A 55,997-nucleotide genomic window follows, 5' to 3' on the forward strand; every position below is an offset into this window, starting at 1 on the left:
CACAAGTTGCTGGCGCGATTGCCGCCGCTGCCGTGCTCTATCTGATTGCTTCCGGCAAAGCTGATTTTACCGCCGGTGGTTTCGCATCCAACGGATATGGAGAGCTCTCGCCCGGCAAGTACGGCCTGACCGCCGCGCTTGTTGCAGAAGTCATCTTCACTGCCTTCTTCATCATCATCATTCTTGGTGCAACCTCTGCGTCTGTTCCGGCTGGTTTCGCACCGATTGCCATTGGTCTGGGTCTGACGCTGATCCATCTGGTTTCGATCCCGGTGACGAATACTTCCGTCAATCCGGCCCGCTCCACCGGCGTTGCCTTCTTTGCAGAGACGGCTGCCCTCAGCCAGCTTTGGCTGTTCTGGGTTGCGCCGCTCATTGGCGCAGCCCTCGGCGCAATCATCTGGAAATCCCTGCTTGCCAAGGATTCGGACATTGCAGTCACCAATGCCGTAAGCGCGGCCTGATAATATTGGGCCGGTCCCGGCCGGCCCATTCGTCCACGCCGGAGTTTATTTATTTCCGGCTTTCTTATCCCCTTTCCCACCAAACTGGTCTAGAAGAGGTCTCCAGTTTCCGGAGCCTCCCAACGAAATGTCCCTCCCAGAAATGACCGCGGCTCAGGATCGTTATGCCGCTTTTCGCCATCCCTCCTTCACACTTTACTGGCTGGCGCGCTTCTTCGGTTCGTTTGCCATCCAGATCATCAGCGTTTCCGTTGGCTGGCAGATCTACGATTTGACGCGCGACCCGTTCTATCTGGGCATTGTCGGTCTCATTCAATTTGCACCTTCACTGCTGCTGGTGCTCATCACCGGCGCGGCCTCGGACAGGTTCGGACGGCGCCTGATCATGGGGCTTTCATTGGGCGTAGAGGTGATTTGCGCTGCAATGTTGCTCGTACTGACGATGACCCATACATTCACGCCAGGACTGGTCTTCCTCATTCTGGCGGGCTTTGGCGTCGGTCGCGCCTTCCTTGGCCCTGCATCCGCATCGCTCGTTGTCAATCTCGTTCCGGCTGAAACGTTCTCCAACGCGGTATCGTGGAATTCATCCGCATGGCAGATCGCCACGATCGTCGGCCCCGTTGCTGGCGGATTGCTCTACGGCGCATCGCCTGTAGCTGCATATAGTATAGCGAGCGTCATGCTGGCAGTGGCCACTGTCTGCACTTTCTCCATACCGAAGCCTGCCCAGCACACCCTGTCCGAGAAGAGGTCGCTTCAAACACTCACCGCCGGATTCCGCTACATCTGGAGAGAGAAAGTGGTTCTCGGGGCGATCTCGCTTGATCTTTTTGCAGTGTTACTGGGTGGTGCGGTAGCTTTACTGCCCGTCTATGCACGCGACATTCTCCAACTCGGGCCATGGGGGCTCGGAATGCTCCGTGCCGCACCCGGGATTGGAGCAATTCTGACGGCCATCTGGCTAACTGGACATCCCATACGCGACCATGCGGGTCTGATCATGTTCGCGTTCGTTGCATTGTTTGGCCTGCTCACGATTATGTTCGGCGTCTCGGATATCGCTTGGCTATCGATTGTTGCGCTCGCCTTGATGGGTGCAGCGGACATGGTCAGCGTCTATATCCGGGAAACACTGCTGCAGCTGTGGACACCCGATCACGTCCGGGGTCGTGTCAACGCCGTCAATATGGTCTTCGTCGGTGCATCCAACGAACTCGGCGAGTTCCGCGCCGGTATAATGGCCTCGTTGATCGGAGCCGTTCCAGCGGTTGTATTTGGCGGTCTGGGGACGGTTGCAGTCGCGGGGCTATGGGCCTGGTGGTTTCCGCAACTGCGCAAAGCGCGCAATCTTCAGGGCAGAACCTGAGCCCCTAGGCAGGGACGGGCGCTCCAAAAATTTTGCCAAGGAATTGGTGCAACCACGCCTTGAGAACCGCGTCGTGGATCATGCGGCCCTCCAGGTGATCCCTGCCATGCTGTGCGCCGCACAGTGCGAAGCGTTCTGAGCCTCGCACCACCCAGCGTTGCATCATGGCCCTCGTCAGTTCAGCGTGGAATTGGACACCCCACGCATTGTTGCCATAGCGAAAAGCCTGATTGGGATAGGTTTCGCCGGTCGCAAGCAGTGTCGCGGTCTCCGGCAGTTCGAAACCCTCACGATGGAAGTGATAGACCATGGACGGCCAGTCCATCAGGGCTTTCCCCACTTCAGTCGGCGCCAAGGGGTACCAGCCTATTTCGACAAAACCATCCGGATGTGGAGCGACCTTGCCACCTAGATGGTTGGCCAGCATTTGCGCTCCAAGGCAAATGCCAAGAAACGGCTTATCTTCCGCTAGCGGTACTGCCAGCCAATTCGTTTCATCGCGTACGAAGTCTTCGGGATCGTTGGCGCTCATGGGTCCGCCGAAGATGACGGCGCCCGCATGGTCTTCCAGCGTTTGCGGCAAAGGGTCACCGAGGGGCGGCCGTCGAATGTCGAGGGCAAAGCCCGCTTCAACAAGCAAATGACCCACCCGGCCGGGGCTTGAATGTTCCTGGTGTAGCACTGTCAGGATTTTAGGGCGCCGTGGCTGCCTGCTTTCCATCCAGTCGGTCTGGAACATTCGCTCTATCCTATTCCTCTTGAACCGCTTGTTTGGCCCGTAGCGCGGCCTTCTGTTTCATGGTCACCCTGTCACGTGTCGAGACACCAATGAGCTCCGCAACCCGCCAGACGACATTGTCTTCCAGCTCATGCGCGCTTCCATCGGCAAAGACGACGTCCCACATCAGCTCAATGAATCGGATACGAGCTTCTTCGTCAAGATTGCGCTTGATGATACTGGTGAAGCTGTAGAGATCAACAGCCTCCTGATCCGCCTGCTCACCATCGTCCAGCAGGCGCTTCAGCGCCTCACCTTTTAGGCCATAGGCTTCGGAAATGAGCTGCGAAACACGTTTCCGTTCAACCTTGTCACGTTCGCCGTCGGCATCCATGACATGAAACAACAGAGCCGCAGCTGCGAGGCGCGGATCATTCCTTGAAAAATGCTCCTTGCCGTTCTCTCCAGAAGGCAAGGATTTGAAAAACGTCACAATACGGTCGAGCATGCAGGGAAATCTCTCGGTTCGCTGAGAAGAACATGGATTCAACTGATAGCCCGGCCACTCAGTTCCCGCCACTGTGCATCTTGCCGCAAAGCGCCCCTCGGCGATATCGCCCCAAAATTAGAAAAGCCGGAATTTCTTGCTTGGCCGTTCCGCTTCATATTCGGGGCGCACACCCGGATCGTCGGGAACAGGAATGACAAGGTGTTCGTCTTTCTTCGCGGATTCGGATGGTTTCTCGGGCCATGGCGGTAAAACCGACGCGATTCGTTCTTTTTCGCCGGATTGAATGTCGCGCTCCTCCGGCTGCTTTGAAGCGGGCTCCAAGGCCACAACTTCCGCATCGATGATATCCCCTTCGTCGGAAGCCGGGCTCGAAACTGGCTTCTTGGCCTCGACCACCGGCGCCTTCGCAGGGATTAGCGGCTTCACATTTTCGCGAGGCGATGCAGGTTGCAGGGGCGCCGCCGCGAGAGCGCTTTCAAAATCATCACCGGAATCGATGACGGGGCCAAGTTGCTCGACGGGCACCTTCCATTCAAAGGCATTGAGTTTGCCGGTGACTGGCGAAGCTGGCGCCCAACGTTCGGACACGTAACCGTCCGCCGTCCAGGCCGGATCGCGTGGCGCCTTGACTGCCCGCGATAGCCATTGGCGCACCCGCCCTTGATCGCCGGTCTGTGTTTCCTCGATATCCGCGAGTAAGAGATATGCACTCTCGCGGGGGGCGCTGCGCAGCACGGCTTCTGCAGCTTCCCTCGCTTCCTTCAGCTCGCCTGCCGCCAGCGCCGCGTTGGCGATGGCAAGGCTCGATTCCGGGTGGTGCGGATAGAGCCCGGCGAGATGACGGGCGCGCTTCAGCCTGTCGTAAACCGAATCGCCGAGTCGCGCATGAACATAGGTTTCGGCCACTTCCGGATGGGGTTCCCTTTTCCACACATGTTCCAGAATTTTCGATCCCTTGCGCAAATCACCCTGCTGGAACAGTACTTTTGCGGCAATAATTGCCGCTGGCACCAGGTCCGGCGCCAGCTTGTTGGCCTCAATGGCAATCGCCTTGGCGCCCATTGGATCGCTTTCAAATGTCGAGATAGCCTTGGCGGTCAGCAGTGCCGCGCGATCACGCTTGGCTTTTTCCCTGTCGATCTGCTTGGTTGCCTTCTGCTTTTCGAGTAGCGCCAGAGCACCGTCCCAGTCTCCATGGGTGGTCTTCTGACCGAGAGCCGCAGATGCAGCCCATTCGACACTTGGAGCCAGCAGCGCAGCTTCCTCGGCATAATGCCGCGAGGCATCCCGCGCGCCAAGACGCTGCGCCTCCAAATAAAGGCCGCGCAGACCAAGAAGCTTCGTTTCAGGATCATCGAGCATTGCTTCGAACTTGGCCCGCGCGTCGTCTGCGCGTCCCTCCAGCATGGCGGCCTGCGCGTCAAGAAGCCGGATCAAAGGTTCCTGATCAACATTCAACAGCTTTTGCGCCTGTCCAATCATCCGCCGCGCCGTCAGGGCGTCGCCAGCGCCGGCAGCGATCAAGCCTGTCGAAAGCGACTGATAGCCCCTGTCACGTTTGCGCGCACGGAAATGGCGGCGCAACGCATAGGGCGAGCCAACGACGCTCTTGATGACCCACCATGTGAGCATGACAGCAGCGACGATCAGGACAATGGCGGAAGCCGCCACCATCAGGCTGACTTTGTACTGCATACCGGAAAACGTAACGACAAGATCACCGGGACGATCGGCGAGCCATGCAAAACCGGTACCAAGTAGCAAAACAACGATAAAGAAGGACAGAATGCGCATCATCGTCTTCTTGCTCCTAATTGGCCGCTGCGGGTGGTTTGACGCCGGTCAGGGCATCCGACAAGGCTTTTGACACGATGTCGTCGGCTTTTTGGCGCGCCTTCATGGTGCTCGCAAAATCAGCGGAAACTGCTTTGGCATTTTCCGGCAGCTTCTCCCACTCGGCAATGGCCGCGCTCAAGTCACCAGCCTTCAGCTGCGCCTCTATACGCGCAGTAATCGCCTCAACGCCCTCACCCTCAACCATGCCAACGGGCCGTGACTCCACCAATCCTTCCGCACTCGCCCATAGCCGGTCAAGTATCCCTGCATTGGTATCGACGTCGCGAGTTGTCGCGATTATCTTGGGCGCGATATCGCCGAATTGGCTGGCCAGGACGCTCACCGTCGGTACACCCTTAGCGGCAGCTACACGAAGGCTTTCGACGTCACCGGATGCGGGCGCGACGGCAGCATATGTGTCCAGCTCAGCGGCGAAAGGCCCTCCGCGATCCAACGCAGCCTTGAGCCCCGTCGCCGCCAGCGCAAGCGCCATGTTGGTTTGACCAGACGTGTCGCTGACCCTTGCTTCCAGCGCATTGAGTCTCTCCGCTGCTCCGGCGGCGGCTCCGTCCGCGTGTTCAGCCTTTTGCGCGCTAGCGCTCAGCTGGGTCTCCAGCGCAGCAATGCGCGCATCGATAGCGCTCGTATCCACAGCACCCGTCCCAGCGGAGGCATTCTTCTGAACCTCGGCAATGCTTTGCTTGATCGCGCTGATTTCGCCGGCAAGGCCGCTGGTTTGCCCCAGCGCCTGCTTGGCGTTTTCTACGGCACCGTTGAGTGCTACCTGCGCGCCTTCGTCCAGCGTTTGAGCCGGTGCATTGCGCAGATCGGCGATTTGCCGTTCAAGCGCTGAAATATCCGTCTTCGGCGACGGCAGCATTCCGGCCCATTGCAGAGCCGCAGCGCCAACAAGCGCGACGATACCACCAACAATCCCGGACGCCAGGCGGCCAAGTGCGTCATTCGATTTCTGCGCTGCCGGCACGGGCGCAGATTCGGATCCCTTCGTTTGAGCTGCGGATTGACCTCGCCCGAATGATTCCTGCGCGTCAGATGGCCCGGCAGGCTGAGGCTGGTCCTCATGTGATACCGCTTGTGGCGGGCTCTTTTCATCAACGGCTGCATCAAAACCTACAGGCTCTGCTGCCGGCACATTCGATGCGTTCCGTTCCGATTTGTTGATCGCAGATGACTCCAGTTCAATCGTCACGGGTTTGCGGTTCGATTTCGAATGACGCGGAACGGAAGCTTTGGCCATGGACGGACTCTCTCATTGTAGACTCTGGTCTGTGGAAGCTAGCAAGGAAGTTCCGGATGCGAAACGGCACAATCCCGCTTGAGATCAACACAAGCCATTTACGCCCTTTGCATAAGTTCGAAGAGGGCATCTTCGTTTGGCTTGTTCGCGACACGAACGGAGACGCGGCCCAACCCGCTCAATACATCGGCAATCCTGTTGGAAAGACACAAAATCGACGTGTTATCAAGGTGATGAGCTATCTCAACTTGGCCGAGCATGCGTACGAACTCTTCCGCACTCCAACGGGAGTATAAGAGGCAGTAGTCAATCTTTCCCCTATTGAAAAAATTCAACAAAAAATCAGTTGTATAACTGACTGAAACCGTATCGTAAGACATCAGAGTGCGAAAATGAACACCCCCTGTGCGCAATGCATGTTCAAAATCTGGTGCACGAACGCGTCCCGTCAGATAAAGAATACGGGCGCCAGCGCACGATTCCTCGATGACTGTTTGCGCTAGCGACGCACCATCACCGTCTCCAGTCGTTACGGTTTCAAACCCGCGAGCACGAGCCATTGCCGCGGTCGCTTCGCCTACAACGAAACAAGGAAGATTGAGAAGCGGGCGGAGTGCCTCGTCTGACGCTTGGCGCAATGCGCTGGCGCTTGTCACAGCAACGGCACTGAATTTGCCAGCAGCCTTTTTTGCGGGCAGAGAAACAATTTCCGTAAGCGGCAATACCAACGGAAGGAAGCCGCTGCAAAGCAAACGCTCGGACGTTCTGGTCGCGCCCGGCTGGGGACGTGTGACCAGGACCGTCTTCATGGTCAGAGCCAATCCGTAAAGAAATGCGCGCCAGCCAGCTTGCGAACCCGCCGCGCCGCGTCCCGGCCAATATCCACAGCGTCGGCGAATGCGCCCTCACTCGTGACCTCGTGCGCTTCGCTGCCATCCGGCAGGAGAATCATTCCGTGGAACTGGACCTTCTCCCCCGAGACCGTTGCAAGGCCGGCAATCGGCGTGCGGCAGGATCCGTCGAGTGCACCAAGAAAAGCGCGTTCGCACGCTAGCGCTGTCGACGTTGGAAGGTGATTGAGGGGCGCAAGCATTGAATCAATCCGGTCGTCGCCAATTCGGCTCTCCACGGCGATCGCTCCTTGCCCGGGCGCGGGGGGAAAATTCCATACGTCCATGAGTTCGGTAGCGACATCGCCAAGCCCTAGACGTTTCAGACCGGCATAGGCCAGGAATGTTGCATCAACTTCGCCATCAGCAAGCTTGCGCAGGCGGGTTTCGACATTACCGCGAAAGTTAACCGTCTTCAGGTCAGGACGAGCCCGCTGGATTAGTGCCTGCCGGCGCAGCGATGCGGAGCCGACGGTTGCCCCGATCGGCAGATCGAGTAATGTCTTGACCTCCCGTCCGATAAATGCGTCGCGCGGGTCTTCGCGCTCAAGGAAGATCGAAAGATGCAGGTCTTGCGGCAGGATCGTCGGCATGTCTTTCGATGAATGCACGGCGAGATCGATGCGACCGTCGGCAAGCTGTTGTTCAATCTCAAGCGTGAACAGGCCCTTGCCGCCAACTTCCGCCAAGGGCCGATCCTGGATACGATCGCCGCTGGTCGAAATAACGACTATTTCGATATCGTCTTCGCGAAGTCCATGGGCTTTTATCAGCCGGTCACGCGTTTCACGGGCTTGCGCCAGGGCAAGCGCACTCCCACGTGTACCGATCTTGAGCGTTTTTGTTTGCATTGGCCGCTGTCCGTGTTACGCGAGTTCGAATTGAGCCTTTACCTAAAGGGCTTTTATTCGACGGGCAATGCGGCGAAGGATATCAGGTTTATCGATGCGGGTGCTAGGTATTGAGACAAGCTGTGACGAAACGGCGGCGGCGATTGTCGAACGCAATGATCGCGGCCATGGCCGCATCTTGTCGAATGTCGTTCTAAGCCAGATTGACGATCACGCGCCCTATGGCGGCGTGGTGCCTGAGATCGCCGCGCGCGCCCATGTGGAAGTACTCGACACGTTGATCGATCGGGCCTTGCAGGAAGCGCAAATGACTCTGGACGATGTCGATGCCGTGGCTGCGACAGCTGGTCCAGGATTGATTGGTGGTTTGATTGTCGGACTGATGACCGGGAAGGCGATCGCCATGGCGCGTCAGAAGCCATTTTACGCGATCAACCACCTCGAAGGCCATGCGCTCACCCCGCGTCTAACCGATCATATCGATTTTCCCTATTTGCTATTGCTGGTATCCGGCGGGCACACGCAGATGGTTCTGGTTAAGGCGCTGGGTGATTATGAGCGCCTTGGCACGACCATTGACGATGCGCTAGGCGAAGCTTTCGACAAGACCGCAAAGCTGCTCGGCCTGCCTTACCCCGGTGGGCCCGAAGTGGAAAAAGCGGCTCTGCTTGGCGATCCCACACGCTTTACCCTGCCGCGGCCGCTGAAGGGCGAAGAGCGGCTCGATTTTTCCTTCTCCGGCCTGAAAACGGCCGTGCGCCAACTGGCGACGACGCTAGAGCCCTTGTCACAAACTGATGTCAATGACATTTGCGCTGCCTTTCAGACAGCCGTCGCCGATACACTGGATGATCGCGTTTCTCGCTCATTGATGCGGTTTCGCCAAAACTTCCCGAACGTCACCAAACCAGCCTTGGTGGTCGCCGGCGGCGTTGCCGCAAACAAGGTCTTGCGCGATGGCCTGCAGCGGCTCTGCTCGGATAACGGCTTCCGGTTCATTGCACCACCCATGGCTCTTTGTACCGACAACGCTGCAATGATCGCCTGGGCAGGCGCCGAACGGGCCAATTGCTTGCCCGCCGATTCGCTCGACATCGCGCCACGCTCGCGCTGGCCATTGGACATGCAGTCAGCACCACTGATCGGCGCAGGCCGTCGCGGAGCCAAGGCATGAGTCGAAAACCAATCATTGCGGTGCTTGGTGGGGGGGCTTGGGGCACTGCTCTGGGATCAATGGCGGCGCGTAACGACAATGAGGTCCGGCTCTATGCGCGTGACGCGGCGACCGTGGATTCGATCAATGGCAGCCATCGCAACGAAGCCTACCTGCCCGGCATTGACCTGCACCCGGGGCTCACGGCGAGCACCAGTGCCCGGAAAGTCCTTGCCGGAAGTGACCTCATCCTTTGCGTCATCCCCGCGCAGGCACTCGCCGGTGCAATACATGAATTGAAGAACTCGATCCCGCCCGCTGCCCCGCTCGTGATCTGCGCCAAGGGCATCGAGCGCAAGAGTGGCTTACTCATGTCCCACCTCGTTGCCGCAATAATGCCGGGTCACGACCTTGGAGCGCTATCGGGACCGAGCTTCGCTAGCGACGTGGCAAGGGGATTGCCGACCGCTGTGACCGTGGCGGCACAGCGGCACGCGCTCGCAGACCGTATCGCCGTGACGCTGTCCGGTCCGACGTTCCGCTGCTATTCTACCGATGATCTGACCGGGGTGGAAATCGGTGGTGCGCTCAAGAACGTGCTCGCCATTGCGGCCGGTGCAGCGATCGGCCGAGGCTATGGCGCCAGTGCCCAAGCGGCGCTGGTCACCCGCGGCTTTGTCGAGCTGCGCCGTATCGGCCAAGCACTCGGAGCAAGACCGGAGACGATCATGGGCCTTTCCGGTCTTGGCGATCTGATGCTTACCTGCTCCACGCCGCAATCTCGAAACTATTCCTATGGACTGGCTCTCGGCCGCGGTGAGGATCTCACCGGCCGCCCGCTTGCGGAAGGTGTCGCAACCGCTGCCATTGCGGCCGAGCTTGCCGCCCGCAATAATGTGGAGGCACCGATCATCGGGGCGGTCGCACAGATACTTGATCGGCACATCACCATCGATGAGGCCATGGAAGCCTTGCTTTCGCGGCCGCTGAAGAATGAAGATTGAACCAGGAGACCGCGAATGCTCTATGCTCTTCTCTGCAACGATAAGCCTGATCACCTGCAGCTGCGCCTCGACACGCGCACTGCGCACCTCGACTATTTGAATGGCTTGGGCGATCGCCTCAAGTTTGCCGGGCCATTTCTTGGTGATGATGCAAAGCCGAATGGCAGTCTCGTGGTCATCGATGCGGCGGATCTTGCCGCAGCTAAAGACATCGCAGCCAATGATCCTTATGCTCAAGCTGGTCTCTTCACATCGGTCGATATTCGCCCATGGACCTGGGCCATCAAAAATCCGGACAACAAATAGGGCGTCAAAAATGGCATTCTGGTTATTCAAATCCGAACCCGACGCATGGTCATGGGACAAGCAAAAATCCGCCGGCGCCAAGGGCACCGAGTGGACTGGCGTGCGCAATTATCAGGCGCGAAACAATATGCGCGCCATGCAGATTGGCGACAAAGGTTTCTTCTACCATTCGAATGAAGGGCTTGAAGTCGTCGGCATCGTCGAAGTCTGTGCCCTCGCTCATCACGATTCGACGACCGATGATCCGCGTTGGGAATGCGTTGATATTCGTGCCGTCAGGGACGTGCCGGCGCCGGTAACTCTTAAAGACGTCAAGGCCAATCCGAAACTGGAGAAGATGGCGCTTGTCACGTCAATGCGACTGTCGGTGCAGCCGGTAGCGCCGGATGAATGGAAGGAAGTCTGCCGCATGGGCGGGCTGGTTCCAGCTCCCGAATGACCCGATCCATGGGTGAGCTGGTCCTCGATCCAGACAGCGATCGTTATCGCCGATTCGTTCTGGCGAACACCACCCTGCAATCCCCGCCACATGTGCAGGAGATCGAGCTCTATCTGGCCGATGAAGCCCATGATCTGTGGCAAAGAACCGAAGATGCGCTGGCAACCATCGGGCTTCCTCCTCCATTCTGGGCCTTTGCCTGGGCGGGCGGGCAGGGTCTGGCGCGCTATATCCTCGACCACCCCCACACAGTAGAGGGTGCTGTCGTCCTCGATTTTGCCTCGGGCTCCGGTCTGGTGGGTATCGCTGCAGCCAGAGCGGGTGCCGCACGTGTCATTTCATGCGATATCGACCCGTTTGCACGACCTGCAATAGCGCTCAACGCCGATGCAAATCAGGCAGTCCTTGAAATTCGCGTTGATGATCTGATCGGCAGCGATGATGGCTGGAATGTAGTTCTTGCGGGCGACGTATTCTACGACAAACCCTTGGCTGACAGGCTCATACCTTGGTTCACCGCTCTGGCGAAACGCGGCGCCAACGTCATCGTCGGCGATCCTGGCCGCTCCTATTTTCCCAAGGATCTTCTCGAATCGCTGGCAGCCTATTCGGTTCCGGTAACGCGGGTTCTTGAGGATGCCGAAGTGAAACTGACAACTGTCTGGCGCTTCCGGCGCTAGCGCAGTACCCGAATGACTGTCCGATTCGAGATATGGGGCAGAAGCCGCTCCATATCGGCGCGGTTCAAGGCAATACAACCTTCCGTCGGAGTGTAGCCGGGTCGCGCCAGATGAAAAAAGATGGCACTGCCACCAGCACGGCGGCGCGGCTTTATGTTCCAATCCATGACGATGCAGACGTCGTATAGATCATCGTTGCGCCACATCGTCTCGTGACTGGCGCCATAGGGTATGCGGACCTTGCGGTTGTAGTTGCGGTCGCTGCTGACCTCACACCAGCCTTCATCGCGGCGAAGAGGCCTAAACATTAGCATACCCGGACTTTTCACCTTCTTGTCGGGACGCTTGAAACCATAGAGCAACCGCATCTTTGCCAAAGGGGTGGCACCATCGCCCTCACGTTTGAAGGCAGTAATGCCGCCCTTGCCAAGCGCGCAGCGCAGAATCATGGTGCCTGCAATCATTTGCCCCTGGCTCGAATGGCCAGGTCTGGCCCGAACATCGATTAATTTCAAAGACCTGCCCACCATGCTTGCCTCATAAAAAGCATTTTTGTGTCAGACTGATGCGCCGCACAGGCATAATCAAGTCGATGGTCTTTCTTTCCTTAATAATTCGACTTAAATTCCAACGACTTCTTTCCACTCGCGGGAGATCTGATGACAGCGCGTACCATTCTTATCGTCGACGACGACGCAGACTTGCGGGCCATACTGGTTGAGCAGCTGAGCCTTTATGAAGAATTTCAGATCATTGAGGAAGACAACGCGACCAAGGGTGTTCAGGTGGCGAGAAACGGTGTCGTCGATCTGCTGATCATGGATGTCGGTCTGCCGGACATGGATGGGCGCGAAGCGGTAAAATTGCTTCGCAAGGGAGGTTTCAAGGCGCCCGTTATCATGCTGACCGGACATGACACTGATTCGGATACGATTCTGGGGCTGGAATCTGGCGCGAACGACTACGTGACCAAGCCGTTCCGCTTCGCTGTACTGCTTGCGCGCATCCGCGCGCAGCTCCGCCAGCACGAGCAAAGCGAGGATGCGACCTTTGTCGTCGGGCCTTATACGTTCAAACCCGGCCAGAAGATGCTGATCGATGCGAAGGGCGGCAAGATCCGGCTGACTGAAAAGGAAGTCGCGATCATCAAGTATCTCTACCGCGCTGGGGGCAAAGTCATCACCCGTGACGTGCTTCTGGAAGAAGTTTGGGGATATAACTCAGGCGTGACAACACACACTCTGGAAACTCACGTCTACAGGTTACGGCAAAAAATCGAACATGATCCATCGAATTCAACCATACTCGTCACCGAAAGCGGGGGATACAAGCTCATTCCTTGATGCTGATGGGGCCAATCTAGGTATATGTCTGTAATTGCATGGCAATTGAAGATGATATTCGCATTCTGGAGACGGTGGGGCTGTTCGAGACGTTTACGCGCGATCAGTTGCGCCTGCTTGCCTTCGGCACCGAGCGGCTGGTCTTAAGGGAAGGTCGCGAGCTCTACCGCGAGGGCCAGTCCGCCGATTGCGCCTATGTCATTGATCGCGGTGAGATTTCTCTGTTTCGCGAAGGCCCGGCCGGTCGGACTGTCCTCAAAACGGTGGGCCCTGGAGCCGTTCTAGGCGAGATGGCGATCATTGCCCAAACCAAGCGCCTTACCAGCGCGATGGCAGAGACGGAGACAGAAGTAATCCGGCTTAACCGCTCGCTTTTCCGGCGTATTCTCGAAGAATACCCCGAAATCGCGGCTGCCCTGCACGATCAGATCTCGATGGACCTTAATGAAATGATTGAGGCCATTACCAAGTACGAACACCTGTTCGGCGAACGCTAACTCGCGTTCCCACAACCCATATTCCCCCTAGAATTGAAATACTTGGGCCGAATGGACATTTTGTTGCGCAAGAATCGGGTCGATCCGAGCCAGGTTCACACCTTCTTGCACAGTTCCTGTTCTAAATTGGCTCAGTCCAGATTGAAACGCGCGATGACGGGAACGTGATCCGATGGACGCTCCCACCCGCGTGCTTCGCGCAGGACGGTGATGTCCGCCAAGTCGTTCTCGAGGTCCGGCGATCCCCAAATATGGTCAAGCCGCCGGCCGCGATCCGCTGCCGCCCAGTCTGCGGCACGATAGCTCCACCACGTATAAATTTTCTCACTCCGCGGAATATGATGGCGCATCAAATCGCTCCAACCGGCCTGCCGGCGCAGCGCTTCAAGCCCTTCGGTCTCGATAGGCGTATGGCTTACAACCTTCAGCAACTGTTTGTGCGACCATACATCGGTTTCCAATGGAGCGATGTTAAGATCACCGACCAGCAGCGATGCATGGCCGTGGCCGTAAGCAGCGGTCATCGCCTTCATCTCGTCGAGGAAACCGAGCTTGTGCTTGAATTTCGGATTGATCTCGGGATCGGGTTCATCCCCTCCGGCCGGCACGTAGAAATTATGGATACGTAAACGTTTCGATCCTGCCGTAACCACGGTGCTTAGATGCCGGCAATCGGCAATGTCGCAGAATCCCACCCGAACTGGCTCGGCCAGAGGGCGCCGCGAGATGGTCGCAACGCCGTGATAGCCCTTCTGGCCGCTGACCTCGATATGCTCATATCCCATCGCATGGAACGCTTCGCGCGGAAAAAGTTCGTCCGGGCATTTCGTTTCCTGGAGGCAGAGGACATCAGGCTGATAGCCGGCTAAAAATTGGAGGACCAACGGCAAGCGCAAGCGCACCGAATTGATGTTCCAGGTGGCGACGGAGAAAGGCATGGGGACTCGCGAGGTGAACGGGGGCGTTAAGCTGGTGCGTGGCTCGACAAGCTCACCTTACCGTGAGAGAGGCAGGATGTGCAACGCGAGCCGCCTGCCTCGGCGCCCTGACGATGCTCAGCATCCGCTGCTTGCCGGTGAACTTGCCGAACCGCGCGATCCCGGTCATGCCAAAAGATTTCGAAAACTGCAAGACCGGCGCTATTTCTTCATCGCAATGCGCGTGTAGTCGATCTTGAACATGTCAGCGGCAAATCGCACACCCGTGCGGACGTTGGTGATCATTACCGTCGTATCAAGCCCCTGAGCATCGGTAATCGTCCACTGCCGGAGATCATAGGACTTCGGATCGAACATCATGGTGATCGTCGAATTGCCAAAGACCGATTTGTCACCAAGGACGATCGTGGTCATGTCCGGCTCTTGCTTGACCGATTTGACCCGACCACCGGAAAGATTGATCTGATCGCTCAGCAACAGCTTTAGCGGCGTTTTCGACAGCGGATACAGATCCCAGGTGTCAAGCTTGCGATTGTTGATCACGACCGAGTCTCCATCGGAGATGACGCGGATAGGCGACGGCTTGTTGTAGTTGAAGCGGATCTTACCCGGGCGTTCGATATAGAACGTTCCTTCCGTCTGCTCACCACGCGGACCGAACTGGACAAAATTCCCTGTGAGCGTTTTCACGCTGGAGAACTTGTTGGCAATTTCCTGCGCGGCACCGATGCCGGCGGGCGCTGCCTGGGCAAAAGCGGGTGTTGTGAGGGCGGCTGCACCGCCGAGCAATGCCATGCCGATCATGGACGCGACCGCAGAAGCCCTGGCAAGCGAGCCAACTGTGCGCACCGGTGCTTTTGTCTGAGTCATGGTCGTATCTCCTGTCGTCATGAATTGCGTTTAAACAACCAGTTTGGCTTCACTGTGGCTAAGTAACGGCATGACCTGGTTTCTTGTTCCTCGGCGGCGTTACGTAACAACACTATTTCCAGGTTATGTAATGCTGGTCGTCCGATCATACCATAACAGCCCGCTAAATCGTTACGTCACGCCCGTTCTGTTTGGGACCCGCTCCGTCGGGCGAAGACAGGAAATGACTGATCGCTCAAAACTCATCGTTTTGTGTCGGCACGAGGATTTCGCGCTTGCCCGCATGGTTGGCCGGACCGACGAGCCCCTCCTGCTCCATGCGCTCGATGATGGAGGCGGCACGGTTGTAACCAATGCCGAGACGGCGCTGGATGTAGCTGGTCGATGCCTTCTGGTCGCGCAGCACGACGGCAACTGCCTGATCGTAGGGATCATCGGAATCCTCGAGATTCGAGGTTCCGGCAGGCCCGGCACCACCCTCGTCCTCGTCATCCTCTTCAGTGATTGAGTCGAGATATTCCGGAACACCCTGCAGTTTCAGGTGATTGACGATCTTCTCCACTTCGTCGTCGCCGACGAAGGGCCCATGCACGCGCTGGATGCGGCCCCCACCGGCCATATAGAGCATGTCACCCATGCCGAGCAGCTGCTCACCGCCCTGTTCGCCGAGAATGGTGCGCGAATCGATCTTCGACGTAACCTGGAACGAAATGCGGGTCGGGAAGTTGGCCTTGATCGTACCGGTAATAACATCGACCGATGGACGCTGCGTTGCCATGATCACATGGATACCAGCGGCACGGGCCATCTGTGCCAGGCGCTGCACCGCACCTTCGATGTCTTTGCCGGCAACCATCATCAGGTCGGCCATTTCGTCGATGATGACGACTATGTAGGGCATCGGCTTCAGATCGAGTTCCTCGGTCTCATAGACGGCCTCTCCGGTGGCCCGGTCGAAACCGGTCTGCACAGTACGGGCGATGCGTTCGCCCTTCTTCTGCGCCTGTTCGACACGTTGATTGAAGCCGTCAATGTTGCGCACGCCGACCTTCGACATCTTGCGGTAACGGTCTTCCATCTCCTTGACGGTCCACTTCAGCGCAACGACAGCCTTCTTGGGATCGGTAACAACCGGTGTCAGCAAATGCGGAATACCGTCATAGATGGAAAGTTCCAGCATTTTCGGATCGATCATGATCAGACGGCACTGCTCGGGTGTCATCCGGTACAACAGCGAAAGGATCATCGTGTTGATCGCGACGGATTTGCCCGAACCGGTGGTACCGGCGACCAGCAAATGCGGCATTTTCGCCAGATCGGCGATAACGGCTTCACCGTTGATGGTCTTGCCAAGCGCAAGCGCGAGCTTGGTTTTTGTCTGCTCGAAGTCGCGGCTCGCCAGAAGTTCGCGCAGATAAACCATCTCGCGCGTCTGGTTCGGCAATTCGATACCGATCGCATTGCGTCCCGGCACAACGGCGACACGGGCGGCTATGGCACTCATCGAGCGGGCAATATCGTCGGCGAGCGTAATAACCCGCGAAGATTTGATGCCGGGTGCAGGCTCCAGTTCGTACAGCGTGACAACGGGGCCCGGGCGAACATGGATGATCTCGCCGCGCACACCAAAATCCTCCAGCACACCTTCCAGCAACCGGGCGTTCTGTTCGAGAGCCTCCTTTGAAAGGCTCGGATTGCGAACCACGCTCTTGGGTTCGCTGAGAAAATGCAGTGAAGGCATCTCGAATTCATCGGACTTGATAAGCGAAGCTTGAGCCTCGCGCTGGACACGTGCGCCTGTCCTTGGCGCGGGCGCGGGCGTGTCGATGCGCGCGGCGACCGGCCTGGCTGAAGGCATTGACTTCGGCCGGGCTGGCGCCTGCTGCGGTGCCCAATCGTCGACATCCTCGTCCTCATCGCTGAACGCCACAGGATCGAAACGATCAGACCGGGCATCAAAGTCGTTGCCAATATCTATTGATGGCGCCTCGGAACGCGGCGCCTCGTCGTAAAATCCGGGTTCGCGCCGGACGCCGCCTGGTCCGTTCTTTTGGCGCGCAGCCGGAACGCTATTCAGAAAATCGTCGTCATTGCGGCTGGCACCAATGGTGCGCGCACCATTGTAGAGACCCGCACCATGCCCGGAAATGCGCCGGAACAGTGCCTTCGTACTCAGGAACCAGTGGGTAAGTGCCCCTAGGGCAAGCAGACCGCCCTCGCGTTCGTCTTCGTCGTCCTCGTCGCCATAGTCGTCCTCATCCGCAACATGACGTGTCGATTTCTTGAGCACGGCCGGCTCGCTGTCACGATAGGTGATGCCGCTGGCAAATCCGAAAATCCAGAGGGTTGGCAGCGCGAGAATGGCAACGAGGATCATGGCCAAGCCACCGCGCGGGAACGTGCCGATGAAGATTGCCGGGACCTTCAGGACCATATCGCCAAAAACGCCACCGAGACCAATCGGCATAGGCCAGCTCGACGGAATTGCGAAGCAACCGGCCATGGCAGCGGCCATCAATGACGCGCAAAACCAGGCGATGGCCCGGCGCGGCATGCGGTCAACGCCGCGTCCGAGGACGAAAAGGCCACCCCAGAACAGGGCCGGCATCAGCGCCACAACCATGGAAAGGCCGAAAAACTGCATGCCAAGATCGGCGAATACCGCGCCAGGATAACCCAGCGCGTTGTGTGTGGGGTTCGACGTGGCATGACTGAAACTTGGATCCAGCACGTTCCAGGTAGCCAGACTGCCGATTGCAAAGGCGACGAAGCCAATAAGCACCAGCCCCCAGAGGATATGGATCTGCCTGCGGAACAGGGTGGACAACCCGGTTCGCTGGTCTTCAATGGCATAGGAGGATGAGTATCCTTGACGCATGAAATCCGGTCCCACGTGAACGCATACTTTGCGGCCGTGACATGCCGCAATTTCGAGAGCTGATTCCCACGTTACGGGGCGATGGTTAAGGGGGCATTAACCATGGGAGACGGAGGGGAAAATTAGCAGGTGGGCGATGGGCGACAAGCAGCAGCCAAAATGAAATGGGCCCGCAAACCGGGCCCATCATAATGGTCGCCAGAGACAGCCTATCAGCTGTGATAAGCGGCTTCACCGTGGGAGGTGAGGTCAAGACCTTCGCGCTCGGCTTCCGGAGCCGCCCGCAGACCGACGATCAGGTCGACAATCTTGTAGAGGATTGCACTGCCGATACCGGACCACAGAAGCGTAACCGCCACACCCTTGAACTGCGCCCAAAGCTGTGTTGCCGTCCCTGCATAACTGGCCGCGAAGTCGGCCGTCGAGTAATCGACGATGCCAGCGCCACCCAAAGCCGGGTTGACCAGGATACCCGTGCCAAGAGCACCAATGATGCCGCCGACACAGTGAATGCCGAAGACGTCCAGGCTGTCATCGTAGTCGAACTTGTTCTTCACAACCGCCACGAAGAAATAGCAGACAAGGGTCACGACCGCACCGAGGACGATTGCACCCATTGGGCCGACGAACCCGGCTGCCGGGGTAACTGCAACCAGACCGGCCACGGCGCCCGACACCGCACCGAGCATTGAGGCTTTTCCGCGCAGGAAGGATTCAAGAATGATCCACATCACGGTGGCAGCAGCTGTCGCCACAAATGTATTGATCATTGCAAGACCCGCATAGGCATTGGCTTCAAGGTTGGAGCCTGCATTGAAGCCAAACCAGCCGACCCATAGCAAAGAGGCGCCGACCATGGTCAAGGTCATGGAATGCGGAGCCATGATGTCCTTCTTGTAGCCCGCGCGCTTGCCAATCATGAGCGCACCAACAAGACCGGCGATGCCAGCGTTAATGTGAACGACCGTACCACCGGCAAAGTCAATCGCACCGAAGCCGAAAATCAGACCCGACGGATCGGAATAGGCGCTTGGACCGCCCCAGAACCAGACCATGTGGGCGATCGGGAAATAGACGAAGGTGACCCAAAGGATGACAAACAGAACGACTGCCGAGAATTTGACGCGCTCCGCAAAGGCGCCGACGATCAGTGCAGGTGTGATGCAGGCGAATGTCATCTGGAAGATGACGAAGACCAATTCAGGAATGGCCACGCCCTTCGAGAAGGTTTCCGATAGCGTTGTCACGTCGACACCGGACAGAAATGCCTTAGAAAACCCACCGACGAACGCGTTGCCCGGAGTGAACGCCAGGCTGTAGCCGTAAAATACCCAGATCAGCATCACGACGGCCGTAATGGTGAAGACCTGCATGAGAACCGAAAGCATGTTCTTGGCGCGGACAAGGCCACCGTAGAACAAGGCAAGGCCGGGTATGGTCATCAACAGCACGAGCACTGTCGACACCATCATCCAGGTGGTGTCACCTTTGTCGACCGTGAAGGCAGGCGCCGCTGCAGCAGCCGCATCCGCTGCGGCCGGCGCGGCTTCCTGGGCAAACGCGGCCAATGAGCCGAATGCGGTCAGCGCCAGCGACCCTAGCAGGGTGCTGCGAGCCGCAGATGTAAGACTGGTTGGAATTTTCATTATTCTCTCCTTGAACCCCAAAAAACTCACAGCGCGTCGGTGTCGGTTTCGCCCGTGCGGATACGGACGGCCTGTTCGATGCTGAGGACGAATATTTTCCCGTCGCCGATCTGGCCCGTCTTGGCGGCCGTGGTGATGGCTTCCACTGCGGTGTCGACGAGCTCAGACGCGACAGCGACTTCCACTTTCAGTTTTGGAAGGAAGCTGACCGCATATTCGGCGCCGCGATAAATTTCGGTGTGTCCTTTCTGGCGGCCATAACCCTTCACCTCGGTGACGGTCAGGCCCTGAATGCCGACAGCGGTGAGTGCTTCGCGCACTTCGTCCAGCTTGAACGGCTTGATAATGGCCATCACAATTTTCATTGACTATACCCCTGCGCTTGCGCGGTACCTTCCAGGTGGAATTACCTGAACTGCGGCAATCCGCGTTGAACCCATCGCCTAGAGCCGTGTGGCTATCGGTGACTTGGTCAGGAGTATTCAAGTTCCGTGCCAGACTCGACACGCACTGCTAAGACATTGATTATAAATATATATTTTTGGATGAAAGCAGGTGCCGTGTGCATTTTGCAGCAACATGCCTAAAAAATGGGCATTCGTAAACAAATCAACGAGGCTTATTCCGGTAGATGCACACGAATTAGGCCCTCCTGCGCCGTCGAGGCTATCAAACTGCCGTCGCGACTATAGATTGCGCCCCTGTTGAAACCACGCGCACCGGATGTACTCGGGCTGTCTGCCGTATAAAGCAGCCAATCGTCGAAGCGGCAGGGCCTGTGAAACCACATGGCATGATCGAGACTGGCGACCTGCAGATCCCGGTCAAAAATCGAGCGGCCATGCGCATAGAGCGAGGTGTCGAGCAACGTCATGTCCGAGATATAGGCAAGGACGGCAGCCTGCACAGCACGATCCTCGGGTACCGGACCGGTCGTCTTTATCCACACATTCTGCTCTGGCGGCAGCTTTTCGCGGGAAAAGTAATGGGTAAGGGACAAAGGTTTCAGTTCGATCGGCCGATCCTGTTCCCAATACCTGCGGATATTGGCCGGAGCATTCTGCAGATACTGTTCCTTCAAATCCTTGTCACTGATCAATTGTTCAGGCGGCGTTAGATCGAGCGGCTGCGGCTTCTGGTGTTCGAGCCCTGCCTCCTCGATCTGGAACGATGCCTCCAGCGAAAAGATCGCATGGCCGTGCTGGATGCCGACGACACGCCGGGTGGTAAAACTGGAACCGTCGCGGATGCGGTCGACCTCATAGATGATCGGGACTTTTGGATCGCCAGCGCGCATGAAATAACCGTGCAGCGAATGCACGTGCCGCGCGGGATCGACGGTGCGCTGCGCCGCGACGAGGGCCTGGCCGATCACCTGACCGCCGAAGACGCGCTGCCAGCCGACCTGCGGGCTGCGACCTCGAAACAGGTTGTGTTCAAGCGTCTCAAGGTCGAGTATGGACAAAAGCTCTTTCATGGCGTCTGACATGATCGGTATCTCCTGCGCGCGTAACTTCCACGCTTGCAACAGGAACAGAAGAACAAGTCAAGCGCCGCATCAAGCGCAACCCGGAGGCAATCATGGTTGAACGAACCCGGAAAGAACAGCCAGGCACAGATATTGTCATTGCCGGCGCAGGCTATGTCGGCCTTGCGACCGCCGTGGCACTGAAATCATCGGCGCCGCACCTTGGCGTCACCGTCATCGATGCGGCCCCTGCCGGCGTCTGGCGCAATGATACCCGCGCCTCGGCCATCGCAGCGGCTGCGAGCCGCATGCTCGACCGGCTCGGCTGCTGGGACGCGATTCTGCCTGAGGCCCAGCCGATCAATGAAATGACGGTCACCGATTCGCGCACCTCCGATCCAGTGCGGCCAGTCTTCCTGACCTTCAACGGCGAAATCGAGCCGGGCGAGCCTTTTGCGCATATGGTGGAAAACCGGGTGCTCAATGCGTCACTGCGGGCCAAGGCGGAAGAACTCGGCATCGAATTCATCGAAGGTGCGCCGGTCAATGGTATTGAGCAGGGCGAGGCGCATCTGACCGTCCGCTATGCGGATGGCAAGAGCCTGCGCACGCGGCTTCTGATCGCCGCGGACGGCGTGAAGTCACGGCTGCGCGACATGGCTGGCATCAAGACGGTCAATTGGGAATATGGCCAGTCGGGCATCGTCTGCACCGTCTCCCATGAGCGGCCGCATCATGGCCGCGCCGAAGAGCACTTCCTCCCCGCCGGTCCCTTCGCCATCCTGCCGCTAAAGGGTAACCGCTCCTCACTGGTCTGGACCGAGCGGACAGACGATGCCGAACGGCTGATCAACGATGATGATTTCGTCTTTGAACACGAGCTGGAGTTGCGTTTCGGATTGAAGCTCGGAGAATTGCATGTGGAAGGCCCCCGCAAATCGTTCCCGCTCGGCCTGACTTTGGCGCGCGACTTCGTCAAGCCGCGTTTTGCGCTGGCCGGCGATGCAGCCCATGGAATCCACCCCATTGCCGGGCAAGGCCTCAATCTTGGCTTCAAGGACGCTGCGGCGCTCGCGGAGACGATCGTCGACGCCGACCGGCTCGGTCTCGACATCGGCTCGATCGCGGTGCTCGAGCGCTACCAGACCTGGCGGCGCTTCGACACGGTGCAGATGGGTGTCACCACCGACGTTTTGAACCGGCTGTTCTCGAACGACAATGTGCCGGTTCGCGCCTTGCGCGACTTCGGCCTCGGCCTCGTCGAACGGATGCCGCGGCTCAAGGGATTTTTCATCCGCCAGGCCGCGGGATTGTCGACGACTGCGCCCAAATTGCTGCAGGGCCAGCCGATCTAGAGCGGACGCGGATACGTGCGGTAGATCGCGTCAATCTCCTTGAGGATTTCCGGCGACAGCGTAATCGAGCTCGCCCAGATATCGGTCTTCAGCTGCTCCATCGAGGTGGCGCCGATGATAACCGACGTCATGAACGGCCGCGTGAGGGCAAAGGCGATAGCCATCTGCGCCACGTCGAGCCCATGCTTGCGAGCAAGATCGATATAGGCCCTGACGGCGGGCGCGGAATGTTCATTGCTGCGCCACAGCCCCCCCGGCTGAATCGCGCCGCGCGTTCCCGCGGGTGTTTTCCCGTCGAGATATTTTCCGGTGAGTACACCCGAAGCCAACGAGGAATAAGCCAGGAGCCCGACATCCTCGTGATGGCTGAGTTCGGCAAGATCGAGATCGAATACACGTTGGATCAGGCTATATTCGTTCTGCACGGAAGCAACCCGCGGCAGGCCGCTGCGTTCCGCAAGCTTCAACCATTGGCCAATGCCCCAAGCCGTCTCATTGGACAGCCCAATGTGCCGGACCTTGCCTTCCTTCACCATGTCGTCAAGGCCAGCGAGCGTCTCGTCGATCTGTGTCATGGCCAATGCCCTGTCCTGGGACTGAGGCGCATACTTCCAGGCAGAGCCAAAGTGATAATGGCCGCGGGCAGGATAATGTACCTGGTAGAGATCGATATAATCAGTCTGCAGCCGCTTCAGGCTGCCTTCCACCGCCTCACGCACCGACTTCCTGTCCGGAGGTGTGCCGTTGCGGATCCAGCTGTTGCCGCCGCCGGAAATTTTGGTCGCAAGCACGAATTTGTCGCGTTTGCCGGTTTTCTTGAACCATGTGCCGATATAGGTTTCGGTCTTGCCATAGGTCTCGGGGGTTGACGGAATGGCATAGACTTCCGCCGTATCCATGAAATTGACGCCTGCATCGAGTGCATAGTCGATCTGCCGATGCGCATCCTCTTCCGTGTTCTGCACACCCCAGGTCATCGTGCCGAGGCAAATTTCCGTAACGTCAATATTCGTACGGCCAAGTTTTTTCAGTTTCACGGGATTTTCCTGTTTCGATTTGGGTTGATCAGTCGACTTGGAGGCCAAGCCTCTGCTTGAGCTTTCTGACCCGCTGCCCGTAAAGTTGGGAGACCGGAACGGCAGCAGCAGCCGCGCCTACCATATCAATCAATTCATACTTTTCCAGATCATTGAGCCGCTCACGCAGAAGCGGCGACGTTTTTTCGATGACCGTCGGCGTATCGCCAACCTGGGCGAAGGCCCATTTGGCATAAATCATCGCCTCGTCTGCCTTCCAGGGATTGCTGATATCGATGATGGCGCTCCGGACCGCGTCAAAATGATTTTCCGTAATCAGGCCATCTTCCGCAATGATCGCAAAAATCACTGTTGCCGCAGCGAGAACAGGATCCTCGATGGCGGTCAGCGGCGAATGCTCGGCCATTTTCCTTATCTTTCTACGCCGAAAATATCCACGCGCACGCCCTGCACTGTCGATCAATTCACTCGCCGCTTCACCCAGCACTTTCATCCTGTACCACCAGAACAAGCCGCCGCCGAGGATTCCCAAAACTGCGAGGACAAAATGCATGATCAAATCCCTCAATAAAAAGGCGAATTCTACGAAAGGGAAATGGAAGGGTAAATTAGGCGATGGAATAATGCGGTGCCATGGATATGATACGGAACCATGCTAACTCGGAGCCGTTATCGCCACGCCCGATAACGGTGCGATCACGCCCAATGCAACCAATTTTAACGAGGGAGATACAAATGGATAGACAAGCAACGGCGATCTGGAAAGGCGCGCTTGCCGACGGTTCCGGTACGCTCGATACACAGAGCGGAGCGCTCAAAGGTCTTCCTTACAACTTCAAGGCGCGATTTCAGGATGAAAGCGGCACCTCCGGCACCAATCCAGAAGAGTTGCTGGCGGCCGCCCATGCCGGCTGCTTCGCGATGCAGCTTTCGCATTTCCTGGCGGAGAACGGAACGCCGGCGGAGCAGCTCGACGCCAAGGCAACAGTGACTGTAAATCCGGCCGCCGGCGGCGGCTTCGAGATCACCAGGAGTGCGCTGACACTGATTGGCAATGTTCCTGGTATCGACGAGGCAACGTTCACCAAGCTTGCAGGTCAGGCGAAAGCCAGTTGCCCGCTGTCAAAGGCCCTTGGCGCGATAGAAGTCACACTGGACGCCAAGCTGGCGTGAGACCGGCTTTGAACAAATCGAGTCTCGATCGACAGTAGAGCCGTCTAGGGCTCCGTGGACAATTGGAAGGTCAACGTAATGACTTTCCAATTGTCATACTCTTCTTCCTGTAGTTGGAACGGAGCTGATCGGTTCAATGCCCGGCGAATACTGAGGATCGCCGACTTGAGCTCGGAAGCTGGGGCTCCGCTACCTGCAATTTCTGGTGTGCCCTCAATAGCGCCCTTACGATTGAGATGAATCTTCGCAGTAATAGTAATTGGCTGACTTCCCACCAAATCAAAAGGATGCAGCCAATTGCTTTCGATTTCTCGCTGCACGCGGGCTAGACCCTCTTTCGATAGGCTTGCTGCGTGGCTTAGTGGAATTATCACAGTGAATGCGATAAGAGCGAGAAAGGCACGGGCATCCACGTTCCAGAGGGTACAACGTCCCGTTCCCTTCATTTCAATGCTCCCATTAAAGATAAAGTATGGTTGGTCCTTTACCGAAGGATGACGTGGCCAACAACCGCTACCTTAGTCTAGGGGCTCTATCTTGTCGGTCATATGCGGTCACACCCGCCGCTCGACCATCATCTTCTTGATCTCGGCAATCGCCTTGGCCGGGTTCAGACCCTTGGGGCAGGTTTGCGCGCAGTTCATGATCGTGTGGCAACGATAGAGGCGGAATGGATCTTCAAGGTTGTCGAGCCGCTCGCCCGTCGCTTCGTCGCGGCTGTCGATCAGCCAGCGATAGGCCTGGAGCAAAACGGCGGGGCCGAGGTAGCGATCGCCATTCCACCAGTAACTCGGGCAGGATGTCGAGCAGCAGGCGCAGAGGATGCACTCATAAAGGCCGTCTAGCTTGGCACGGTCCTCATGGCTCTGCAGCCATTCCTTCGCGGGCTCGGGCGAGACCGTCTTCAGCCAGGGTTCGATCGACCGGTGCTGGGCATAGAAGTTGGAAAGGTCCGGCACCAGATCCTTTACCACCGGCAGATGCGGCAGCGGATAGATTTTCACCGGTCCCTTGATCTCGTCCATGCCCTTGGTGCAGGCGAGTGTATTGGTCCCGTCGATATTCATGGCGCAGGAACCGCAAATGCCTTCACGGCAGGAGCGGCGCAGCGTCAGTGTTGGATCGATCTTGTTCTTGATCCACAACAGGCCATCGAGAACCATCGGGCCGCAATCGTCCAGATCGACATAATAGGTATCGATGCGCGGGTTTTCGCCATCGTCCGGCGACCAGCGGTAAATCCGGTACTCGCGCAGATTGTTCGCGCCCTGCGGACGATCCCAGGTCTTGCCGGGACGCATCTGCGAGTTCTTGGGAAGTGCAAGTTCAACCATGATATTCTGGTTCCTTGATCAATACACACGCGCTTTCGGCGCGATCTTGGCGAGGCTGATGCCGCCGTCCTCTTCCTTGACCAGCGGGTCAAGGTGGACAGGACGGTAACCGAGCGTAACCCTGCCGTCCGGAGTGAGCCAGGCGAGGCTGTGCTTGCGCCAGTTGACGTCATCGCGGCTCGGGAAATCCTCATGCGCATGGGCGCCCCGGCTTTCCTTGCGCGCTTCGGCGGCAACGACGGTCGTCAGGGCGTTGGCCATCAGGTTTTCCAGTTCCAGCGTTTCCACCAGATCGGAATTCCAGATCATCGAGCGGTCGGTGACCTTGACGTCCGGTAGTTCGCTCCAGATCTTTTCCATACGCTGTACGCCGGATTTCAACGAATCAGAGGTTCGGAACACGGCCGCATCTTCCTGCATCGTCCGCTGCATCTTTTCGCGTAAAGCAGCAGTCGGCGTACTGCCATTGGCATGACGCAGACGGTCGAAGCGACCCATGATCTTCATCACCGAAGCTTCGTTTATGTCCGGGATCTTGGCATTGCGGTCGATCACCTCGCCAGCGCGGATCGCGGCTGCGCGCCCGAACACGACAAGATCGATCAGCGAGTTGGAGCCGAGACGGTTTGCCCCATGCACCGAGGCACAGCCCGCTTCGCCAACGGCCATCAGGCCAGGCTGGATGCGGTCGGGATTGTCGGGGGTCGGGTTGAGCGCCTCACCCCAATAATTGGTTGGGATGCCGCCCATATTATAGTGAACCGTCGGGAGGACCGGAATCGGCTCCTTGGTGAGGTCGACGCCGGCGAAAATCTTCGCCGATTCCGAAATGCCGGGGAGGCGTTCGTGCAGGACAGCAGGATCGAGGTGATCCAGATGCAGGAAGATGTGGTCCTTGTTCTTGCCGACGCCGCGGCCCTCGCGAATTTCCAGCGTCATGCAACGCGAAACCACGTCGCGCGATGCAAGATCCTTGGCCGAGGGTGCATAGCGCTCCATGAAGCGCTCCCCTTCGGAATTGACGAGATAGCCGCCCTCCCCGCGCGCACCTTCGGTGATCAGGCAGCCGGCGCCGTAGATGCCGGTAGGGTGGAACTGCACGAACTCCATATCCTGCAGCGGCAAGCCCGCGCGGGCGACCATGCCACCGCCATCCCCCGTGCAGGTGTGTGCGGAGGTTGCTGAAAAATAGGAGCGTCCATAGCCGCCCGTCGCCATGACAACCATCTTCGCCGCAAAGCGGTGGATCGTGCCATCGTCGAGGTTCCAGGCGACGACGCCAGTGATCGTGCCATCTTCATCCTGGATAAGGTCGAGCGCGAAATATTCGATGAAGAACTGCGCATTGTTGCGCAAGGACTGGCCGTACAAGGTGTGCAGGATGGCGTGGCCCGTGCGGTCAGCCGCGGCGCAGGTGCGCTGCACGGGCGGACCATCGCCATAATTCATCATGTGCCCGCCAAACGGGCGCTGGTAGATTTTTCCGGCTTCGGTGCGGGAGAACGGCACACCGTAATGTTCGAGCTCATAGACCGCCGCTGGCGCTTCGCGGGCAAGATATTCCATCGCGTCGGTGTCGCCGAGCCAATCGGAGCCTTTGACGGTGTCATACATGTGCCATTGCCAGGAATCCGGGCCCATATTGCTGAGCGAGGCGGCGATCCCGCCCTGCGCCGCAACCGTGTGCGAGCGTGTGGGGAAGACCTTGGTAATACACGCTGTCTTCAGGCCCTGTTCGGCCATGCCAAGCGTTGCCCGCAGGCCAGCGCCGCCGGCTCCGACCACGACCACATCGAATTTGTGATCGACGAATGTGTAGGCCTTGCCGCCCGTTTTATCTGTTGGTGCCATGATAGAGGTTAGCCTCCAAAGCTCAGCTTGAGGATCGCAAAGATGCTGACAATGCCAACCGCCAGAGCGAAGAAGGTATTGAGCATCAGCAGCACGATCTTGGTGCCTTCGCCGTGTACATAATCTTCAATGATCACCTGCATGCCGAGGCGCATATGATAGAGACCGGAGATGATCACCATCAATAGAACCAGGGCTGTCAGCGGGTGGGAGAGTGCCGCCCTTGTCTCGGCATAGCCAGCGCCATGCAGCGACAGGATCAACCCTATGAAAAACAGCAGCAGCGGTATGTTGGCGACAGCTGTCAGCCGCTGACGCCAGAAATGATCCGTGCCTTCCTTCGCAGATCCCAATCCGCGAACCTTGCCAAGCGGCGTGCGCATGTCACCCATCGCTCAAATCTCCCTTAAGCTATTGTGAATGCAGCGATCCAGATGAGGATCGTCAATGCGACGGAAAGAATGAGCGAGGCCCAGGCCATCTTCGTGGTCGTGTCCTTGTCGAGGCCACGGCCAGTATCCCAGATCAGATGGCGTATGCCCCCGATCATGTGGTGAATGAGTGCCCAGGTGTAGCCAAGCAGCACCAGACGGCCGATCCAGGAGCCGTAGATAGCATTGACGAAATTGAAGTATTCTTCATTCGTGGCCGCCGCAATCAGCCACCAGGCAACCAGCAACGTGCCAACATAGAGCGCCGAGCCGGTGATCCGGTGGACGATGGACATGACCATGGTTGGGATGGGCTTGTAGATTTGCAAATGCGGCGACAGTGGCCGGTTTGCTGAAGAACGAGATTGGGTCATATTGAAGCGTTCTGCCGGTGAGAATTCGGGACAAGGTCGAGGGGTTTGGCGAGGCCGATGTCTTTCCATCGGACGAAGCCAGGGCCCGAAGGATTTGGCTCGAATTCGCCCGGCCCTTCGGGTTTCCGGCCGGTGGCCAACCACATTGTCAGGCGGCGTTGTCCGATGGAAAGACATCGGCCTCGCCACCTTCCTCGCGGATTGGCTCGCCATCCGAGAAACAGAACGTCTTCTATATGACCGAATCTCGCTCTAAGATTTGTCTTGCTCATAGCGTCCCCAAGAGTAGCGCCACATCTGGTTAGACGGGCAGGGCCGAAAAGGCTGGATAGAGGCAATTTAGAAGGGTTTTAATCCGGTTTTTGCACTGCGTCAAAGCCCCATTCCGCCCCCTCATGCGGCGAATTGGCGTCAATAGCAAGTCAATAAGGTTTGTGCTTTAAATTCAATCGTTTAAAGGTCGAGAAACGGCCCTGAAAAGGCAAATTCCTGCGACTGTGTGCTGCAAAAAATTATTTGAGTGAGTCTGTCCGGATAGCCTCCGGACGACACTGTCTGGGGTCATTTGGCCGATGTTTGTCTGCGACAAACGGGGTCGTCGGCAGAATGCCGCCGACCTGGCTGCAACCCTGCATTGCTGCCACCTACTGGTTACCAAACCTGATAATGAAGCTCGTCCAGTCGGCCGGCGCCGCGACCTGTTCGTAAAGCTTGCGGCCGTCCTCAGGAACGCGCGGCGCGTTCAGCGAAAGCTTGGTCCAGCCGCGCTCCTCCGCCTTGTCGGCCAGCACATCGATCAAGGCCTTGGCAATGCCTTTACCGCGGTGGTCATGATGCACATAAATATGATCGACCTGACCGGCACGCATCCCGGAAACCGGCTCGGGAAGATCGTAGAAAATAACGAAGCCCACGAGATGGCCGTCGAGGCGTGCACCGGCGATTTCCGCTGCACGGTCACGCAAAAGGTTTTCCGCATAGTAGTCGTCCGGACGGCGCGGCGCGCCACGTTTCAACGCCTGGGCATAGCTGGCCAGCAGCGGGGCGAATTCATGGGCATCGCTCAGATGCAGGAGTGAAATGTCGATGGCGTGTTCGTCAGCTGTCTTTTTGGTCATGATCGCTTTTCCGTCCCTTCATGCCTGCCTGATCGTCGTCTTGAGGATTGGTTGATTGTGCCGCGCCCGTCAACCTGCGCCCGGTATGAAAATCGATTTGATTAGGTTTGGGCAGATGACAATCATTAATAAAAGGTTAATCTCAACGTTGATGAAGTTGTCCCATCAGAGGTGCCGCCATGGTTCAAAAGAGAATTGCCTGCTCGGTTTTGGCATCGATGGGTTTGGCGCTTGCCCTGGCGGCTTCCCAAGTGGCAGCTGCAAACGATTTCAATAGCAGCAACACCTACGGTGATGAATACGGCAACGTCATCACGCACGAGGCTGGTGGCCCGAAGATCGTCTTCGTTGGTGCTTCGGCGGCACAATCCGATAGCTTGGGCCGCAGTATCCGGCGGCAGGTTCCGGTCTATAAGCGCGCCAAAGGCCCATCGGTAATTTCTCCGGTTGGCGATCCGGTCGTTCTGGGCGCCGTCCCGGCACCGAATACGGGATGCAGCAGTCCCCTCCTCATCCAGGGGCGCGGTTACATGTATGGTCTCGACCGCAACGAAACGCCGGTTATTGGTCATCCTGACTGCGACTAGCACCGGTCCTTCGGAGATTTGATTTGCCTCGGTGAGCCGCGCCCTGTAAAGGGGGCCGCTTCATCGAAGAGGTAGTACTCATGGCTCGCAACTCTGACGGCGCACTGGTCCTGTTTTCCGGCGGACAGGATTCCGCCACGTGCCTCGCCTGGGCGCTGTCGCGCTTCGACCGCGTCGAGACGGTGGGTTTCGACTATGGCCAGCGGCACCGGATTGAGCTCGAAGTGCGCGGCGAGTTCCGCAGCGCCATCACCAGACAGTTTCCGCAATGGGCAGCGCGTCTTGGCGACGACCACTTGCTGGATGCCGGCATTGTGGGGCAGCTCGGTGCTTCGGCCATGACCGACGACATCGCCATCGAAATGGCTGACAACGGCCTGCCCAATACCTTTGTACCTGGCCGCAATTTGCTGTTCTTCACGCTCGCTGGTGCGCTGGCCTATCGCCGTGGCCTGCGGGTAATCGTAGGCGGCATGTGCGAAACCGACTATTCGGGGTATCCCGATTGCCGCGATGACACGTTGAAAGCCCAGCAGGTTGCTCTGTCGCTTGGGCTGGACCGCCGCATAACCATCGAAACGCCATTGATGTGGCTGGACAAGTCCGAGACCTTCGCGCTGGCACGGGAGCTCGGCGGCGGACCACTCCTCGACCTTATCGTCGAGCATACACATACGTGCTATCTTGGCGATCGTTCCAAGCGCCATGCGTGGGGCTATGGCTGCGGTACGTGCCCAGCCTGCGAGCTGCGTTCCGCCGGTTGGGAAAAATTCAGGGCGGAGGCCGTATGACCTACGCCGTCAAGGAAATCTATTTGACCCTTCAGGGCGAGGGCAACCATACCGGCCGCGCCGCCGTTTTCATGCGCTTTGCCGGATGCAACCTGTGGTCGGGGCTTGAACGCGACCGCGAAGAGGCGGTCTGCCGGTTCTGCGATACGGATTTCATCGGTGTGAACGGCCCGGGCGGCGGCAAGTTCAAGACCGCTGAAGCTCTGGCCGATGCAGTGGCTGCGCAATGGCCCGATACAGATAGATCGGGCGGCAAGCCCTATGTCATCTGCACCGGCGGTGAACCCCTGTTGCAGCTCGATGCGCCGCTGATTGAAGCGTTTCATGCGCACGGCTTCGAAGTGGGCGTCGAGACCAATGGCACCATTGCCGCGCCGGCCGGGCTTGACTGGATCTGCGTCTCGCCCAAGGCGACCGCGCCTCTGGTCCAAACCAGCGGCAACGAGCTCAAGCTGGTCTTCCCGCAAAAGGAAGCCGAGACGCATCCATCGCGTTTCGAGCAGCTTTCCTTCGAGCATTTCTATTTGCAACCTCTTGACGTCATCGGTGATCCGGCGCAAACCGCGTCGCATGTGGCATCTGCAGCGGCCTATTGCCTCGCCCATCCGCTTTGGCGGCTGAGCACGCAGACACATAAACTGATCGGCCTGCCGTAAGCGCAGGCTGTTTGTTGACCGCAATTCCGGACGCAAAACCGTTACACACTTTGCTGGAATTGCTTTAGCGGGCGCCTGTATTGCGCCAGAGCTGACGGAGCAATTATGAGAATCTTCAACGAATTTACGTTTGAAGCGGCACATCATCTGCCGCACATTTTCCCCGACGGACACGTCAATACCCGCCTGCACGGACACAGCTTCCGTGTGCGGGTGACGCTGGAAGGAAAACCCGATGGCAGGACTGGCCTTATTTCCGATCTCGGCGTCGTGAAAAGCGCATTCGACAGCGCGGTCGACCTGCTTGATCACCGGTATCTCAACGAAATCCAAGGGCTGGAAACGCCGACACTTGAGAACATTGCGATGTGGCTGTGGCGGCATTTTGCACCTGCTCTGCCCGGCTTGGCGGAAGTCGGCGTTTACCGTGATACTTGCGGCGAAGGCTGCGAATATCGAGGCGAGTTCGAGATAGAAAGGACAGCAGCATGAGCCATTATGCAGAACAGGCAACGATGCTCGGCAAGGATGTAAAAATCCCGCAGCATCCCGACGAAGCCACTCTCGATGCTGTGCCGAACCCGCAGGCGGGGACATTGTTCCTTGCGCGCTTTGCGTGCCCGGAATTCACCTCGCTTTGCCCGGTCACCGGCCAGCCGGATTTCGGCCATCTGGTGATCGATTATGCTCCGGACCAGAGCCTGGTTGAATCCAAATCGCTGAAGTTGTTTCTTGGCAGCTTCCGCAATCACGGCGCCTTTCACGAGGATTGCACGGTCGGCATCGGCAAGCGCATCGTCGAGGCGGTCAAGCCCTTGTGGCTGCGCATTGGCGGCTACTGGTATCCGCGCGGCGGTATCCCGATCGATGTTTTCTGGCAGACCGGCCCGGTGCCGGAAGGTTTGTGGCTGCCGGACCAGGGCGTTCCGGCATATAGGGGGCGGTGAAGGGTTGGTGCTGGCGGCTGATGCCGGTTATCTCTCCCCTTGTGGGAGAGAAAGGATTTTGTTGAATTTAGCCCCTTTGCTAAATTCTTAGAAAATCCAAGTGAGGGGATTTGAACCCACAATACACTATCCCCTCTCTTGTGATTTCTAGCACTTAGCAGGGGCTAAGATGCTGAAATCACATTCTCCCCCTCAAGGGGGGAGATAGAGAAGCTTACTTCCACTCTCTAATATCAACAAAATGTCCGGCAATTGCCGCAGCGGCTGCCATGGCTGGCGACACGAGATGCGTGCGGCCCTTGAAGCCCTGACGTCCTTCGAAATTACGGTTTGAGGTCGAGGCACAGCGTTCACCTGGCTTCAGGCGGTCATCATTCATGGCAAGGCACATGGAGCAGCCAGGCTCACGCCAGTCGAATCCGGCTGCCTTGAAAATCTTGTCGAGACCTTCGGCTTCCGCCTGTTCCTTGACGAGGCCTGACCCTGGAACGATCATCGCATCGACCGTTTCACTGACTTTACGGCCTTCAACGACCTTCGCGACTTCGCGCAAATCCTCGATACGGCCATTGGTACACGAACCGATAAAGACGCGGTCTAGCTTGATATCCGTGATCGGTGTGCCCGGCTTTAGTCCCATATAGTCGAGCGCACGCCACTTGGAGCTGCGTTTGGTCTCATCGGCGATGTCGTCCGGATTTGGCACTGCGCCGGTAACCGAGATCACATCCTCCGGGGAAGAGCCCCAGGAAACGATCGGCGGCAGGTCGGCAGCGTTCAAGACGACAATCTTGTCGAAATGCGCGCCTTCGTCGCTCTGCAGCGTCTTCCAATATTCAAGCGCCTGTTCAAAAGCTGCGCCTTTCGGCGCACGGGGCTTGTCCTTGACATAGGCGTATGTCGTCTCGTCCGGAGCGATCAGACCGGCGCGCGCGCCGCCTTCGATCGACATGTTGCAAATGGTCATACGGCCTTCCATAGAAAGCGCGCGAATGGCTTCGCCAGCATATTCGATGACATAGCCGGTGCCGCCTGCGGTGCCGATCTCGCCGATAATGGCAAGGATGATGTCCTTGGCGGTCACGCCGGCCGGCAATACGCCATCGACACGCACCAGCATGTTCTTGGCCTTCGACTGGATCAGCGTCTGGGTCGCGAGAACGTGCTCGACTTCCGATGTGCCGATACCGTGCGCCAAGGCGCCGAAAGCGCCGTGCGTGGAGGTATGGCTGTCGCCGCAGACAATAGTCATGCCAGGCAGGGTAAAGCCCTGCTCCGGTCCGATGATGTGGACGATCCCCTGACGGATATCCTTCTCGGAATAATATTCGACCCCGAAATCCGCGGCATTCTTGGCGAGAGCCTCGACCTGAATGCGGCTTTCCTCATTCTTGATACCATTGACGCGGTCCGGCGAGGTCGGGACGTTGTGGTCAACGACCGCAAGCGTCTTTTCCGGATGGCGGACCTTGCGGCCGGCTACGCGCAAGCCTTCGAACGCCTGCGGGCTGGTCACTTCATGCACAAGATGACGATCAATATAGAGGAGGCACGTGCCGTCATCCTGCTGATCGACCAGATGGTCATCCCATATCTTGTCATAGAGTGTACGTGGCGCAGTCATGGCGATATCCTCGGCACGGTGAGGTCGTACCCTCGTGAATAGGGTCGAAATGGTATGAGGCTTTTCGTTAGGATACGAGGAGCAGAGGCGATGGAAATGTTTATCCATTTTCGAGCCTTTGCGACAAAGTAGCCGGGCGAAAAGACCATATCCTCCTGACGCCGAAACGGCTGCAAGCTGCAATGTCGAACCGTTCGGCCGGGGAGAAGACCCCGACCTTCACGCTTCTCCTCGCATCTTTTTGCCGTTTCAGGCGCCATTTCGATCCTCTCCACGAGTGTACGACCTAATGCTTTTCGATTATTTCGTGGACATATGCACTCGAGGTCCACTTACGTCAAGAAACAAGCGAAAAAAGTAATATTCCGGCGACAATGCGCCGCTGTTTCCTGGATCAACGGCGATTGAGACGGCGTTCCAGCCAGCGCAGCCCCAGCGACAGGCTGATGGTCAGTACGAGGTATACATAAGCGACGACGGAATAGGTTTCAAAGAAGCGAAAGGAGCCGGAAGCATAGACCTTGCCCATCTGCGTCACGTCCACCACGCCAAGCACCGAGACGAGCGAGGAATCTTTCACCATCGAGATGAAATCATTGCCGTAGGGCGGCAGGATGATGCGGATCGCCTGGGGCATGACAATAAGGCGGAACCGCGGAAAGCGCTTCAATCCCAGTGCCTTTGCGGCCTCGATCTGGCCCAGGTCCACGGACTGGATGCCAGCGCGAAAAATTTCGGCGAGAAAGGCGGCATAGGCAAGCATCAATGCGATGATGGCGCGCCAGAGCAGGGAAAAATCACGAACCTGCAGCGGCTCGACAAAGCCCGCGCTTTGCAGAGGCTGCGTGACGAAGTTCCACATCGCGATCACCGCCGGGGCGCCGACAAAGGCAATGTAGAACAGCAGCACAAGCAATGGGATGCCGCGCACGATCTCGACATAGAAGCGGGCGATCTGTCTAACGGCAATATGGTCTGAGAGGCTCATCACCGCCAGCAGCAGTCCAAGTGCCGACGCCAGGAGGAACGCAAGAAGCGAGACCCACACCGTGATCCAGATACCCTGCGATACCGTGGAGAAGACCTGTCCATAGATGGGGCTGACGAGGATGGCGGCGCCCAGCACAACGGCGATCGCCACCGCGACGAGCAGCCACCACGGGAAGTCCTTCTTCTCGGAAGATCCCCGGTTCTGAGTGTTATCCGACACTGTTCCGCTTACTGGCCGAGCTTGTAGTCGAGAAACCACTTCTCGTTGAGCGCGTCGAACGTTCCGTCTGCCTTTAAAGCCGCAATCGCCGCATTGACCGGAGCGACGAGCTCCGAACCCTTGGGGAAAATGAAGCCGAAATCCTCAGCGCCGAGAGGTCCGCCGATCAGCTTCAAGGCACCCCCCGACGCATCGACGTAACCCTTGCCAGCCGTGCTGTCGGTCAGCACAAGGTCGACATCGCCAGTCTTCAGCGCCTGGATCGTAGCACCGAAGGTTTCAAACAGCTTGATACGTGGATTCTGTTCATTGCCGTCGAGGACATTGTAGACGGCGACATAGAAATTGGTCGTGCCCGGCTGCGCGCCGACAAGTGCATCCTTCGTGTCGGCAAAGCTCTTCGGATCGGTGAACCGTTTCTCGTCACTGCGCACCAGCATGAACTGTTCCGAGCGCATGTATGGTTCCGAGAAATCGACCTTCTGCTTGCGCTCATCATTGATGGTGATACCGGTCATGCCGATCTGATACTGATTATCGGAAACGGCCTGAATCATCGCATCCCAGCTCGTATTCAGGTACTCGACCTTGAAGTTCAGCCGCTTGGCGATCTCGTTCATCGCATCATATTCCCAGCCGACAGGCTTGCTGGTCTTCGGATCGACGAATTGCAGGGGTGGATAGGCGTTTTCCGTCACCACGGTAACTTGTTTCCCCCCGAGATCAGGCAGGTCGGCAGCCGATGCGGAAAATGGCGCCATGGCGAGCAAAAGTCCCGCCAAAAGAAAGGATCGCAAGTTCATCTCAACCCCCTGTCGCATGTTTGCGTCGAAAACAGATTTCACCTTGTCACCCGCACGTCAATCCCCGCAAGCATGTCTGTACCCTCGATGCCTGCAGGCGGAGAAGATTTTCGCGTCACAAACAAAAAAGGCGGTCCGAAGACCGCCTTTTCAAAATTGTCAGGAACCGCGCTTATTCAGCGGCAGGTGCCTTGGCAACCGTTGCTTCCGTTACCGTCTCGGCAGCGCCGGTGGCCGGTACAGCAGTCTTGTTCTTGCGGTTGTCTTTCTTCTCGACAATGCGGGCTGCCTTGCCGGTGAGGCCGCGCAGGTAGTAGAGTTTCGCACGGCGAACCTTGCCGCGCCGGACGATTTCCACGCCTTCAACCAGTGGTGAAATGATCGGGAATACGCGTTCGACACCTTCACCGTAGGAAATCTTGCGAACCGTGAAGTTCTCGTTGATGCCAGCGCCGTTACGGGCAATGCAAACGCCTTCATAAGCCTGAACGCGGGTACGGGTACCTTCCGTCACGCGGACGTTGACACGAACCGTGTCGCCTGGGCGGAAATCCGGAAGTGTGCGCTTTGCTTCGATTTTTGCTCTCTGCTCGAGATCGAGCTGACGAATAATCTCGACGGTCATCGTCTTCATCCTTTTCTTGTCTTCTCGAACAGTCAGAGCGTTCAGCACTAGAAACACAGCGGCTTGGCCGCATTTCTATGCCTCTGATGAGGCAGGAGCGAATTCACCATTCATTGATTAATGGATTCGGGTTTTCCCGAGTTGGCGGGCAAATACACCATAAAAGCCGGTTTGTCACCTCTGACAGCGATTCTTTTTGCTTGTCTATTTTTTTGAAGGCACGTTGTGGGCGTTCCAAAGATCGGGCCGCCGTTCCCGCGTCAGCCGTTCGGCCTCCCCACGACGCCACTTGTCGATCGCCCCGTGATTGCCGGACAAAAGCACGTCCGGAATCCGGCGGCCTTCCCACTCCTGCGGCTTGGTATAGTGCGGGTGTTCGAGCAGGCCAGTTTCAAAGCTCTCGGTTTCACCGGACATGGCATTACCCATGACACCGGGTAGCAGTCTGACAATCGCATCAAGAACGACAATTGCAGCGGTCTCTCCGCCGGAAAGGACATAATCGCCGATCGACACTTCTTCAAAATCCCGGGCCTCGATCAGCCGCTCGTCCACCCCTTCGAAACGGCCGCAAAGCAGGATAACGCCAGGACCGGCCGCCAGCTCGCGCACCCGTGCCTGCGTGAGCGGCTTGCCGCGCGGGCTCATGAACAGTTTTGGCCGCAGATCCGCCACATGATCCACAGCGCGTGCCAGAACATCCGGCTTCATCACCATGCCCGCGCCGCCGCCAGCCGGTGTATCGTCAACCATACGGTGCCTGTCGGTAGCAAAATCGCGAATCTGCACTGTTTGCAGCGACCACGCGCCGTCCTGCAATGCCTTTCCTGCGAGTGACACGCCAAGCGGGCCCGGAAACATTTCCGGATAGAGCGTCAGCACAGTGGCGCGAAAGCCCCCCTCTCCCGCCGTCATGACTGCTTTTTCCCGTCGCCTTCACCGCCGAGCTGGCGGCGGCGTTCCTCGTCCTCATTCTCATCGGGAATGAGACCAGCTGCTACAGGATCGATGACGATGTGACCAGCCTTGACGTCGACCTGTGGCACCGCAGCCAGCGTGAACGGTATCAGCATGGGACGTTTGCCGGGAATGGTCAGCTCCAGAAGGTCACCACCGCCGAAGTCGAACATAGCCGATACTTTGCCGTGCTTTTTGCCTTCCGCATCGATTGCCTCCAGGCCGATCAGGTCGGAATGGTAATATTCGTCCTCGTCCAGGTCCTGAGGCAATTGCGAACGGTCAATAAACAGGGTCGTGCCATTCAGCGCCTCGGCCATATTGCGGTCATTCACGCCGCGGAAACGCACGACGACAACAGTTTTGGCCGGACGTATGTCCAGAACCTCGAAAGCCCTGCCGGTCACATCATAAAGCGGACCATAGTCGGCAAGTGCCATCGGGTCGCCGGTGAAGGCTTTCACGCGCAATTCACCGCGTGTTCCGTGTGCCGCACCGATCACCGCCAACTGAACCGGATCATTCAACATTGCCATGGCATCTTCCATTTTTTCGCATCAGCCCGAATTAGAGCAAACCTCGAGCAAAACCAAGGCTGAAACGACTCCGTAAGGAGTCCTGTGTCAGGGTTGCGTCATAAAATCGAGGAGCGACGCCATGGGCGCCCAGCCGCAAACCGAAGAATTTCTGGTTTCCGCCAGAGCCGACCTGATTGACGCACGTGAAAATTGGCTGAAATCCCTGAAGAACACGCGACGGCTGGCGGCGAACACACTGGAGGCCTATGAGCGCGACACGCGTCAGTTCTTTCAGTTCCTCACCGGCCATCTGGGCGAGCCGCCGGCGCTGAAGGACGTGGCGACACTGCGCATTGCCGACCTTCGCTCGTTCCTGGCCCGCCGCCGCAATGATGGTGCCGGAGCTCGCACGCTTGGGCGCGGACTTGCGGGCATACGCTCCTTCCTGCGTCATCTGGAAAAGCAGGGCATGGCCAATGCCGCTCCGTCGATCGCCATGCGCGCGCCGCGCCAGCCGAAATCCCTGCCGAAGCCACTGACCGTGATCGATGCACGCCGCGTAGTCGAAACTGGCGAACAGCTCAACGAAGAGCCATGGATCGCCGCCCGCAATGCCGCCGTGCTGACGTTGCTCTACGGCTGCGGTTTGCGCATTTCCGAAGCGCTCGGCCTCGATGGCGGGGCATTGACCGATCCCAATGCACGCTCCATTCCCATTACCGGCAAGGGCGGAAAAACCCGCATGGTACCCCTTCTGCCGATCGTGCATCGTGTTGTCGCGGAATATCGCAAACTCTGCCCCTATGCGCTGGAAGAGGGCAAACCGCTGTTTCGCGGCGCACGCGGCGGCGAGCTGCACCCGGCCATCATCCAGCGTGACATGCAGAAGATGCGCGGCGCGCTTGGCCTGCCGGATACGGCGACGCCGCATGCGCTGCGGCATTCCTTCGCCACGCACCTGCTCGGCCGTGGCGGTGACCTGCGCACCATTCAGGAATTGCTCGGCCACGCCAGCCTGTCGACGACACAGGTCTATACCGGCGTCGATACGCAACGGTTGCTGGAAATATACGACAAGGCGCATCCCCGCGCCTGAAAACAGACAATTTACGCGTAGAGATTAACGCTTTTTCCAAGAGCACACGGATAGAACGTAAGGTATGAACGACAAAGATATCTTCCCCGCACTTGACCGCATCGCCGATGTCATTCTCAGGCTGTGCCTGATAATGAGCTGGCTGATGCTGGCCGCGTTTCTGGTTATCGCTTTCAGCGCCCGCGCGCGGGCGGAAGGAATTAGCTGCGGTGGCCGCGACCTGATTGCGGAGATGGCGAAGTCCGACCCGGTCAAGCTCGACGCCCTGCGCAAAGAGGCCGCGGAAACTGAAAACGGCAAGGGACTGCTCTGGAAGATCGAAAAGCCGGGCGTGAAGCCATCCTACCTGTTTGGCACCATGCATCTTACTGATCCGCGCGTACTCAAACTTTCCGGCGCCGCTGAAGCCGCGTATCAGGGAGCCGATACGATCGTCATCGAAACGGACGAGGTGCTCGACTCCAAGGCACCGTTGAAGGTGATGGCGGACACGCCCGATTTGATGATGTTCACCAATGGACAGACCCTCGACAAGCTCATTCCCAAAGACAAGCTTGAGACCGTCAAGGCCGCGCTTTCGAAACGCGGCATCTCGCTCGCCGCTGTAAATCGCATGCAGCCATGGATACTCACCAGCATGCTTGCCATGCCCGCCTGCGAACTTGCGCGCAAGAAGGAAGGCACCGATTTTCTCGATATCAAGCTCGCTGAAGAGGCAAAAAACAGCGGCAAGCGAATCGCTGGTCTTGAAACCATCAAGGATCAGCTGAGTGCGATGGCTTCGCTGCCCATACAGTTCCACGTTGACGGTTTGATCGAAACGCTGGCGCTGGGCCCGGAACTGCCCGATGTCTTTGAAACGATGACCGTACTCTATACGCAAGGCGATATTGGCATGATCTTCCCGCTGATGCGCTCGGTCTCTCCCGACGGAATTGAAAGTGGCAGCAACTATGCAGAGTTTGAAGAGAAGATGATCAACACCCGCAATCGAACCATGGCGGAACGGGCTATGCCGATCGTTGACGAAGGCAATGCGTTCATTGCGGTCGGTGCCTTGCATCTTCCGGGAGAGCAAGGTCTCGTTTCATTGCTGAAACACAAGGGCTATACAATCACAGCTCAATGACCAGCCGGAGCAAGTATTTTTCCCCGAAGCGCACGTATAAACACGATAGCGTTCCGAAGAAATCCTCTCAATTCCTGGTTATTCTGGAACTTAATAGCGAAATAGCCGTTATTCGTTCATCCTTGTGTAAAGGAATGTCACGGAGGACGCAAAATGACCTATGATCCAAACTTGCAGCGGCCAATGGAAACCGATCCGATGAATCCTAAAACCACTGTGATCAAGTCGGGCGGCGGCAGTGGCTTTCTTATTGCTGGCATCCTGATCGCCGCGCTGGTGGTCGGTGGTTACTATTACCTGAACCGCAGCGGTACCGAGATGGACGTCCCAGCTCCGCCAGCACCGACGAGTGAGGCGCCTGCTCCGGCAGCCCCCGCAGCACCTGATGCGATGGCCCCAGCACCAAAAGCTCCGGCTCCCGCTGAGCCTGCTCCGGCGCCGTCTACAACGCCAGCGCCCACTGCACCGGCTCCTGCTCAGTAATCTAGAGTGTAAGCCAGAATGCAAAAAAGGCCCGGAATTCCGGGCCTTTTTCCTTGCAATACTGGAAATCACATGTGGATCGGTTTGAAGAACGTGGCGAGGGCTGCTTCGCGCACGGCCTCCGACATGGTTGGGTGCGCATGCGTCGTACGCGCCAGATCTTCCGATGAGCCGCCGAATTCCATCAGTACAGTTGCTTCATGGATCATTTCGCCAGCCCCATAACCGACAATGTGCACGCCCAGCACCCTATCGCTGGCCTTGTCGGCAAGGATCTTGACGAAACCGTCTGTGTGCAACATGGCTCGCGCACGTCCATTGGCCGTGAACGGAAATTTACCGGCTTTGTATTCGATGCCTGCAGCCTTGAGCTCTTCCTCGGTCTTGCCGACAGAGGCAACTTCGGGCTGGGTATAGACGACACTGGGGATGGCGTCGTAATTGACGTGACCAACCTGCCCTGCAAGGATCTCGGCGACGGCAATGCCTTCATCTTCCGCCTTGTGCGCCAGCATCGCTCCCTCAACGACATCGCCAATGGCGTAAATGCCTGGAACATTGGTCTGCCAATGGTCGTTTATGGCGACGCGGCCGCGATCATCCACGGCAACGCCGGCCTCCTTCAGTCCAAGGCCGTCCGTATAGGGCTTTCGGCCGGTGGATACGAGCACGACATCGGCGTCGATCGTCTGAACTTCACCGCCCTTGACCGGCTCGAACGTAACCTTGGCGCCCTTACCCGATTTTTCAACGCCGGTAACCTTCGCACCCATTTTGAACTCGATCCCCTGCTTTTCCAGCATACGCTGGAACTGCCGCGAGATATCACCGTCCATGGGTCCGAGAATCTTGTCCAGGAATTCAACCACGGTCACCTTTGATCCAAGGCGGCTCCAGACCGAACCAAGCTCTAGACCAATCACGCCACCGCCGACAACGACGAGATGTTCCGGCACTTTCTGGAATTCCAATGCCCCAGTTGAGGACACGATGACCTTTTCGTCAAACTCGACATCCACCCCCGGAATACCCGCGACATCCGAACCGGTGGCAATAACGATGTTCTTCGTCTCGATTTCCTGAGCCGAACCGTCTTCAGCGGTTACCGAGACCCTGCCGGCAGCAACGACCTTGCCCGTACCCATGAACGTATCGATCTTGTTCTTCTTGAACAGAAACGCTACGCCATTGACGTTGGCTTCCACTGTTGCGTCCTTATGGGCGAGCATTGCCTTCAGATTGAGCTTGGGCGTGCCTACTTCGACGCCGAGAGTGGCGTGAGAATGACCCGCCTCATGGAATACTTCCGAAGCGTGCAGCATCGCTTTTGAAGGAATGCAGCCAATATTGAGGCAGGTTCCGCCAAAGGTAGGGCGCTTCTCGATCACCGCGGTCTTCAGGCCGAGTTGCGCGGCCTTGATCGCGCACACATAGCCGCCCGGACCTGTTCCGATGACGACGACATCATATGCCATGATTGATTCCTTCTTCTGTGGGCTCACGCGAAATTATTGTTCGGGGACGCATTCTTTGAAACGAAAGACTTCCCAGGGGAAAGTCTCGATGGGTTTTTCAAGTTTGAAATTGAAGCCACTCATGGAGCTGGAAAAATCTGGCAGAAGCAACGCTTGCGCGGCTGGTTCCTTGGCTTTTGGCAGAAGATCCGCGTCGGCGCCTTCCTTCAGCGCATAAATGACGCCTTGCCAAACCGTGCATGCCCGCAGCTCGTCGCCCGTGACGTCACCGCCCGGGCACCTGTACATGACCATGCCGTTGGGGCGGGCCACACCCTCGTTCCACATGACCACGCCATCCAGCTTCACGTCGCTGTCGTTCAGCTGGATTGTGAACTCATTCGACGTCATCACCGGCTGATCTTCCGGAACATGCCTGAAGGTCAGGGTATAGGTGTCATCCCTGTCCGCGTAGACGGCGCGGTCCTGCGTGCAGGCGGCAAATGCCGGCGTCGCAAGCAATGAAACAACCACCGCGAGAATGGCGGCGTTACTTCCAGGATGGTGGCGAGCGCGTAAAGCCATCAAATATTCTAGCTCGCTTGGCTGCTGGCAAGCTTGACGCCGAGCCCGATGAATACGAGCCCGGTGACGCGGTTGAACCAGCGGCCCCAGGCGACAAAGCGGTCACGAACGGATTGCATCGTGAAAAAGACGGATACGGCGACGAACCAGCAAATCAATGCGGTTGTCATGACCATGCCGTAGCCGGCCTGAATGAGGATGGGCGTCTCGTGGCTGACCAGTGCCGAGAACAGCGACAGGAAGAACAGCACGGCTTTCGGGTTCAGAGCATTGGTGACGAAGCCCATGAGAAAGCAGCGCAATGCAGAGAGCTGCTTGGCTGACTCGCTTTCATCCATTCCAGCCGGAGCTTCCGGTGCCGGGGCGCGTAACGCCTTGACGCCGAGATAGAACAGATAGGCAGCACCGGCCCATTTGAGCATTCCAAAAAGATAGAGCGACTTCGACACGATAAGCCCGAGCCCAAGCACCGTGTAGCTGATATGAAACAGCAGCGATGTGCCAATGCCGAAGCTGGTGATAATGGCGCTGCGCCGCCCGTGCACAATGCTCTGCCGGACGACAAGCGCAAAGTCGGCTCCCGGCGACACGACCATGATCGAGAATACCGCCATCAGACCGAGAAGCTCGTAGAAATAATGCGACATGGTCATGCTCCACCAAGTGGCGCGTTGAACGCCCAGACATGGCCAAACGGGTCCTTCACGCGGCCGTAGCGCGCATTCCAGAACGTATCTTCAACGGGCATGACGAGCGTTGCACCAGCCTTGACAGCACGGTCAACCGCCTGGTCGACTTCCGCAGCTTTCGGCAGGTTGATATTGATCGCGACACTCGCACCGCCACGACTCTGAGGCGACAGAACATCGCCCCCATATTCCGGAAACTCGTCGTGCATCATGATGGTGCCGCCAAACAGCGATAAATTGGCGTGCATGACGCGCTTTCCATCCTCGGTCATCTGTTTGAAGGTGTTTTTGGCACCGAAGGCTTTTTCATAGAAAGCGATCGCTTCAAGGCCGTCTTTGACGCAGATGTGGGGCTCTACTGGCGGGTAATTCGGTACATCAGCCATTTTGCTTTGCCTTTCATCCTATGCCGGTGAACGGATCGACCGGCAGATCATTGATATGAGACATCACAACCGACCAAACGCGCATCCTTGGTTTGGCGCTTGGCCATGGAGATCATGCGATTTCAGTCCGATGCACCATCGGGGCCACACAATTGCGGCCCCGTTTGATCGAAGGCTGTATCAGAGATCGAGAACGAGACGCTCCGGATCCTCGAGGCTTTCCTTTACGCGGACGAGGAAAGTTACTGCTTCCTTGCCGTCAACAATGCGATGGTCGTAGCTCAGTGCCAGGTACATCATCGGGCGGATAACGATTTGCCCGCCAACGACAACCGGACGGTCCTGGATCTTGTGCATGCCAAGAATACCGGACTGCGGTGCATTGAGAATAGGCGAGGACATGAGCGAACCATAAACACCACCATTGGAAATGGTGAAGGTGCCGCCCTGCATGTCAGCCATTGAAAGTGCACCGTCCCGTGCGGCCTTGCCGAGACGGCCGATTTCCTTTTCGATCTCGGCGATCGACATCTGGTCCGCATTGCGTACGACCGGAACGACGAGCCCCTTGTCCGTGCCGACGGCAACGCCAACATGGGCAAAGTTCTTGTAGATGATGTCCGTGCCGTCGATCTCGGCGTTAACCGCCGGAATTTCTTTCAAAGCATGCGTTACAGCCTTGGTGAAAAACCCCATGAAGCCAAGCTTGACACCATGCTTCTTTTCGAAAATTTCCTTGTAGCGATTTCGCAGGTCCATCACCGCCGACATATCCACCTCATTGTAGGTGGTCAGCATGGCGGCTGTGCTCTGTGCATCCTTGAGGCGCTTGGCAATAGTCTGCCGCAGCCGGGTCATCTTCACGCGCTCTTCGCGCGATGCGTCATCAGCGGGCGATGCCGGACGCGCGACGGCTTTCGGCGCTTCGGCCGCGGGCTGAGCAGGGATGCCCTTGGCAACAGCATCGAGTACATCGCCCTTCAAAACCTGACCGCGCTTGCCGGAACCTTCCACCTGCGAGGCGGAAACGCCTTTTTCAGCCAGAAGCTTCGAAGCTGCCGGGGAAGCCGGCATTTCGCTTGGTTTGCGTTCGGCGATAGCCGGTTCGCCGGCAACTTCGGCGGTCTTTGCCGCAGCCTCGCCGGTGGTGGCTGCAGCCGCCGCTCCGGATGCCTGGGCAACGGCGGCCGGTGCCGGCTCCGCCGTCTTGGTTGGGGCGGCTCCCGCACCATCGCCAGAGCCAATCATTCCGAGCAAAGCGCCAACTTCAACCGTGTCGCCTTCCTTGGCGGTGATTTCAGCCAGCGATCCGGCAGCCGCCGCCGGAACCTCTATCGTTACCTTGTCGGTTTCAAGTTCCACCAGGGGTTCATCAACGGCAATGGCCTCGCCGACCTTCTTGAACCACTTGCCAATGGTCGCTTCGGAAACGGATTCGCCCAGCGTTGGGACGCGGATTTCGGTTGCCATGTTCTCGCTCTTCCGTTGATTTTCTTTTGTTAATCAAGAACCCAAAGCATCTTCAAGCAATGCTTCGAGCTGTGCAAGGTGTTTGGACATCAGACCAGTTGCGGTCGATGCGGCGGCAGGACGTCCGGTATAACGGACACGCTGATGCTTCGCATCGATATGCGCCAGGACCCATTCCAGATAGGGATCGATAAAGGCCCAGGCACCCATGTTCTTGGGTTCTTCCTGGCACCAGACCATTTCCGCATTGCGGAAGCGGGAAAGTTCGGTGATCAAAGCCTTTGCCGGGAACGGATAAAGCTGCTCGACGCGCAAGAGATAAACGTCGTCGATGCCGCGCTTTTCGCGCTCCTCGTAAAGGTCGTAATAGACCTTGCCCGAACACAGAACGACGCGACGGATCTTCGAATCCTTCTGCAGCTTGATCGGCTGATCTTTCAGGAGCTGCGCATCATCCCACAGCAAGCGATGGAATGATGAATCACCCGTGAAATCGCCGATCGACGAGACCGCCCGCTTGTGACGCAGCAGGGACTTCGGTGTCATCAGGATCAGGGGCTTGCGGAAGTCACGCTTCATCTGGCGGCGCAGGATATGGAAGTAGTTGGCAGGCGTCGTGCAGTTCGCAACCTGCATGTTATCTTCCGCACAAAGCTGCAGATAGCGCTCGAGACGGGCCGATGAGTGTTCTGGTCCCTGCCCCTCATAGCCATGCGGCAACAGGCAGACGAGACCCGACATGCGCAGCCATTTGCGCTCGCCCGATGAAATGAACTGGTCGAAGATGACCTGAGCACCGTTGGCGAAATCGCCGAACTGCGCTTCCCACAGGGTGAGCGCACGCGGATCAGACAGCGAATAGCCATATTCGAAGCCGAGAACCGCCTCCTCTGAGAGCATCGAATTGATGACTTCGTAGAGCGCCTGACCCTTTTGCAGATTGTTGAGCGGGATATAGCGCTGTTCAGTGTCCTGATCGTAGAGCACCGAATGGCGCTGGCTGAATGTGCCGCGTTCGACATCCTGACCCGACAGGCGCACCGGATGCCCCTCCGTTACGAGGGACCCGAACGCCAAGGCTTCCGCCGTTGCCCAGTCGAAGCCTTCGCCAGTCTCTATCATCTTCGCGCGGTTGTCCTGGAAACGCTGGATGGTCCTGTGCACGTTGAGGCCCGCCGGAACCTCGGCAAGCTTCTTGCCGATCTCCTTGAGCGTCTTCACTGGCAGTCCGGTTTTGCCCCTGCGCTGTTCATCGGCATTATCGGCCGTACGCAGACCGCTCCAGGCGCCGTCCAGCCAGTCGGCCTTGTTCGGCTTGTAGGCCTGGCCTGCCTCGAACTCCTGCTCGAGCGCTTCGCGCCATGATGCGCGCATCTTATCGAGATCGGCCTCGGTGATGAGACCTTCCTCGATCAGCTTGGCCGAATACAGCTGAACCGTAGTCTTCTGGCCGCGGATAGTCTTGTACATGATCGGCTGTGTGAACGCCGGCTCGTCGCCCTCATTGTGGCCGAAACGGCGATAGCAGAACATGTCAATAACGACCGGCTTGTGGAACGTCATGCGGTATTCTGTGGCAATTTTAGCCACATAAACAACAGCTTCGGGATCGTCACCATTAACGTGGAAGATCGGCGCTTCGATCATCTTCGCGACATCGGAGGGATAAGGCGAGGATCGCGAAAAACGTGGATTGGTAGTAAAGCCGATCTGGTTGTTGATGATGAAATGCACGGTACCGGCAACGCGGTGGCCGCGCAGGCCAGAAAGCCCAAGGCACTCGGCAACCACGCCCTGGCCGGCAAAGGCCGCGTCGCCATGCAGAAGCAGCGGCATGACCTTTGAACGCTCGGACAATGGCACGATTTCGTCGCGGTCGCGCCCGCAAAGCAGGTCCTGCTTTGCGCGCGCCTTGCCCATGACAACCGGATTGACGATTTCGAGGTGCGAGGGGTTGGCTGTCAAAGACAGGTGCACCTTGTTGCCGTCGAACTCGCGGTCGGACGACGCACCGAGGTGGTATTTCACGTCGCCGGAACCTTCGACATCGTCCGGAGTATAGGAACCGCCCTTGAATTCATGAAAAATTGCGCGGTGCGGCTTGCGCATGAACTGGCTGAGAACGTTGAGCCGGCCGCGATGGGCCATACCAAGGACGATTTCCTTCAGGCCCATGGAACCGCCGCGCTTGACGATCTGTTCCAGCGCCGGAATGAGCGACTCCCCGCCATCAAGGCCGAAGCGCTTCGTGCCCTTGTATTTGACGTCGATAAACTGCTCGAAGCCTTCTGCCTCGATCAGCTTCGACAGGATCGCCTTCTTGCCTTCTGCGGTGAACGCGACACCCTTGTCCGGTCCCTCGATGCGCTCCTGGATCCAGGATTTTTCCACCGGATCGGATATGTGCATGAACTCGACACCGATCGTCGAGCAATAGGTGCGCTTGAGGATGTCGAGCATTTGCGGGATCGTCGCATATTCGAGACCCAGCACGTTATCGATGAATATCTTGCGATCGTAATCGGCCGGAGAGAAGCCGTAGCTCTCGGGCGACAGCTCGTTATAGTCTTCCTTGACTTCGGCAAGACCAAGTGGATCGAGTTTCGCATGCAAATGACCGCGCATGCGATAGGCGCGGATCATCATGATCGCACGCACGGAATCGCGCGCCGCGTGAATGATTTCCGAGTCCGATGCAGACGTCAATGGCGCGGCCACGCCGTTCGTTGCAGCGGAGCCGTTTGCACCCTTGGCCTTCAGCTTGTCCGTGATATGCTTTTCGACTTCACCCCAGTTGCCGTCAAGCGCCGAGACGAGCTCGCCATTGCCCGCGATGGGCCAGTTCGGTTTCTCCCAGGATGCGCCCTTCGCATTCTTGAGAACATCGTCCTTGGTGTCGTTGAGATTGGCGAAAAATTCCTGCCATTCGGCACCAACCGATGCCGGATCCTTTTCATACTGCGCATGCAGTTCCTCGATATAGTGGGCATTGCCACCATAGAGAAACGAGGTAAGCGCAAAAATGTCGTTGGCCTGTTCTTGACGTGCCATGTTCGTGACCGGAGCTTCTACTCCGTCTCCCTTTGTAAGAGTGCACCCGCTCATCTTAAACCAGTGTCACTCTGGGTTGGGGCCCGAATGGCCCCGTGGACCGATCGGGGCGACAATCGCCCCGATTCATTCTTGCTATCCTGATCTCAGCCCTTGAGGACTTCGACCAGGGTCTTGCCGAGCTGCGCTGGCGATGGTGACACGCGGATGCCCGCGGCTTCCATGGCTGCGATCTTGTCTTCCGCGCCACCCTTGCCGCCGGAGATGACCGCACCGGCATGCCCCATCGTGCGGCCGGGAGGAGCCGTGCGTCCGGCGATGAAACCGGCCATCGGCTTCTTGCGCCCGCGTTTTGCTTCGTCGGCAATGAACTGCGCTGCATCTTCTTCGGCCGAGCCACCGATTTCGCCGATCATGATGATCGATTTCGTCGCTTCGTCGGCAAGGAACATTTCCAGGACATCGATGAATTCCGTACCCTTCACAGGATCGCCGCCAATACCGACAGCTGTCGTCTGGCCAAGGCCTTCGTTCGTCGTCTGAAACACTGCTTCATAGGTAAGTGTCCCGGAGCGGGATACAACACCCACGGAGCCCTTCTTGAAGATGTTACCTGGCATAATGCCGATCTTGCATTCTTCCGGCGTTAACACACCCGGACAGTTCGGTCCGATCAGACGCGATGCGGAACGGTCGAGACGGGCCTTGACCCGCACCATATCCATGACCGGTATGCCTTCGGTAATGCAGATGATCAGCGGGATCTCCGCGTCTATGGCTTCGATGATGGCTTCCGCAGCGCCCGCTGGCGGCACATAGATCACCGAGGCATTTGCACCGGTACGATCCTTGCCTTCGGCTACGGAGGCGAAAATCGGCAGTTGAGCGCTCGAACCGGTCGGCAAATTGCCCTCCCAGGTTTCGCCACCCTTTTTCGGATGGATGCCGCCGACCATCTTGGTGCCGTAGTAGGCCAGCGCCTGTTCGGTATGAAAAGTACCGGTCTTGCCGGTCAGGCCCTGGACGAGAACCTTGGTGTCTTTGTTGACGAGAATAGACATGCCTTAGTTTCCCTTCACGGCCTTGACGATCTTCTGCGCGGCATCATCGAGATCATCCGCGGAAACGACGTTTAGGCCGCTCTCGTTGATGATCTTCTTGCCCAGCTCGGCATTGGTACCTTCGAGACGAACGACCAGCGGAACCTTGAGACCGACTTCCTTGACTGCAGCAATCACACCTTCGGCAATGACATCGCACTTCATGATGCCACCAAAAATATTGATCAGAATGCCTTCGACGGCCGGATCAGCCGTGATGATCTTGAAGGCAGCCGTTACCTTTTCCTTGCTGGCGCCACCGCCGACATCGAGGAAGTTTGCCGGTTCGGCGCCATAGAGCTTGATGATATCCATCGTTGCCATGGCAAGACCGGCGCCATTGACCATGCAACCAATATTGCCGTCGAGAGCGACATAGGCGAGGTCGTATTTCGATGCCTCGATTTCCTTGTCGTCTTCTTCCGTTGTGTCACGCAGTTCGACCACGTCCGGATGGCGGAACAGCGCATTGCCGTCGAACGACACCTTGGCATCGAGGACGCGCAGACGGCCATCTTTCATGACGATCAGCGGGTTGACTTCCAGCAGACTCATGTCCTTCTCGGTGAAGGCCTTGTAAAGGATGGGAAACAGCGCTTCCCCATCGGTCCGCGCTTCGCCGGTCAGGCCATAGGCGTCGTTGATTTTCGCCGCGTCTTCCGCGGTCACACCCTTTTCGGGGTCGATGGCCACTGTGATGATCTTTTCGGGCGTATCGTGAGCAACAGCTTCAATATCCATACCGCCTTCCGTGGAAACCACGAAAGCCGGGCGGCCAACCGAACGGTCGACGAGGATCGAGAGATAAAGCTCGCGCTCAATGTCGGCACCATCTTCGATGTAGAGACGATTGACCTGCTTGCCAGCGGGACCGGTCTGCTTCGTAACAAGCGTGTTTCCAAGCATTTCCCTGGCGTTGGCGACAACTTCCTCCACCGACCGCGAAAGGCGAACCCCGCCCTTTGCATCCGGTCCGAGCTCCTTGAACTTGCCCTTGCCGCGGCCGCCAGCATGTATCTGGCTCTTTACCACGTAGAGCGGACCGGGCAGCGTCTTTGCCCACTCCTCTGCCTGTTCAACGGAGTAGACGGCGACACCATTGGCGATTGGCGCACCAAACGTGTGCAGCAGGCGTTTTGCCTGATATTCGTGAATATTCATACGTTATTTTCCTCTACGAATAATCCGGACGCTTAAGCGGCGGATCGTTTCAGAACGGTTTCGAGGCCAAATTATTTAAGGTTCGGCGCGATGGCGATGCAGGCCTCACAAAGACCGGCAACCGAAGCGACGGAATTTTCGAAGGCTTTCTCTTCAGTTTTATTGAGATCGATTTCAATGATGCGTTCGACACCACCTGCGCCGATAACAACCGGGACGCCAACATACATGTCCTTGACACCATATTGGCCCGACAGATGTGCGGCCACTGGCAGAACCCGCTTCTTGTCTTTCAGGAAGGCTTCGGCCATCTGAACGGCCGAAGACGCAGGTGCGTAGAAGGCAGAACCGGTTTTCAGCAAGCCAACTATTTCTGCGCCGCCATCGCGGGTGCGCTGAACGATCTGGTCGAGCTTTTCCTGGCTGGTCCAGCCCATCTTCACCAGATCCGGCAGGGGGATACCGGCAACGGTCGAGTAGCGGGTGAGCGGCACCATGGAGTCGCCATGACCGCCGAGAACGAAGGCTGTCACGTCCTCAACCGAGACCTTGAACTCTTCTGCCAGGAAGTAACGGAAGCGGGCACTGTCGAGAATGCCGGCCATACCGACCACCATGTTCTTTGGCAGGCCGGAGAATTTCTGTAGCGCCCACACCATCGCATCGAGCGGATTGGTAATGCAGATCACGAACGCGCCCGGAGCATATTTCTTGATGCCCGCGCCGACCTGTTCCATTACCTTGAGGTTGATGCCAAGAAGGTCGTCGCGGCTCATGCCAGGCTTGCGCGGAACACCGGCGGTGACGATGACAACGTCCGCACCCTCGATGGCCGAGTAGTCATTGGCGCCGACGAGCTTCGCGTCGAAATCGTCAACAGGCGACGACTGGGCAATATCCAGTCCCTTGCCCTGCGGTGTGCCTTCTGCGATGTCGAAAAGCACGATGTCGCCGAGCTCCTTGAGCCCGATCAAATGTGCAAGCGTTCCACCGATCATGCCTGAACCGATGAGGGCGATTTTGTTACGTGCCATGCTGGTTACTTCCCTGATCTGAAGTCTTGACGGGACGCCAAAGAACATATTTCCATAGTCGGGCCGCCAGACGGCAAACCTGTCACCACATGCCTTTGCGTTGGGACGTTCGAATATTCCTCTTTCAAAAATAACTCAACCAAAAATTTTCACCTCAATAAATTCAATCGTTTAGAATTAACGGGATTTACGTAAACGTCAACTATTTGAAGTCTGAGCAGAGCTAAAGTCTGGTATTTCTAGCATATGCAACATATCAAATTGATGAAAGAAATGCCGCCAGCGCCACGGTAAGTAACGGATTCAGAGCTTGGCTGCCTGTGCTGCTGCTGCTGGTTCAAGCCGGCTGGCGGTTGCCAGATATTCCTCGCTCTGCATCTCGAACAGGCGCGACGCCGTTCGATCAAACTCGAAAGCCTCGGTGCCGGATTTGGCCACATAAAGCTCGTCAGGCGACGCGGCCGCCGAAATTACCAGATGGACGTGGTGATCATAAAGCATGTCAATCAGGATGATGAATCGCTTGGCTTCATTGCGCCTCGGATGATCCAGGACCGGCACGGCGTCGATGAAAATGGTCCGGTAGTGCTGGATGACCGCTGCATAGTCAGCCGCACCGAGGGGCTTGGAACAGAGATCAGCAAAGGTAAAACGGGCTGCCGCCGTGTGGGGCGCCGCTTGAGGAATGATGACGGTATGCCCCTTCACCTTGAGACTGTCGGGCGCGACAGTCGCACCCGCCGTCGCCGCAAGCCAGGCCTCGTTCATCAACCGGTCCGTATCTTCATTGAGAGGCGATAGATAAACAGGCAAGCGGTTCAGCTTTTCCAGGCGATAATCCGTCCGGGCATCGAGATTGACAACATCCACATGGCTTTTCAGCAAATCAACAAACGGTAGGAACAACTGGCGATTGAGACCGTCGCGATAAAGATTGTCCGGCTCGACATTGGAAGTAGCGACGAGCACCACGCCACGTTGAAAAAGAGCCCGGAATAGTCGTGACAGGATCATTGCGTCGGCAATATCCGTTACCGTGAATTCGTCGAAACAGAGCACCCAGGCTTGTTCGGCCAAAGCGTCGGCGACCGGCGGAATGGGGTCGTCCTGCTTGGTCTCACCGTTTTTCAGTGCCTGGCGATGCGCGTTGATACGCTCATGGACATCGGCCATAAAGTCGAGAAAATGTGCGCGGCGCTTGCGCTTGGCTGGCACGAGCTGGTGGAACATATCCATCAGCATTGTCTTGCCGCGCCCGACTTCGCCGTGAATGTAGAGGCCCTTGATGATCTCGCGCCGCGGTGCACGGCGGCTGAACAACCAGCCTAGCGCACTGGATTTGGTCGCAAGCCGTGTTGTGCCAAGCTCGTGGATAAGCCGGTCAAAGCGGTCGGCCAGACGCTGTTGTGCCGGGTCAATTTCGATATCCCCCGCCTGCGCGAGCGCATCGTAGCGCTCGCGCACAGAGGGAAACACTTTCAAATTATCGTGCGACAATGCGGTCTCCGGGCGCGCTTAGACAATGCCAATGGCGCGCTCCACCTTTAGCGTGACAGGCTGAGATTCTGCCCGCCCGATGTCTGGCCATCGAATTTGGACTGGCCCGAAGAATACAGCCGCGCCACCGTACCACCTGCCGCATCATACAGAACCAGCTGCTTGCCACTGACCGCCCAGGACGAGAGGTTGGCAAGTTCACCGGGGCAACGCAGCGGGCCTGCACGATAACCCTGGCCGAATTTCGTCTGCGGCGTAGCGATCTTACAGCTCTGCCCGCCCATCGAAGCATTCCAGACGCCAGCGACACTGCCGGCGGTCAGATCCGGTGCATTTTCTGGCGGGAGTGCCGCAACCTGCGTATTGCCCTGTGTGCCTGGCGCCGTGGTGGCAGTGGTAGGGGCGGTCGGGAACTGGTTCGTACCGCCCGGCGGTGGCAACTGGCTCTGGCTCACGGCACCCGAAGGGGCGGCCTGGAGCGGCGCCGGTGAAGGTGTTACGCGATCCATATTGTCAAGACGCGAACTCTGGCATCCCGCCAGCACCATGCCGACTGCGGCAACGGCCAGCAAATTGACTTTCAAAGTCCCCATAACCTCGGTTCTCCATCTGCGCATCCCAATTTATGAAATGCGATTCCATTTGGCGTTATCTGCACGATACAAAGGCGATAGTGGCGAAATTTCAACCCGCACCCCGGAAAAACCGGCGCGTTTCCGCCCCTTTCCTGCATCAGCACCATTAAAAAACAATCGAACTGACAATATCGCCACACTCTCCAGACTTTGCCCTCGATCAAAGAATCGATTGGCATTAACCAATTCAATCATTTCAAGGTGAATAAAGTCTTATGGACTCGACAAAAGCCCATAACGAAAATGTGCGAGCAAGGCCATTGAACTTGCGAGAGCGGCAAGTTATTTCCTGAGTATGAATCTCATAAATAAATCGCCCCAAAGAATCCGCCATGAAACCAGGCTGCGTGTCCTTAAGGTTCAGGCTGTCAAACATCTAACTCCACTGATGCTGCGCGTGACCCTCGCCGGTGACCAGCTTGAAGGCTTCGCGAGCCCCGGCTATGCGGATCATATCAAGATCTTCTTCCCGCCAGCTGGCAGTGATCAAATTCTGCCGGTGCCCGGTCCTGATGGACTGGCGTTCCCGGAGGACAGGCCGCGTCCGGAAATGCGCGACTACACCCCCCGCGCCTTTCATCCGGCGACCAATACGCTTGATGTGGACTTTGTCCTGCACGGTGACGGCCCAGCCTCAAGCTGGGCTGCCCAAGCGGAGGTCGGACAAAAGATTGTGATTGGTGGGCCCCGCGGCTCGGTGATCATCCCCGATGCATTCGACTGGTATCTGCTCGTTGGCGACGAGACCGCCTTGCCCGCAATTGGCCGCCGCCTGGAAGAACTTCCGCCGGCTGCGCGTGCCGTCGCCATAATCGAGGTCGCCCGTAAGGAAGAAGAGCAGGTACTCAAAACAGCGGCCGAAGCAGAGATCATCTGGGTACACCGCAATGGTGCGGAAGCCGGCAACAACGACCTGCTCCTCCGCAAGGTCGAGCAGCTCAGCCTGCCCAACGGCGACTGTTATGCATTCATCGCCGGTGAGAGCAATACCTCCAAATCCTTGCGCAATCACCTCGTCGATCAGCGCGGCCTTAATGCCGAATGGCTCAAGGCCGCCGGTTATTGGCTGCGTGGCGTCGCCGACGCACATGAGCCGCACTGATCCCCAACCAGGTATCACGAGTCTATTGCTGGCGGCCTGACGAGTGTGCCCGGAATCTTCATCGGCCTGTGCAAAGGCCTCTGTTTCGGCAAGCCGATCGTGCGTGTCGCATGACCATTCGCAAGTCGGGGGTTGGAGCTGCAGCTTTGATGTGGTCCGGCACTGGCATTTCCTCCCCTTTTCCGCCATATAAGCCCTCTATCGACAATCAAGGCAACCACAGGCTAACGACAGGCATGACGGCACGCGCACAGTTTGCGAAGATGAATGGGCTCGGCAACGAAATCATCGTTGCCGACATGCGCGGACGTGCGGACCGGATTACGCCGGAGGCGGCCATTGCGCTTGATCGCGATCCCGCGACCAAGTTCGACCAGATCATGGCCATTCACGCTCCAAAGACCAGCGGGACGGAAGCTTATATCGAAATCATCAATTCTGACGGCACGCAGGCCCAGGCTTGCGGCAATGGCATGCGCTGTGTCGTTCAGGCGATGAGCGCGGAAACCGGCAAGCGCGCCTTCACTTTCGAGACGATCGCCGGAATTCTGACGGCGCATGAGCATCCCGACGGGCAGATATCCGTCGACATGGGCATGCCACGCTTCGACTGGC

60 protein-coding genes (2 of these 60 running past the window's edge) are annotated in these 55,997 nt (G+C 57.7%); 22 read left to right on the plus strand and 38 right to left on the minus strand.

The window, feature by feature from the left end; translation table 11 throughout:
- On the plus strand, positions 1–464 hold the 3' portion of the coding sequence (gene aqpZ / locus CU103_RS01120) for an aquaporin Z (RefSeq protein ID WP_106662078.1). 259 nt of this gene lie to the left of the window's left edge; only the last 464 of its 723 coding nucleotides appear in the window; the start codon falls outside the window, past its left edge; it ends in the stop codon at positions 462–464.
- A 127-nt stretch (positions 465–591) separates the two neighbouring features.
- Entirely contained in the window at positions 592–1,833 is a 1,242-nt protein-coding gene (locus tag CU103_RS01125) for an MFS transporter (RefSeq protein WP_106662079.1), read from the plus strand.
- A gap of 4 nt (positions 1,834–1,837) precedes the next feature.
- On the opposite strand, the gene CU103_RS01130 is transcribed toward CU103_RS01125, so the two are convergent.
- The 6 genes from CU103_RS01130 to hemC form a co-directional block, all read right to left on the minus strand.
- The gene (locus tag CU103_RS01130; protein ID WP_106662080.1) at positions 1,838–2,572 is read right to left on the minus strand and encodes a glutamine amidotransferase; all 735 of its coding nucleotides are present in this window, start codon (positions 2,570–2,572) and stop codon (positions 1,838–1,840) included.
- A 10-nt stretch (positions 2,573–2,582) separates the two neighbouring features.
- Positions 2,583–3,059, minus strand: coding sequence for a tellurite resistance TerB family protein (locus CU103_RS01135; RefSeq protein ID WP_106662081.1), 477 nt, complete (start codon positions 3,057–3,059; stop codon positions 2,583–2,585).
- Positions 3,060–3,176: 117 nt separating this feature from the next.
- Positions 3,177–4,859 carry a heme biosynthesis protein HemY gene (locus CU103_RS01140; RefSeq protein WP_106662082.1) on the minus strand — a complete coding sequence of 561 codons (1,683 nt, stop codon included), beginning with the start codon at positions 4,857–4,859 and terminating at the stop codon, positions 3,177–3,179.
- A gap of 13 nt (positions 4,860–4,872) precedes the next feature.
- A complete protein-coding gene (locus tag CU103_RS01145; protein WP_106662083.1) occupies positions 4,873–6,156 on the minus strand; it encodes a COG4223 family protein in 1,284 nt (427 codons plus the stop codon).
- Between the two features lie 98 nt (positions 6,157–6,254).
- Positions 6,255–6,965, minus strand: coding sequence for a uroporphyrinogen-III synthase (locus CU103_RS01150; protein ID WP_106662084.1), 711 nt, complete (start codon positions 6,963–6,965; stop codon positions 6,255–6,257).
- Between the two features lie 2 nt (positions 6,966–6,967).
- A complete protein-coding gene (hemC, locus tag CU103_RS01155) occupies positions 6,968–7,897 on the minus strand; it encodes a hydroxymethylbilane synthase (protein ID WP_106662085.1) in 930 nt (309 codons plus the stop codon).
- Positions 7,898–7,991: 94 nt separating this feature from the next.
- On the opposite strand from hemC, the gene tsaD reads away from it, so the two are divergent.
- Genes tsaD through CU103_RS01180 form a run of 5 tightly spaced genes read left to right on the plus strand, consistent with a single transcriptional unit; the run spans position 7,992 to position 11,479 of the window.
- Positions 7,992–9,071 (plus strand): tRNA (adenosine(37)-N6)-threonylcarbamoyltransferase complex transferase subunit TsaD, encoded by a 1,080-nt coding sequence (gene tsaD, locus CU103_RS01160; RefSeq protein ID WP_106662086.1) that lies wholly within the window; start codon positions 7,992–7,994, stop codon positions 9,069–9,071.
- Positions 9,068–10,054: an NAD(P)H-dependent glycerol-3-phosphate dehydrogenase gene (locus tag CU103_RS01165; protein ID WP_106662087.1), complete on the plus strand. Its 987-nt coding sequence runs from the start codon at positions 9,068–9,070 to the stop codon at positions 10,052–10,054. The genes tsaD and CU103_RS01165 overlap by 4 nt, the downstream gene beginning before the upstream one ends.
- 15 nt (positions 10,055–10,069) lie before the next feature.
- A complete protein-coding gene (locus tag CU103_RS01170) occupies positions 10,070–10,360 on the plus strand; it encodes a YciI-like protein (RefSeq protein WP_106662088.1) in 291 nt (96 codons plus the stop codon).
- A 10-nt stretch (positions 10,361–10,370) separates the two neighbouring features.
- Entirely contained in the window at positions 10,371–10,799 is a 429-nt protein-coding gene (locus CU103_RS01175) for an EVE domain-containing protein (RefSeq protein WP_106662089.1), read from the plus strand.
- Positions 10,800–10,807: 8 nt separating this feature from the next.
- Positions 10,808–11,479 carry a class I SAM-dependent methyltransferase gene (locus CU103_RS01180; protein WP_245448530.1) on the plus strand — a complete coding sequence of 224 codons (672 nt, stop codon included), beginning with the start codon at positions 10,808–10,810 and terminating at the stop codon, positions 11,477–11,479.
- Here CU103_RS01180 and CU103_RS01185 read toward each other — a convergent pair.
- Positions 11,476–12,009, minus strand: coding sequence for a L,D-transpeptidase family protein (locus CU103_RS01185; protein ID WP_106662091.1), 534 nt, complete (start codon positions 12,007–12,009; stop codon positions 11,476–11,478). The two genes, CU103_RS01180 and CU103_RS01185, sit on opposite strands and share 4 nt — an antisense overlap.
- A 129-nt stretch (positions 12,010–12,138) precedes the next feature.
- Here CU103_RS01185 and CU103_RS01190 point away from each other — a divergent pair, with 129 nt between their 5' ends.
- Both CU103_RS01190 and CU103_RS01195 read left to right on the plus strand, forming a co-directional pair.
- Positions 12,139–12,822, plus strand: coding sequence for a response regulator transcription factor (locus tag CU103_RS01190; RefSeq protein ID WP_106662092.1), 684 nt, complete (start codon positions 12,139–12,141; stop codon positions 12,820–12,822).
- 38 nt (positions 12,823–12,860) lie between these two features.
- On the plus strand, positions 12,861–13,319 hold the full coding sequence (locus CU103_RS01195; protein ID WP_106662093.1) for a cyclic nucleotide-binding domain-containing protein: 459 nt from the start codon (positions 12,861–12,863) through the stop codon (positions 13,317–13,319).
- A 131-nt stretch (positions 13,320–13,450) separates the two neighbouring features.
- Here CU103_RS01195 and CU103_RS01200 read toward each other — a convergent pair whose 3' ends face one another.
- Positions 13,451–14,257: an exodeoxyribonuclease III gene (locus CU103_RS01200; protein ID WP_106662094.1), complete on the minus strand. Its 807-nt coding sequence runs from the start codon at positions 14,255–14,257 to the stop codon at positions 13,451–13,453.
- On the opposite strand from CU103_RS01200, the gene CU103_RS30995 reads away from it, so the two are divergent.
- On the plus strand, positions 14,256–14,486 hold the full coding sequence (locus CU103_RS30995) for a hypothetical protein (protein ID WP_146147740.1): 231 nt from the start codon (positions 14,256–14,258) through the stop codon (positions 14,484–14,486). The genes CU103_RS01200 and CU103_RS30995 overlap by 2 nt on opposite strands.
- Here CU103_RS30995 and CU103_RS01205 read toward each other — a convergent pair.
- The 5 genes from CU103_RS01205 to tesB form a co-directional block, all read right to left on the minus strand.
- Complete coding sequence (locus CU103_RS01205; RefSeq protein WP_106662095.1) at positions 14,459–15,127, minus strand: outer membrane lipoprotein carrier protein LolA; 669 nt, start codon at positions 15,125–15,127, stop codon at positions 14,459–14,461. The two genes, CU103_RS30995 and CU103_RS01205, sit on opposite strands and share 28 nt — an antisense overlap.
- 235 nt (positions 15,128–15,362) lie before the next feature.
- Positions 15,363–18,005 (minus strand): DNA translocase FtsK, encoded by a 2,643-nt coding sequence (locus CU103_RS01210; protein WP_106662096.1) that lies wholly within the window; start codon positions 18,003–18,005, stop codon positions 15,363–15,365.
- Positions 18,006–18,217: 212 nt separating this feature from the next.
- A complete protein-coding gene (locus CU103_RS01215) occupies positions 18,218–19,651 on the minus strand; it encodes an ammonium transporter (RefSeq protein WP_106662097.1) in 1,434 nt (477 codons plus the stop codon).
- A 26-nt stretch (positions 19,652–19,677) separates the two neighbouring features.
- Entirely contained in the window at positions 19,678–20,016 is a 339-nt protein-coding gene (locus tag CU103_RS01220) for a P-II family nitrogen regulator (protein ID WP_100000921.1), read from the minus strand.
- Positions 20,017–20,270: 254 nt separating this feature from the next.
- The gene (gene tesB, locus CU103_RS01225; RefSeq protein WP_106662098.1) at positions 20,271–21,140 is read right to left on the minus strand and encodes an acyl-CoA thioesterase II; all 870 of its coding nucleotides are present in this window, start codon (positions 21,138–21,140) and stop codon (positions 20,271–20,273) included.
- A 92-nt stretch (positions 21,141–21,232) separates the two neighbouring features.
- On the opposite strand from tesB, the gene CU103_RS01230 reads away from it, so the two are divergent.
- Positions 21,233–22,474 (plus strand): ubiquinone biosynthesis hydroxylase, encoded by a 1,242-nt coding sequence (locus tag CU103_RS01230; protein ID WP_106662099.1) that lies wholly within the window; start codon positions 21,233–21,235, stop codon positions 22,472–22,474.
- Here the strand turns inward: CU103_RS01230 and CU103_RS01235 are convergent.
- Entirely contained in the window at positions 22,471–23,511 is a 1,041-nt protein-coding gene (locus tag CU103_RS01235) for an aldo/keto reductase (RefSeq protein ID WP_210203693.1), read from the minus strand. The genes CU103_RS01230 and CU103_RS01235 overlap by 4 nt on opposite strands.
- A 28-nt stretch (positions 23,512–23,539) precedes the next feature.
- Complete coding sequence (locus tag CU103_RS01240; RefSeq protein WP_106662100.1) at positions 23,540–24,064, minus strand: hypothetical protein; 525 nt, start codon at positions 24,062–24,064, stop codon at positions 23,540–23,542.
- Between the two features lie 182 nt (positions 24,065–24,246).
- On the opposite strand from CU103_RS01240, the gene CU103_RS01245 reads away from it, so the two are divergent.
- Positions 24,247–24,684, plus strand: a complete 438-nt coding sequence (locus CU103_RS01245) for an OsmC family protein (RefSeq protein ID WP_106662101.1) — start codon at positions 24,247–24,249, stop codon at positions 24,682–24,684.
- 44 nt (positions 24,685–24,728) lie between these two features.
- Here the strand turns inward: CU103_RS01245 and CU103_RS01250 are convergent, their stop codons facing one another.
- The 6 genes from CU103_RS01250 to CU103_RS01275 form a co-directional block, all read right to left on the minus strand.
- A complete protein-coding gene (locus CU103_RS01250; protein ID WP_106662102.1) occupies positions 24,729–25,130 on the minus strand; it encodes a hypothetical protein in 402 nt (133 codons plus the stop codon).
- A 108-nt stretch (positions 25,131–25,238) separates the two neighbouring features.
- Positions 25,239–26,018 (minus strand): succinate dehydrogenase iron-sulfur subunit, encoded by a 780-nt coding sequence (locus tag CU103_RS01255; RefSeq protein ID WP_106662103.1) that lies wholly within the window; start codon positions 26,016–26,018, stop codon positions 25,239–25,241.
- A gap of 18 nt (positions 26,019–26,036) precedes the next feature.
- Positions 26,037–27,869, minus strand: coding sequence for a succinate dehydrogenase flavoprotein subunit (gene sdhA, locus CU103_RS01260; protein ID WP_106662104.1), 1,833 nt, complete (start codon positions 27,867–27,869; stop codon positions 26,037–26,039).
- Positions 27,870–27,877: 8 nt separating this feature from the next.
- A complete protein-coding gene (gene sdhD / locus CU103_RS01265) occupies positions 27,878–28,261 on the minus strand; it encodes a succinate dehydrogenase, hydrophobic membrane anchor protein (protein ID WP_106662105.1) in 384 nt (127 codons plus the stop codon).
- 14 nt (positions 28,262–28,275) lie between these two features.
- Positions 28,276–28,674: a succinate dehydrogenase, cytochrome b556 subunit gene (sdhC, locus tag CU103_RS01270; RefSeq protein ID WP_106662106.1), complete on the minus strand. Its 399-nt coding sequence runs from the start codon at positions 28,672–28,674 to the stop codon at positions 28,276–28,278.
- Between the two features lie 644 nt (positions 28,675–29,318).
- Positions 29,319–29,792, minus strand: a complete 474-nt coding sequence (locus CU103_RS01275; protein ID WP_106662107.1) for a GNAT family N-acetyltransferase — start codon at positions 29,790–29,792, stop codon at positions 29,319–29,321.
- Between the two features lie 179 nt (positions 29,793–29,971).
- On the opposite strand from CU103_RS01275, the gene CU103_RS01280 reads away from it, so the two are divergent.
- The 5 genes from CU103_RS01280 to queF all read left to right on the plus strand — a co-directional run bounded on the left by CU103_RS01280 (position 29,972) and on the right by queF (position 32,773).
- Positions 29,972–30,379, plus strand: coding sequence for a hypothetical protein (locus tag CU103_RS01280; protein ID WP_106662108.1), 408 nt, complete (start codon positions 29,972–29,974; stop codon positions 30,377–30,379).
- Between the two features lie 80 nt (positions 30,380–30,459).
- Positions 30,460–31,170 carry a 7-cyano-7-deazaguanine synthase QueC gene (gene queC / locus CU103_RS01285; protein WP_106662109.1) on the plus strand — a complete coding sequence of 237 codons (711 nt, stop codon included), beginning with the start codon at positions 30,460–30,462 and terminating at the stop codon, positions 31,168–31,170.
- The gene (queE, locus tag CU103_RS01290) at positions 31,167–31,826 is read left to right on the plus strand and encodes a 7-carboxy-7-deazaguanine synthase (protein ID WP_106662110.1); all 660 of its coding nucleotides are present in this window, start codon (positions 31,167–31,169) and stop codon (positions 31,824–31,826) included. The genes queC and queE overlap by 4 nt, the downstream gene beginning before the upstream one ends.
- A 105-nt stretch (positions 31,827–31,931) precedes the next feature.
- Positions 31,932–32,318 carry a 6-pyruvoyl trahydropterin synthase family protein gene (locus CU103_RS01295; RefSeq protein ID WP_106662111.1) on the plus strand — a complete coding sequence of 129 codons (387 nt, stop codon included), beginning with the start codon at positions 31,932–31,934 and terminating at the stop codon, positions 32,316–32,318.
- Positions 32,319–32,341: 23 nt separating this feature from the next.
- On the plus strand, positions 32,342–32,773 hold the full coding sequence (gene queF / locus CU103_RS01300; protein ID WP_410010358.1) for a preQ(1) synthase: 432 nt from the start codon (positions 32,342–32,344) through the stop codon (positions 32,771–32,773).
- 214 nt (positions 32,774–32,987) lie between these two features.
- Here queF and leuC read toward each other — a convergent pair whose 3' ends face one another.
- The 6 genes from leuC to rimM form a co-directional block, all read right to left on the minus strand.
- Entirely contained in the window at positions 32,988–34,397 is a 1,410-nt protein-coding gene (gene leuC, locus CU103_RS01305) for a 3-isopropylmalate dehydratase large subunit (protein ID WP_106662113.1), read from the minus strand.
- 394 nt (positions 34,398–34,791) lie between these two features.
- Positions 34,792–35,607: an amino acid ABC transporter permease gene (locus tag CU103_RS01310; protein ID WP_106662114.1), complete on the minus strand. Its 816-nt coding sequence runs from the start codon at positions 35,605–35,607 to the stop codon at positions 34,792–34,794.
- An 8-nt stretch (positions 35,608–35,615) separates the two neighbouring features.
- Positions 35,616–36,410: a basic amino acid ABC transporter substrate-binding protein gene (locus tag CU103_RS01315; protein WP_106662115.1), complete on the minus strand. Its 795-nt coding sequence runs from the start codon at positions 36,408–36,410 to the stop codon at positions 35,616–35,618.
- Positions 36,411–36,582: 172 nt separating this feature from the next.
- Positions 36,583–37,035, minus strand: coding sequence for a 50S ribosomal protein L19 (rplS, locus tag CU103_RS01320; RefSeq protein WP_106662597.1), 453 nt, complete (start codon positions 37,033–37,035; stop codon positions 36,583–36,585).
- A 204-nt stretch (positions 37,036–37,239) separates the two neighbouring features.
- Positions 37,240–37,950, minus strand: coding sequence for a tRNA (guanosine(37)-N1)-methyltransferase TrmD (trmD, locus tag CU103_RS01325; protein ID WP_106662116.1), 711 nt, complete (start codon positions 37,948–37,950; stop codon positions 37,240–37,242).
- Entirely contained in the window at positions 37,947–38,528 is a 582-nt protein-coding gene (rimM, locus tag CU103_RS01330) for a ribosome maturation factor RimM (protein ID WP_106662117.1), read from the minus strand. The genes trmD and rimM overlap by 4 nt, the downstream gene beginning before the upstream one ends.
- Before the next feature lie 121 nt (positions 38,529–38,649).
- Between rimM and CU103_RS01335 the strand changes: the two genes are divergently transcribed.
- The 3 genes from CU103_RS01335 to CU103_RS01345 all read left to right on the plus strand — a co-directional run bounded on the left by CU103_RS01335 (position 38,650) and on the right by CU103_RS01345 (position 41,218).
- Entirely contained in the window at positions 38,650–39,606 is a 957-nt protein-coding gene (locus CU103_RS01335) for a tyrosine recombinase XerC (RefSeq protein ID WP_106662118.1), read from the plus strand.
- 64 nt (positions 39,607–39,670) lie between these two features.
- The gene (locus CU103_RS01340) at positions 39,671–40,735 is read left to right on the plus strand and encodes a TraB/GumN family protein (protein ID WP_106662119.1); all 1,065 of its coding nucleotides are present in this window, start codon (positions 39,671–39,673) and stop codon (positions 40,733–40,735) included.
- A gap of 153 nt (positions 40,736–40,888) precedes the next feature.
- A complete protein-coding gene (locus CU103_RS01345) occupies positions 40,889–41,218 on the plus strand; it encodes a hypothetical protein (RefSeq protein ID WP_210203694.1) in 330 nt (109 codons plus the stop codon).
- Between the two features lie 68 nt (positions 41,219–41,286).
- Here the strand turns inward: CU103_RS01345 and lpdA are convergent, their stop codons facing one another.
- The 11 genes from lpdA to CU103_RS01400 form a co-directional block, all read right to left on the minus strand.
- A complete protein-coding gene (lpdA, locus tag CU103_RS01350; protein WP_106662120.1) occupies positions 41,287–42,693 on the minus strand; it encodes a dihydrolipoyl dehydrogenase in 1,407 nt (468 codons plus the stop codon).
- Between the two features lie 33 nt (positions 42,694–42,726).
- Complete coding sequence (locus tag CU103_RS01355; protein ID WP_106662121.1) at positions 42,727–43,257, minus strand: hypothetical protein; 531 nt, start codon at positions 43,255–43,257, stop codon at positions 42,727–42,729.
- An 8-nt stretch (positions 43,258–43,265) separates the two neighbouring features.
- Positions 43,266–43,904, minus strand: a complete 639-nt coding sequence (locus tag CU103_RS01360; RefSeq protein ID WP_106662122.1) for a LysE family translocator — start codon at positions 43,902–43,904, stop codon at positions 43,266–43,268.
- A gap of 2 nt (positions 43,905–43,906) precedes the next feature.
- Complete coding sequence (locus CU103_RS01365; protein ID WP_106662123.1) at positions 43,907–44,332, minus strand: VOC family protein; 426 nt, start codon at positions 44,330–44,332, stop codon at positions 43,907–43,909.
- 180 nt (positions 44,333–44,512) lie between these two features.
- Complete coding sequence (odhB, locus tag CU103_RS01370) at positions 44,513–45,802, minus strand: 2-oxoglutarate dehydrogenase complex dihydrolipoyllysine-residue succinyltransferase (protein ID WP_106662124.1); 1,290 nt, start codon at positions 45,800–45,802, stop codon at positions 44,513–44,515.
- Positions 45,803–45,835: 33 nt separating this feature from the next.
- Positions 45,836–48,853, minus strand: a complete 3,018-nt coding sequence (locus CU103_RS01375; RefSeq protein WP_106662125.1) for a 2-oxoglutarate dehydrogenase E1 component — start codon at positions 48,851–48,853, stop codon at positions 45,836–45,838.
- A gap of 146 nt (positions 48,854–48,999) precedes the next feature.
- Entirely contained in the window at positions 49,000–49,914 is a 915-nt protein-coding gene (gene sucD, locus CU103_RS01380) for a succinate--CoA ligase subunit alpha (protein ID WP_106662126.1), read from the minus strand.
- A 3-nt stretch (positions 49,915–49,917) separates the two neighbouring features.
- Positions 49,918–51,114: an ADP-forming succinate--CoA ligase subunit beta gene (sucC, locus tag CU103_RS01385; RefSeq protein ID WP_106662127.1), complete on the minus strand. Its 1,197-nt coding sequence runs from the start codon at positions 51,112–51,114 to the stop codon at positions 49,918–49,920.
- Between the two features lie 71 nt (positions 51,115–51,185).
- Positions 51,186–52,148 (minus strand): malate dehydrogenase, encoded by a 963-nt coding sequence (gene mdh, locus CU103_RS01390; protein ID WP_106662128.1) that lies wholly within the window; start codon positions 52,146–52,148, stop codon positions 51,186–51,188.
- A 303-nt stretch (positions 52,149–52,451) separates the two neighbouring features.
- Complete coding sequence (gene zapE, locus CU103_RS01395) at positions 52,452–53,645, minus strand: cell division protein ZapE (protein ID WP_106662129.1); 1,194 nt, start codon at positions 53,643–53,645, stop codon at positions 52,452–52,454.
- Positions 53,646–53,692: 47 nt separating this feature from the next.
- A complete protein-coding gene (locus tag CU103_RS01400; RefSeq protein WP_106662130.1) occupies positions 53,693–54,238 on the minus strand; it encodes a protease inhibitor Inh/omp19 family protein in 546 nt (181 codons plus the stop codon).
- A 337-nt stretch (positions 54,239–54,575) separates the two neighbouring features.
- Here CU103_RS01400 and CU103_RS01405 point away from each other — a divergent pair, with 337 nt between their 5' ends.
- Together CU103_RS01405 and dapF are read left to right on the plus strand one after the other, a co-directional pair.
- Entirely contained in the window at positions 54,576–55,382 is an 807-nt protein-coding gene (locus CU103_RS01405) for a siderophore-interacting protein (protein ID WP_106662131.1), read from the plus strand.
- A gap of 236 nt (positions 55,383–55,618) precedes the next feature.
- Positions 55,619–55,997, plus strand: partial view of a diaminopimelate epimerase gene (gene dapF, locus CU103_RS01410; RefSeq protein ID WP_106662599.1) — the start only. It continues 515 nt past the right edge of the window; only the first 379 of its 894 coding nucleotides appear in the window; it begins with the start codon at positions 55,619–55,621; its stop codon lies off the right edge, out of view.

The sequence above is a fragment of the Phyllobacterium sophorae genome (genome assembly GCF_003010965.1).
Taxonomy (GTDB): Bacteria; Pseudomonadota; Alphaproteobacteria; order Rhizobiales; family Rhizobiaceae; genus Phyllobacterium; species Phyllobacterium sophorae.

Bases quoted from the DNA above. Each gene is read 5' to 3' on its own strand.
- CU103_RS01125 (WP_106662079.1), top strand. From the start codon at position 592: ATGTCCCTCCCAGAAATGACCGCGGCTCAGGATCGTTATGCCGCTTTT.
- CU103_RS01130 (WP_106662080.1), bottom strand. From the start codon at position 2,572: ATGTTCCAGACCGACTGGATGGAAAGCAGGCAGCCACGGCGCCCTAAA.
- CU103_RS01135 (WP_106662081.1), bottom strand. From the start codon at position 3,059: ATGCTCGACCGTATTGTGACGTTTTTCAAATCCTTGCCTTCTGGAGAG.
- CU103_RS01140 (WP_106662082.1), bottom strand. From the start codon at position 4,859: ATGATGCGCATTCTGTCCTTCTTTATCGTTGTTTTGCTACTTGGTACC.
- CU103_RS01145 (WP_106662083.1), bottom strand. From the start codon at position 6,156: ATGGCCAAAGCTTCCGTTCCGCGTCATTCGAAATCGAACCGCAAACCC.
- CU103_RS01150 (WP_106662084.1), bottom strand. From the start codon at position 6,965: ATGAAGACGGTCCTGGTCACACGTCCCCAGCCGGGCGCGACCAGAACG.
- hemC (WP_106662085.1), bottom strand. From the start codon at position 7,897: ATGCAAACAAAAACGCTCAAGATCGGTACACGTGGGAGTGCGCTTGCC.
- tsaD (WP_106662086.1), top strand. From the start codon at position 7,992: ATGCGGGTGCTAGGTATTGAGACAAGCTGTGACGAAACGGCGGCGGCG.
- CU103_RS01165 (WP_106662087.1), top strand. From the start codon at position 9,068: ATGAGTCGAAAACCAATCATTGCGGTGCTTGGTGGGGGGGCTTGGGGC.
- CU103_RS01170 (WP_106662088.1), top strand. From the start codon at position 10,070: ATGCTCTATGCTCTTCTCTGCAACGATAAGCCTGATCACCTGCAGCTG.
- CU103_RS01175 (WP_106662089.1), top strand. From the start codon at position 10,371: ATGGCATTCTGGTTATTCAAATCCGAACCCGACGCATGGTCATGGGAC.
- CU103_RS01180 (WP_245448530.1), top strand. From the start codon at position 10,808: ATGGGTGAGCTGGTCCTCGATCCAGACAGCGATCGTTATCGCCGATTC.
- CU103_RS01185 (WP_106662091.1), bottom strand. From the start codon at position 12,009: ATGGTGGGCAGGTCTTTGAAATTAATCGATGTTCGGGCCAGACCTGGC.
- CU103_RS01190 (WP_106662092.1), top strand. From the start codon at position 12,139: ATGACAGCGCGTACCATTCTTATCGTCGACGACGACGCAGACTTGCGG.
- CU103_RS01195 (WP_106662093.1), top strand. From the start codon at position 12,861: ATGGCAATTGAAGATGATATTCGCATTCTGGAGACGGTGGGGCTGTTC.
- CU103_RS30995 (WP_146147740.1), top strand. From the start codon at position 14,256: ATGGGGACTCGCGAGGTGAACGGGGGCGTTAAGCTGGTGCGTGGCTCG.
- CU103_RS01200 (WP_106662094.1), bottom strand. From the start codon at position 14,257: ATGCCTTTCTCCGTCGCCACCTGGAACATCAATTCGGTGCGCTTGCGC.
- CU103_RS01205 (WP_106662095.1), bottom strand. From the start codon at position 15,127: ATGACTCAGACAAAAGCACCGGTGCGCACAGTTGGCTCGCTTGCCAGG.
- CU103_RS01210 (WP_106662096.1), bottom strand. From the start codon at position 18,005: ATGCGTCAAGGATACTCATCCTCCTATGCCATTGAAGACCAGCGAACC.
- CU103_RS01215 (WP_106662097.1), bottom strand. From the start codon at position 19,651: ATGAAAATTCCAACCAGTCTTACATCTGCGGCTCGCAGCACCCTGCTA.
- CU103_RS01220 (WP_100000921.1), bottom strand. From the start codon at position 20,016: ATGAAAATTGTGATGGCCATTATCAAGCCGTTCAAGCTGGACGAAGTG.
- tesB (WP_106662098.1), bottom strand. From the start codon at position 21,140: ATGTCAGACGCCATGAAAGAGCTTTTGTCCATACTCGACCTTGAGACG.
- CU103_RS01230 (WP_106662099.1), top strand. From the start codon at position 21,233: ATGGTTGAACGAACCCGGAAAGAACAGCCAGGCACAGATATTGTCATT.
- CU103_RS01240 (WP_106662100.1), bottom strand. From the start codon at position 24,064: ATGCATTTTGTCCTCGCAGTTTTGGGAATCCTCGGCGGCGGCTTGTTC.
- CU103_RS01245 (WP_106662101.1), top strand. From the start codon at position 24,247: ATGGATAGACAAGCAACGGCGATCTGGAAAGGCGCGCTTGCCGACGGT.
- CU103_RS01250 (WP_106662102.1), bottom strand. From the start codon at position 25,130: ATGAAGGGAACGGGACGTTGTACCCTCTGGAACGTGGATGCCCGTGCC.
- CU103_RS01255 (WP_106662103.1), bottom strand. From the start codon at position 26,018: ATGGTTGAACTTGCACTTCCCAAGAACTCGCAGATGCGTCCCGGCAAG.
- sdhA (WP_106662104.1), bottom strand. From the start codon at position 27,869: ATGGCACCAACAGATAAAACGGGCGGCAAGGCCTACACATTCGTCGAT.
- sdhD (WP_106662105.1), bottom strand. From the start codon at position 28,261: ATGGGTGACATGCGCACGCCGCTTGGCAAGGTTCGCGGATTGGGATCT.
- sdhC (WP_106662106.1), bottom strand. From the start codon at position 28,674: ATGACCCAATCTCGTTCTTCAGCAAACCGGCCACTGTCGCCGCATTTG.
- CU103_RS01275 (WP_106662107.1), bottom strand. From the start codon at position 29,792: ATGACCAAAAAGACAGCTGACGAACACGCCATCGACATTTCACTCCTG.
- CU103_RS01280 (WP_106662108.1), top strand. From the start codon at position 29,972: ATGGTTCAAAAGAGAATTGCCTGCTCGGTTTTGGCATCGATGGGTTTG.
- queC (WP_106662109.1), top strand. From the start codon at position 30,460: ATGGCTCGCAACTCTGACGGCGCACTGGTCCTGTTTTCCGGCGGACAG.
- queE (WP_106662110.1), top strand. From the start codon at position 31,167: ATGACCTACGCCGTCAAGGAAATCTATTTGACCCTTCAGGGCGAGGGC.
- CU103_RS01295 (WP_106662111.1), top strand. From the start codon at position 31,932: ATGAGAATCTTCAACGAATTTACGTTTGAAGCGGCACATCATCTGCCG.
- queF (WP_410010358.1), top strand. From the start codon at position 32,342: ATGCTCGGCAAGGATGTAAAAATCCCGCAGCATCCCGACGAAGCCACT.
- leuC (WP_106662113.1), bottom strand. From the start codon at position 34,397: ATGACTGCGCCACGTACACTCTATGACAAGATATGGGATGACCATCTG.
- CU103_RS01315 (WP_106662115.1), bottom strand. From the start codon at position 36,410: ATGAACTTGCGATCCTTTCTTTTGGCGGGACTTTTGCTCGCCATGGCG.
- rplS (WP_106662597.1), bottom strand. From the start codon at position 37,035: ATGACCGTCGAGATTATTCGTCAGCTCGATCTCGAGCAGAGAGCAAAA.
- trmD (WP_106662116.1), bottom strand. From the start codon at position 37,950: ATGACGGCGGGAGAGGGGGGCTTTCGCGCCACTGTGCTGACGCTCTAT.
- rimM (WP_106662117.1), bottom strand. From the start codon at position 38,528: ATGGCAATGTTGAATGATCCGGTTCAGTTGGCGGTGATCGGTGCGGCA.
- CU103_RS01335 (WP_106662118.1), top strand. From the start codon at position 38,650: ATGGGCGCCCAGCCGCAAACCGAAGAATTTCTGGTTTCCGCCAGAGCC.
- CU103_RS01340 (WP_106662119.1), top strand. From the start codon at position 39,671: ATGAACGACAAAGATATCTTCCCCGCACTTGACCGCATCGCCGATGTC.
- CU103_RS01345 (WP_210203694.1), top strand. From the start codon at position 40,889: ATGACCTATGATCCAAACTTGCAGCGGCCAATGGAAACCGATCCGATG.
- lpdA (WP_106662120.1), bottom strand. From the start codon at position 42,693: ATGGCATATGATGTCGTCGTCATCGGAACAGGTCCGGGCGGCTATGTG.
- CU103_RS01355 (WP_106662121.1), bottom strand. From the start codon at position 43,257: ATGGCTTTACGCGCTCGCCACCATCCTGGAAGTAACGCCGCCATTCTC.
- CU103_RS01360 (WP_106662122.1), bottom strand. From the start codon at position 43,904: ATGTCGCATTATTTCTACGAGCTTCTCGGTCTGATGGCGGTATTCTCG.
- CU103_RS01365 (WP_106662123.1), bottom strand. From the start codon at position 44,332: ATGGCTGATGTACCGAATTACCCGCCAGTAGAGCCCCACATCTGCGTC.
- odhB (WP_106662124.1), bottom strand. From the start codon at position 45,802: ATGGCAACCGAAATCCGCGTCCCAACGCTGGGCGAATCCGTTTCCGAA.
- CU103_RS01375 (WP_106662125.1), bottom strand. From the start codon at position 48,853: ATGGCACGTCAAGAACAGGCCAACGACATTTTTGCGCTTACCTCGTTT.
- sucD (WP_106662126.1), bottom strand. From the start codon at position 49,914: ATGTCTATTCTCGTCAACAAAGACACCAAGGTTCTCGTCCAGGGCCTG.
- sucC (WP_106662127.1), bottom strand. From the start codon at position 51,114: ATGAATATTCACGAATATCAGGCAAAACGCCTGCTGCACACGTTTGGT.
- mdh (WP_106662128.1), bottom strand. From the start codon at position 52,148: ATGGCACGTAACAAAATCGCCCTCATCGGTTCAGGCATGATCGGTGGA.
- CU103_RS01400 (WP_106662130.1), bottom strand. From the start codon at position 54,238: ATGGGGACTTTGAAAGTCAATTTGCTGGCCGTTGCCGCAGTCGGCATG.
- CU103_RS01405 (WP_106662131.1), top strand. From the start codon at position 54,576: ATGAATCTCATAAATAAATCGCCCCAAAGAATCCGCCATGAAACCAGG.